Raw genomic sequence first — 56,291 nt, 5'->3', positions numbered from 1 at the left:
CCAACACGCGCGCGCTCAACGCAATGCAACTGGGCGAGCTGGAGGCGCATTATCTGGGCGTGCCGGTTCGACGTGTGAAGCACTCCATATTATTGGCAGTGGCGCTCGCGGTGGGCGCACTCGTGTCGAGCACGGGGCAGATCGGCTTTATCGGGCTGGTGGCGCCGCACTGCATCCGGCTCGCGTGCGGGCCCGATCAACGCGTGGTGCTGCCGGGCTCGATGCTGCTGGGAGCATTGCTCACCGTGGCCGCCGATCTTGCGGCGCGTACGCTCGTCGCGCCCGCTGAAATACCGCTTGGCGTGCTTACCGCGCTATTGGGCGCGCCGTTCTTCATCGTGCTCATTCTGCGCAGCCGGCGGCAATTCGGCGGATAAGCGCATTGGCAAACCGACTGCAAACCGGCGACAAACACTACACAAAAAGAAACCTCATGCTTTCGATTGAGAACTTGCGCATCGGCTACCGGGGAAGAATGCTGTTCGACGATTTTTCGTTGAGCGTCGCGCCTGGTGAATTCGTGGTCGTGCTCGGCCAGAACGGTGTCGGCAAGAGCACGCTGCTCAAGGCGCTGGCGGGCGACTTCACGCTGCACGGCTTTCCCGATCGGGCGGGCAGCGGCAAGCTCACGCTCAATGGCGAAGACGTGCGCCGCATCGCGCCGCCACGTCTTGCGCAATTGCGTGCCGTGCTTGCGCAGAGCGTGCCCAATACGTTCGCGGTGCCCGTAAGCGAAGTCGTGCAACTGGGCCGCTATGCGCATCTGGATGGCGCGGCAATGCCGTTTTCCGTCGATGTGCTGGTGCAGGACATGCTCGCTTTGGCGGGCGTCGCGCCGCTTGCGCATCGCGACGTCACGACGCTGTCAGGCGGCGAATTCGCGCGCGTGCAGTTCGCGCGGGCGCTCGCCCAGTTGTGGACGCTCGACGCTCACCAGATGCCGCCGCGCTATCTGCTGATGGACGAACCTACCGCCGCGCTCGACCTCGTGCAGCAGCACCGGCTCTTTGCCACCGCGCGGCGGCTGACGCGCGCGTGGAATATCGGCGCGCTGGCGATCGCGCATGACTGCAACCTGGCCGCGCGTCACGCGGACCGCCTCGTGCTGCTCGCCGACGGACGCGCCATCGCGGACGGGCCGCCGCACGAGATCATGCGCACCGACCTGCTAGAACGCTGCTATGGCGCGCCGATGCAGATTGCAGGGGAAGACGGACACGCGGTTGCAAGTATTTTTCCGGCCTGATTTTCCGGTGGAAACGTTTGCGCGCCCGGGGAACGAGCGCGCTCCATACGATCTCCACAGTTCCTCGATAGTTGCTGCATGACGGTTGCCCAGAATACGCTTGGGCCGACCGCATGTCGCGCGTCGGGACGAGATTTGCAGGAACGGTTTTGTCGTCGCTATAACAATGAAAACCATGCTTGCCATGCAGCGTCTGCTGCGCGAATCCATTCCGGGTTCGACCTTGAAGGCGCGCTTTAGCCGCGCGCGCGTCTGGCTCTATGCGAGCCTCAATCCGGGCGCGGGACGCACCTGGATACGCGCACTCACCGCTGTTCCCTTGCTTGCGGCGGCCGCGCGCCGCGACCGGCGTTTCGCCGAAAAGCCGTTTCACGGCTTTGGCCGCGCGTGTCTATGCGCGCAGGCGCGTGCAACGCTGATCGCGGGACACTATGCGACGATGTCGCGCCTGCTTGACGACGCCTGGCTGGAGCGGCTCTATGTGCGAGGCGAGTCGGTCGTGCTGGCCTCCTGTGAGCAGTTCTCGATTGTCGCCCGGGAAGTCACGCGATGCAAACGCGAAGGATTACTGAGTATTGCATTGTGTGATGCTCAAAGCGGCGCCGATCTTGCGTGGGCGACGCTGATCATCGAGGCAGACGAGCAGCGCCGCATCGGCATGTTTATCGGCGGGTTGCAGGGGCCCGCGGGGGAACATCGCGAGCGTGTGCGGGGCGTGACGCGAGCCTGCGACGGCTTGCGCCCGAAGGCTGCGGTGATCGAGGCGCTCTGTGCAATGGGCCGCGAGCTGGGCATGGCGCGCATCGTCGCCGTGGCGCGCGCCTCGCATATCTCCAGCGCGAACGACACGCAGTTTCGCTCGGACTACGACGCGTTCTGGCTCGAACTCGGCGGTGTGCCCATCGACGATGGCTACGCTTTGCCGCTGAGCTTGCCGCATCGCGCAATCGAGGATGTGCCGTCGAACAAGCGCTCGGCGTTCAGGCGCCGTCAGGCGCTGATTGCGGACATGAGCGCGCAGATTCAAAGCCATATCGAAGCGGCGAAGCGCGAAGTCGCGCTGCCTGAAATGAACGTGCCTGCGCGCGCCCGAAGACCCTTCGGTCTCGCATGGGCCGGTGCTCAACTGGGCTTGAACACCATCAGGAAGTAGACCAGCAGCATCGCCAGGAACGCGGGATAGCCGAGCCATTCCCACCGCCGTGCGTAGTACCAGTAGCGTGCGGGCAGCGCGTTTGAGTGCGATTCGTGTGCGGCCTGTGCCAGGCTGGCGAGTTGCAGTTGCAGCCACACCACCGGCAGCCAGCAGGCGCCGGCCAGCGCGTAAAGCGCCAGCGCCGCGACGATCCACGGACTGCGCCACGGCCAGCCCGCCGCATGTGCGAGCCAGAGGCCGCTGGCGGGCTGGAACAGCACGGCGGGCGTGGTGAACCACCAGTCGGCGCGCACGACCAGTCGCGCCACGGCGGCGATCACCGGCACCGAGCGCGTGCGGTTGGCGAAGTAGAGATAGAACGCGGTGCCGAACCCCGTCCCGACGAGCAGCACGGACGAAAGGATGTGCAGGGTCTTGATGACCAGGTAGGTGTTCATGATCGGGTCTCTTCGCTTAGGAGTACGAGTAGCAGGGCGAGAATCGGCAGGTTCTTGAGAATCGAGCCGAACGGGTCGGTGAGCAGTTCGGGCAGTGCGATTGCAATGACGGCGGTATAGAACACGATCAGTACAATCTGCGCGCACCACAGGCGGCGTCCTGGCCGGAAGATCGTCGCCAGCCCGAACAGGAAATCGAGCGCGGACGCTGCATAAAGCGCAGTCAGCGCAATGGTTCCGTGCAGGCCGACACGCGCCAGCAGTGCCAGGCTTTGCGCCTGCGGGTGCAGCCACGCGCTGGCGAGCGCGCTCCAGATCCACGTGACGGCCAGCGCGAAACGCAACGCATACGCGCGCCATGTTTCCAGCGCTTCGCGTCGCAACGTTGCGGCGTCATTCACGATGAAACTGCGGATGCCGAGCGGCGCGCGCCCGAGTATCTTTGTCGTCGCGGCCGCATCGGCGGTGCTGCCGGATTGCAGCATGCGCCACGTATCGCGCGTGAGCATCGAGCCTGGCACACGCTCGAACAGTGCAGCAGACGCCGCAATCATGACGCCGGGCACGCTGACAGTCGCAGCAGGCGCGAACCCCAGCGCACGGCGAAAAATGGCCAGCATCTCGCGATATTCCACTTCGTCGCCGCCGACGATATCGAGCGTCTGCCGCGCGGGCGCGTCTGCTTCCAGCAAGCGGCCAACCACTTCGGCCAGGTCGTCGGCGTGGACGTGGCGCAGCAACTGGTGGCCACCTGCGGGCAGCACATGTAGCGGCAAGCTCGCGAGTGCGCGAAAGAACCGCGCCGACGTGCCGTTCGTGCCATAGACCAGCGCGGGCCGCACTACCTGCCATTCGATCGGCAGGCTTTGCAGATGACGGTCTGCCGCGAGCTTGCTCGTGAAGTACGGGGCGTCGCCTGTCTCCACGCCCAGCGCCGAAATCTGCACGACGCGTTTCACGCCCGCTTGACGGCACGCATCGAAAAGCGCAATCGGGCTGCGCGTATGCACGGCATCGAAGCGTTGGTCGCCGCGCTCCAGCAGGATGCCCACCGCGTTGATCACTGCATCGATGCCATGAAGTTGCGCTAGCAACGTTGTTGCATCGGGCGCCGCGGAAAAATCGAGCTCGATTTCATCGGCCCGCGTGGCATGGCGCACGCCTTTGGTTACGCGATGACCATGGCGTTCGAGCCACCCGCACAGGGCGCTGCCGATGAAGCCGCGTGCGCCACAAACGAGGATGTTCATACGTGCGCCTCCCTTCTGATTGATGTTGCTAACATTACTGTTATTTCTGTACAAACAGAAATAACAGGTCAAAAAAACGCAGGCCCGCGAGCCTGCGTTTGCCGCTTCAAGTCTTGCGCCTGACCACCTTGCTGATCTTCGCGCCAATGCCCAGCGTCTTCATGAGCGTGTCCGGTTTCATGCGCAGCATTTCGTCGGACCAGGTCGTCATGGTTTCGAGAAACTGCAGCGTGTCGCGAATCCGCTGTTCCGTTTCGCGGCTTTCGTTGGCGATCTCGGGGCCGTCGAGCGTGTCGCGCAACATCGCGAGCGTCGGGTCGATCTCGCGCTGGCGGCGGCCTTCGACGATCAACTTGAACAGTTCCCAGATATCCGTGGAGGTCTCGAAGTGATCGCGCCGGTCGCCCATCACGTGCACGACTTTCGCAAGCCGCCACGATTGCAGTTCCTTCAGGCTGTTGCTGACGTTCGAGCGCGCGACGCCTAGCGCCTCGGCGATTTCGTCGGCGGCGACGGGACGGCCCAGCAGATAGAGCAAGGCGTGTATCTGCGCCACGGTGCGGTTGACGCCCCAGCGCGAGCCCATTTCGCCCCAATGGAGGATGAATTTTTCGGCGGTCGGTGTGAGTTCCATGGGCTCGACTTTAGGAAATTCAGTTATTTCTGTCAAGACAGAAATAACTGAATTGAGCGAGCCTGGGCAGTCAGACCGTTTCGTCGATGCCTAGCGAATGGGTATCCGTCGGGGGAAAGAAGTGCGGGATCGCGGCGCTATCCACGCCGAAAATATTCATTTGCAGCACGCCATACGAGGTATGTCCCGACGACGACGTGAAGGTGGCCGTGCCGTCCTTCGCGGCCTGGACGCTTTTCATGAAGCTCAGGAAGCCCGTTGCATTGCCCGGATCCTGGCCGAGGTTCAGCGTGCTGCTGCTGGTATTGGTGCCGTTGACGCCGATGTGATAGGTGCCGTCTTTCATCAGCGACGACTGCGCTTCGGAGCCCAGCTTCGCGAACAGGGACATGAAGCTGGTGAGCTTGTCGGCCTGTTTGCTGGCGACGGCGGTGTCGGTTTCGGAGAGCGGATTGCCGTCGGCATCGGCCCAAGTCGCATAACCCGCCACGGCGTCGTCATGGAACGATTTCACGGCCTGCACGAGCGATGCGCTGCCATTGAGCTTGCCCTGAAGCCAGCTTTGATCGGCGGCACTCATCGACTTCGACGTCACCGCGATGCTGCCGTCATTCGATGAAAAATCGAAGTCGGCGTTGGCAAGATCCGGGCGCTCCTTGATGAGCGACTGCATGACGGGAACCAGCGCATTGGCGATATTTTCTGCATCGGCGCCCATTTTCAGCGGCGCGCCCAGTGCGCTCAGGTATTTGTCGATGCGGCTATGGTCGGCCGGATTGACCGCGCTGACTGCGATGGCCGTGGAGGAATCCGGCGAAGCGGTCGAGCTTGCAGTCTGCGACGCGAGCATGGCCGAAGAAAGACTGGCGCCCGAGCCGAGATCCGCGCCAAGCATGCTGATGGTGTTCGCAGTGTTGATCGTGAGATTCATCTGCTACTCCCTTCTGGTTTTCAACCAGTTTACGACATGAGGCGCGGTTTTTTTAGTCGATCCTGAAAAGTAATGCGTTTTAGATCGCGGCTTGTGCCGTCCAGTCGATCGCCGCGTCGAACAGCTTGAGCCCCGCTGCCGAGAGATTCGGGAACGAGTCGTTGTCCATGTAGAACATGGTGCGGCGCGCGGGCGCGAGCGCTTCGTAGTCCATCGTCGCGCCTTTTTCGTAGGTGAAGATCGCGGCTTTTTCGGGCTGCCCGTAAATCGTCGCGATGATCGACGCGCCCAGTCCCGGCTTGCCCCAGCTCATCGGCGCCTGCTTGCGAAAGACGTTCGCGACGCCCGCGGGCAACCCGCCCGACACCGGATGCGGCGCATTGACGAGCCACAGATAACGCTCCTTCTCCACCTCGCCGAAATCGACATCGTGGCGCTTGCCGGTCATGGCCAGATCGTCGAGCAGGTCGTTTTCCCACGTGAGCAGCGGCACGCTCGCGTCGCGCCAGCCGGGCGGCACGTCCTTGGCCGACACGGTCGAAGAGATCACGACGAGCCGCGCGCCCAGCGCGCCGCGTGGATCGAAGTCCTGGTTCACGAGCGATACCGTGTAGCCACGGCTTTGCAGATGAGCGGCGACCTGCCGGTCGACGGCGATGTTGGGGCCGTCGAGTTGCACGACCATCAGAACGGTGCCTTCGGCGCGCGGCTTGGGCTGTGCATGGCTGGCTGTGGGCGCGGCCGTCGCGGCCGTCGCAGCCGTCGTAGCTGCAAGCGCGGCGAGGGAAAACAGCGCGTGACGTCGCGCAGGACGAAGCGGGAAGCGGGACATGGCGATCAGAATTCGAAAGTGGAAAGCAGCGAGACCTGGCGTGCATCGCCCACGGCGACGAAATAGCGGTTCGCGCTCGACGGGTAATAGGTCTTGTTGAAGAGGTTCTTCACGTTGAGCTGGAACGACACGCGATGGCCGCCCCATTTCGTGTCGTAAGTGGCGAAGGCATCGGCCACGGTATAAGAGGGCAGCGTGAAGCTGTTGGCCGAATCGCCGGGCCGCGCGCCGACGTAATGTGCGCCCGCGCCCACGCGCAACTGGTCGCCGCCGAACACCGTGCCGAAGTCGTACACCGCTGCCAGCGACGCCGTATTCTGCGCGACGTTCCAGAGACGGTTGCCGGCGTACACCGGGTCTTCGATCGTTTTTGCGTCGATATACGCGTAGCTCGCGATCACGCTCCAGTGCTGCCCGATCTGGCCGGACACGTCCAGTTCCACGCCGCGCGAACGCGCCTTGCCCGAGGTGCGCCAGTCGGTCTGCTTGGTGGTGTCGTTGTACTGCGAAACCAGCACATTCGATTTGTCGATATTGAAGAGCGCGAGCGTGCCCGTGAGCCCCGCAGGCATGGCGACTTTCGCGCCCAGTTCCCACGAGGTCGCTTCTTCGGGCTTGACCGCGGAATCGATCACCACGCCCGTGCTGAGCGGCGCAATCGTCGACGTGGGCTTGAGCGACTGCGTATAGCTGCCGTAGAAAGAGACCGTGTCCGTCCACTTGTAGACGACGCCCGCGCGCGGCAGAAACTTATTGCCGCTCAAATCGGTATTGGCCTTAAAAGGACGGCCTTTACCCGCGATCTGGTTGTACGTCATGAAGCGCGCGCCGCCCACCAGGATCCACTTGTCGCTCAGGTGCAGGCTGTCCTGGAAGTAGACGGACGCATCGTGCAGCGTGTCGGTCTGGTCGCTGTCGCTCGCCGATACGGTGCTCGACGGGCTTTCGAGGCCATAAACCGGGTGCAGATAATTGAACGTGTATTGCGTGGCCTGGCGCAGCAGGTCGGCGCGATAGATGCGGCGGTATTCGTCGTCCACGCCCACTTGCAGGTCGTTGCGCAAGCCGGCCAGCGTGAAGTGGCCGTCGACATAAGCGGTCGCGTAACTGTCCGTGCTCACCGCGCCATGGGTGGCGTCGTTGCTGCGCGAGAGCGCGCCCGTCGTGCTGTTGACGCCTTGCACGCGCAACTGGTTGGCGTCGTAAGTCTCGCGGTTATAGCTATAACCGAAATGCGCCTTCCAGTCCGCGTTGATCTGGTGATCGACGAGCAGTTGCGCGAGATGCGACTCGCCGGTCATGTTGTTGAACGGCTCGTCCAGGCGCTCGCGTGCGGGAATCGCCAGCGGCTGGTTGGTCTTGGGATCGAGCGCCGTGCCGCGATCGAAGGGATAAAGAAACTTGCGGTACTGATACGACAGCACCACCTGGGTGTCGGTGCCGTAGTAGGCAAGCGAGGGCGCGACCAGCGTTTCGCGATGCTCGCCGAAGTTGCGCCAGTATTGTTCGTTGACCTGATCGAGCACGAGCCGGTAGGCCAGCCCCGTATCGCCGATCGGGCCGGTAGTGTCGAGCGTCGCGCCGCCGCCGTTGCGCCCGTGCCCATAGGTCGAGCCGAGCACGGAAATCGCGTGATACGGCGTGAGCGAGGGCTGCTTGCTCACCACATTGACCACGCCGCCCGGATCCATGATGCCGTAGAGCAGGGACGTCGGGCCTTTGAGCACTTCGACGCTATCGACCGCGTCGTTCAGTGCGCGGCCCTGCACGAGCGGCATGCCGTTTTCCATGATCGAGCCGTCGCGATTGCCGCCGAAGCCGCGCTTGAGCAGCGTGTCCTGGGTGCCAGCGAGCGTATTGCCCTGCACGATCCCGCTGACGTTCGCGAGCGCGTCGTCCAGGTTGCGCGGGCGCTGGTCGTGCAGCACCTGCGCGGGCACGACGTTGACTGCCTGCGCCGTGTCGAGCACGGGCGTGTCCGAGCGCGTGATGTTCGCCTCGCGCGGCGCGCGGTAGCTGCCTGCCTTGATGGCGGCCGCGTCGACTTTGACGGTGGGCAGCGCGGCGTTGTCCTGGAGCGCGGTGTTGCTCGCGTCTTCGGCAAGCGTGTAGCTGCCGTTTTCCTGCGCGCTGGCCGAGAGTCCCGTATTGCGCAAAATGCGCGTGAGGCCTTCGGCGACGCGGTAATCGCCGCGCAGGCCTGCGCTCGTGCGATTCGCGGCGAGCGCGCCGGGATACGCGATCATCACGCCCGCCTGCTGGCCGAACTGGTTGAGCACGTTGGCGAGCGGCCCGGAGGCGATCTCGTAGTGCTGAACGCTCGCGCTTTGTCGGGACGCGACGGTATTCGTCACAGAAGCGGCTGCAAATGCGGGGTGATGGGCGCTGGCGGCAAAGAGCGCAACGACGGCTGCGCCGATCCAGTGATGGCGTCGGCGCATGGCCTGATGAGGTGATGACATGGATTAGAAGGCTGGAAGAAGACCGATGAAAAAGTGCTTTCATCTGGCTTGTCCCGCGAGAATCGAAAACAGCTCAGGTTTTCGAAAATATTTTTTTTGCGCCGATGTTCCGGCGCCCGGTGGATCACCCGCGAGCGGGGCTCACGGTGACCCAGAAGCGCGTCAGATAGTCCACGCGCAATGGCAGCGCGCGAGAAAGCGTGTCGAGCACGCCATCGGTATCCGCGAGCAGATAGGTGCCGGACACGCGCAACGAGGCCGCGCGCGGATCGCAGCGCACGACGCCTTCGCGGTAGCGCGCAAGCTCGCCCAGGAAATCGCCGAGCCGCATGTCGTTGGCGACGAGCATGCCCTGCGTCCAGGCCGATGCGTCATTCGCCACCGATTGAACGTCGCTGACCGCAGTTGCTGTGAAGCGTGCCGATTCGCCCGAATGCAGCGTGCACGCAGCGGCCGGTGCGTCGTCGGGCACGATGCGAACCGCGCCTTCGAATACGGCGAGCCGCGTGTCGTCCTGGCGTTGTTGCACGGAAAAGCGCGTGCCGAGCGGCGTGGCGGTGCCTTGCGCGGTCTGCACGATGAACGGGCGCGCGTGAGTGCCGTCGCGATGGCCGGTGACGACCATGATCTCGCCGCGCCTGAGTACGATGCGCCGCTCGCTGGCCGAGAAACGCAGATCGACGGACGACGCCGTGTTGAGCGTCAACGCCGTGCCGTCGTCTAGCGCAAAGGTGCGGATTTCGCCGGTTGCCGTGTGCATGTCGGCGCTCCAGTCCGGCCAGCCGAGGCGATGGCGCGCGCTCCACGTCGCGCCGCCGACGAAGAAGAGTGCGACGAGCGCCTTGACGCTGGAGCGGCGGCCTCGCGAGACCCCGCGCGTGAGGGCCGTGCGCGCGGCGTGCGCCGACGCGCCCTGACCCAGCGACTGAAAGCGCTGCGAAACGGTCTGGATATGCTGCCAGGCGCGTTCGTGATCGGCGTGTTCCGCGCGCCAGGCGTCGAGCGCTTTGCGCTGCGCCGGCGTGATCGCGCCGCTGCCCAGGTCGAGCCACCATTCGACGGCGCGATGGGCGATGTCGGGGGCGATGTCGGGGACGATCGCGGGCGGGACGGTGTGCATCGGTGTGCGGCTCACAGCGCAAAGAAGCACTGCGCCGCCGCCTTCGCGAGATGGCGCTTCACGGTCGCGAGCGAAATGCCGAGCGTCCCGGCAATCTCCGTATGCGTCGCGCCGTCGAACTGCGCGAGCAGAAACGCACGCTTGACGACGACGGGCAGCCCGTCGAGCAGGCGGTCGATTTCGCAGAGCGTTTCCAGCAGCACGGCCTGGTCTTCCGGCGAAGGGGCAAGTGCCTCCGGCGTGAGCGCGAGCGCTTCGAGATACGCGCGCTCGACCTGCTCGCGCCGCCTGTGGTTGTAGAGCACGCGCTGGGCGACGGTGGTGAGCAGTGCGCGCGGTTCGCGGGCCTCGACGGGTTCCTCGCGCGCGAGCAGGCGCATGAAGGTGTCGTGCGCAAGATCGCTGGCGCGGTGCGCGCAGCCCAGCTTGCGGCGCAGCCACCCATGCAGCCAGCCGTGATGCGCGCGGTAGAGCGCGTCGATCTCGAGTTGGGCGGAGGGCGGAAGGGCGGTCATGCGGCGTGACGCGGTGCGTTGAGCGGGCTGGGCTTAAGGAATCGAAGAAATCGAAGAAATCGGCGAATCGTGCGGCCGTTACGTTTGCTGACATCGTCGGCAGCGTAGCTTACACGTTGATTTCGCATAAGTAAATGAGAATTGTTCTCGTATGAGAATGGTGCTTCACGCGACTTTTTGCACCTTTCTGGTGAATCGACGGCGTCAGGTGACGCGGGGATATCGGCCAGATTACGAATTTGTCATCTACCCGCGGATTCAGAATCCCTTAAGTCTGCGCCGCACACAATGCCCCTGACTTCGCGAATTCATTGAAGTCGCGGCGCGCAAGGCAAGAGTCCATCGGCGCGCACTTCAATCACTTTTATGCCTTATTTAAGGAGCCTTACCATGAAGAACCGTCTGCTCGCTGCACTTATCGTCAGTACTACGATGTTCCCGATGCTGGCTTTTGCGCAGAACGAACACATCTCGCACGAGCAACTTGGCGCGCCGGCAGTGCAGGCCCAACACGACAGCACGTCGAATCCGTCGAACGCAGCGCAGCCCGCTCACGTCGTTGCGACGTCGGCCACGAATAGCGGCTACGGCAACGCGACCACCACCCGTTCGCAGTCGGGCAGCGCCTCGCAAACGGCCAGCACGACCGCGCTTTATCTCCACCATTAACACTCCAGATGTCGAAAATGTAATCCGCCGGTAACGCCTGGGTTATCCGGCGGCCCCTTGCTGGACGCGGCTTTGGGTAAAATCGTCCCACCATGAAGGCGGGAGAATGCGTATGCGAGTCCTCGTAATCGAAGACGAGCCGAAGGCGGGGGCCTACGTCAAGAAAGGGCTTGAGGAATCGGGCTGCAGCGTCGATCTCGCGACCGACGGCGCGCAAGGGCTGCTGCTCGCGCAGGAAGAGGAGTACGACGTCATCGTGCTCGACGTGATGCTGCCGGTGCTCGACGGCTGGTCGGTGCTCAAGCGCCTGCGCGTCACGCGGGCCACGCCGGTGCTGTTTCTCACCGCGCGCGACGATGTGGCCGACCGTGTGCAGGGGCTCGAACTGGGCGGCGACGACTATCTGGTCAAGCCGTTCGCGTTTGTCGAATTGCTTGCGCGCGTGCGCACGCTGGCACGGCGCGGCCCGCCGCGCGAAGCGGAAACCATGCGCATCGCCGATCTGGAAATCGACGTGATCCGCCGCCGCGTCAAGCGCGGCGCGAACCGCATCGATCTCACGCCGCGTGAATTCTCGCTGCTGCAACTGCTCGCGCGCCGCCAGGGCGAAGTCCTGAGCCGCACGCAGATCGCCTCCTTTGTCTGGGACATGAATTTCGATAGCGACACCAACGTGGTCGAAGTCGCGATCCGCCGACTGCGCGCGAAGATCGACGACGGCTACGAGAGCAAGCTGATCCACACGGTGCGCGGCGTGGGCTACGTGATGGAAGAAAAGGACGCTTCCTGATGGTCTCCCCGGCCTCGAAGGCCCCGAGCGCGCCACTGACGCGCCGCTCGCTCGCGCTCACGCTGGCGCTCGTTTTCAGCGCGACGACGCTCGCAGTGTTTGCGTGCGTCGGCTGGTATCTCTACGTCGCGCTCGCGCATCAGGTGCGCAAGCAGGACGACCAGGACATCGTGCTCGCGGCGCGCCACGTGCGCCGCCTCGCCACTGAACTGGGTTCCACGCAGGACGCGCGCGATCACGCCTTGCGCCTGTCGAGCGCCGTGCTGGGCAACCAGGCGCTCGCCATGCGTATCGTCGATGCGCAGGGCCAGCCCGTCGCGGCCCACGACGAAGGCGATACCTTCGACGAACCGCCCAGGCCTCCCACCCATGCCGTCACCGCCAGCGATATCGATCTGTCCGCCGCGCGCGCGGGCGCGCTCGTGCTCGCGCCCGATGCGCGCATCGGCGATACGGCAATCCGCGAATGGCGCAGCGCGCAGGGCGTGCCGGTGCGCAGCATCGCGTTTGACGTCGCGTTGCGCAACGGCGAGACGCTGCGCGTGGGCATCGCGCGCGACCTGCGCGGCCCGCTGAGCCTGCTCGACTCGTATCGCGACACGCTGGGGCTGGCGGGCAGCATCGGCACGCTGGTGGTGCTGCTGGGCAGCTATGCGCTGGTGCGGCTGGCGTTGCGGCCGCTGCGGCAGATCGCCGACCAGGCGCGCGAAGTGACGGCGTACCGGCTCGACCGGCCGATCAGCGTCAAGCATGTTCCCAGCGAACTCGCGACGCTGGTGGCGTCGCTGAACGCGATGCTCGAACGGCTGCACGTGGGCTTCCAGCGCCTGAGCCAGTTCACCACCGATCTCGCGCACGACATGCGTACGCCGCTGGGCAACCTGCGCGGCGCAACCGAAATCGCGCTCGCGCGTCCGCGCAGCGACGACGAATACCAGGCCGTGCTGGCCTCCAACCTGGAGGAATGCGAACGATTGTCGCGCATGATCGAGAACGTGATCTTTCTGGCGCGCGCCGAGCATCCCCGCTTCGAAATGCACCGCCGCGCGTTCGACGTGCACGACGAGCTTGAGCGCATCGCCGAATACTTCGAAGGGCTTGCCGACGAAGCCGGCCTGTCGATCAGCGTGCAAGGCAGCGCAATGTTGAGCGCCGACGTCGAACTGTTCCGCCGCGCGCTCAGCAACCTGCTGGCGAACGCGCTGCGTTACACGCCGCCGGGCGGGACGATCATGCTGGCGGCGCATACGCATGGCGACGCGCTCGACATCGTCGTCGAAAACCCCGGCACGCCGATTCCCCCCGAACATCTCGAACGTATCTTCGAGCGCTTTTATCGCGCGGATCCTTCGCGCACGCGCGGGCCCGAACCGGCGGGCGCGGGGGCATCGGCGGGTCTGGGCCTCGCCATCGTGCGTAGCGTGATGGAGCTGCACGGCGGCAAGGTCAGCGCGCAAAGCGATGCGCGCAGCACGCGTTTCATTTTGACGTTCCCGCGCGCGTGATGGGTGTTTAACCCGCGCTGGCGTTCCAGCTGCCGCCCAATGCCTCGATCAACCGCACGCACGCCGTCATCCGGCGTCCCTCGATCACGACTGCATCGCGCTCGTTGGTGAGCGCGATGGTCTGCGAGGTCACCACGTCGAGATAGCTGACCGCGCCCGCATTGAAACGATTCGTGGTGAGCTGCAGTGCCTGTTGCGCGGCCTGCGCCGCGCGCTGCTGCGTCGTGGACTCATCGGCGAGCGCCTGTAGTGCGGACAGATTGTTCTCCACCTGCTCGAACGCCGTGAGCACGGTCTGCCGGTAATCGGCAACGGTGCCGTCGTAATGCGCGTTCGCCGCGTGCAGCGTCGCAGTGCGCTTGCCGCCGTCGAAGATCGTGCCGACCAGTTGCGGCCCGAGTGACCAGAACAGGCTGGGCGCGCTCAGCCAAGGTGCGAACATCGAGCTTTCCAGGCCCGCCGTCGCGCTCAGCACGAGGTTGGGGAAGAACGCGGCGTGCGCCGCGCCGATCTGCGCGTTGGCGGCCGCCACGCGGCGTTCGGCGGCGGCAATATCGGGGCGGCGCTCGATCAGCTGCGAGGGCAGGCCCGGCGGAATCGTCGGCAGATGCAAGCTGGCTTGCGTGTCCTGCACGGGCGGCAGCGTAAAAATCGAAGCGGGCTCGCCAATCAGCGTGGCAATCGCGTGCTGCATTTGCGCGCGGCTCACGTCGATATCGCGGGCCTGCGTGCGCGTGCTGTCGAGCTGCGTTTGCGCCTGCGCGACCGCGGATGCGTCAATCGCCCCATTGCGCAACTGATCCTGCACGATGGCGAGCGCGCGGCTGTACGCGCGCACGCTGTCGTCGAGCAACTGCTTCTGCGCGTCCAGCGAGCGCAAGTTGAAGTAATCGACCGCAAGCTGCGCCGACATCGACAGACGCACCGCTTCCAGGTCGGCGGCACTGGCCTGGGCCGTGGCGTTGGCGCTCGTGACTTCGTCGCGAATGCGGCCGAACACATCGGGCTCCCACGTCGCCGTGACGCCCATGCTGTAGTCGGGAATCGTCTTGCCCGCAAGCGACGATCCCTGCTTGTTCGCCGAGGTGCGGTAGCGATCCTGGGCAACGCCTGCGGTGATGGTCGGCAGAAAGCCCGCGCGCTGATAGTCGGTGGTCGCGCGCGCTTCGGCGAGGTTGGCGAGCGCCTTGCGCACGCTCTGGTTCGACACGTCGATGCGCGCTTCCAGCGTGTTCAGTTCTGCATCGTCGAACACCGTCCACCACGCGCCGCGCGGTGCGGCGTCGGCGGGCGAGGCGACTTGCCATGCAGTGTTCGATCCATTGGACGACGCATCGCCCGCGTAATGCGCAGGGATCTCGACCTTGGGCGCCTGGTATGGCGCGGTCGTCGAACAGGCCGCCAGCGCCGCAGCAAGCGCAATAGCCCCTAAACGAAGGGGTAAACGGCGCGCGCTCATGACTGTGCCGCCTTTGCTGTCTGCGCGATGCTCACGGCTTCGCCGTTGCTGATGCTGTCGCCGGGATTGTCTATCACGCGATCGTTCGCGGCGATGCCCGACGTCACTTCCACATGCGTGCCGAAGTCGCGGCCCAGATGCACCGGCTTGAGCAGCACCTTGCCGGTCGCATCCACCGTCGCCACGGAGACGCCGTCGGGCCGGAACAGCAGCGCCGTCACCGGCACGTCGAGCGCGGGCGTCGTGGTCTTGAGCGCAAGATGCGCCTGCACATAGCCGCCCGGCAGCAGTGCGCCGTCCGTATTGTCGACGTCGATTTCCACGCGCAACGTGCGGCTCGCCGGATCGAGCGCGCCCGCGCTGCGCGCCACGCGCGCGTTGAAGCGGCGGCCCGGATATTGTTGCGTCGTCAACCAGGCTTCGGTCGCGGGCGTGATACCCGCGGCGTCGTCCTGGGGCACATCGACGAAGACGCGCAAGGTCTGCGTCTGCGAAAGATGGAACAGTTCGTTGGCGGCGGACGGCGAACCTGGCGTGCCGCCCGCCGTCACCAGCGCGCCCACGTCCACGTCGCGCGCCGTCACCACGCCGTCGAACGGCGCGGTCACCTTCTCATACGAGACCAGTTCCACGAGGCGCGCGACATTGGCCTGCGCCGCCGCCAGCGCGGCCTGTTTCGTCTGCATGTCGCTGACTTTCGCATCGGCGTCCTGCTGCGCGACCGACTGGCTCGCGAGCATCGTTTGCCAGCGCTGCGCCGTGGTTTTCGCGTACGTGTAAGCGGCCTGCGCCGAGGCTTCGTCGGCGCGCGCGGCGCGCAGCTGCGCGTCCAGATCGGGCGCGGCGATGTCCGCGAGCACCTGGCCGGCCTTTACGTGCGTGCCGATATCCGTGTACCAGTGCGCGATATAGCCGCTCGTGCGCGCGAAGATCGCGGCATCGGCGAAGGGCGTGGCCGCGCCTGGCAGCACGAGGTCTTCGCTCGCGGGCGCGGGTTTCGGCTGCACCACCGACACCGTGAGCGTGCTTTGCGACGCGGTTTGCGCCGCGAGCGCGCGGCTGGCGTAGAGGCGCGGCACGATGCCCGCGGTGAGCAGCGCGACAGCGAGCGCGGCAAGCGCGAAAACCGCCTTGCGGCGCGGCGCGGGGTGTTGGTCGAGGTCGGTCATGATCGGTAGAGGAAGTCCGCGAAATCGGAATGCGTTACTGGCCGGCGTCAGCAGGCTCGCTGGCGGGCTCGTTGGCGGGAGCTTGCAGCATGGTGTTTTCCTGGTCGGCCTTGCGCGCTTTGCGGCGCGCGAGCCAGCCATGCACGATGGCGAACACCACGGGCACGAACAGCAGCGTCGAAACCGTCCCGCACGCGAGCCCGCCAATCACCGCGCGCCCGAGCGGCGCGTTCTGCTCGCCGCCGTCGCCGAGACCGAGTGCCATCGGCAACATGCCAATCAACATCGCGAGCGCCGTCATCATGACGGGGCGAAAGCGCGTGAAACCGGCCTGTTCGGCGGCTTCGAAGGGCGTCGCGCCCTGCGCGAGCCGCTCGCGCGCGGCGGTGACGACGAGAATGCTGTTGGCCGTGGCGATGCCGATGCACAGGATCGTCCCGGTGAGCGCAGGCACGCTGAGCGTGGTGTCGGTGGCGAACAGCATCCAGACAATGCCCGCGAGCGAGGCGGGCAGGCCGCTCAGGATCACGAGCGGATCGAGCCACGACTGGAAATTCACGACCATCAGCAGATAGACGAGCGCGATGGCGAACACGAGACCGCTCAGGAGTCCGGAGAACGCTTCGTGCATCGCCTGCACCTGGCCGCGCACGACGATGGACGAACCGGGCGGCAGCTTGGCTTTTTCGCTGTCCACGAGCTTGGCGACATCGTTGGCGACCGCGCCCAGATCGCGCCCCTGCACCGAGCCGAAGATATCGAGCACCGGCTGCACGTTGTAGTGCGATACCACGGCTTGCTGGGTGGCGCGCGTGAAGGTGCCCAGCGAACCAAGCAGGTTCTGCACCGGCGCACCTTTGCCCGCATTGCTTGCAGCAACCGACCCGCTCAAAGGCAGATTCGCCAGCGCCTGCAAGGAGTTTTCGTCGTACTGCGGCACCATCACCAGCAGCGGATAGCTGACGCCGTTCTTCGGATCGAGCCAGAAGTTCGGCGTTGTCTGCGAACTGCCGGAGAGCGCGATCAGCAGGTTCTGCGCGACGTCGCGTTGCAGCAGGCCCGCCTGCATCGCCTTGGTGCGATCGACGTCGATATTGATGGCGGGCGCGTCGCCGGGCTGCTGGATGCGCGCATCGACAAGGCCGCGTACGTGGCGCAGCTTTGCGAGCAGGTCGTCGGCGACGACGCGGTTCGCGGCCAGCTTGTTGCCGACGATCTGAATATCGATCGGCGCAGGCAGGCCGAAGTTGAGGATCTGGCTGACGATGTCCGCAGGCAGGAACGCAAAGCTCACGCCCGGGAACGCCTTGGGCAACTGCTTGCGCAACTCGCTCACGTACTGCGCCGTCGGACGATGGCCGGGCTTCAGCGAGATCATCACGTCGGCGTCGCCCGCGCCTACTGGATCGGACGAATCGTAGGTGAGGTTGATGCCGCTCACCGGCACGCCGATGTTGTCGAGTATCGCGCCTTGCTCGTTCGCCGGAATGATCGTGCGGATCGCCGCCTCCACCTGGTCGGTCAGGCGCGCGGTCTGCTCGATGCGGGTGCCGGTGGGCGCGCGCAGATGCAGGCGGATTTCGCCGGTATCGACGCTCGGGAAAAAGTCGCGGCCCGTGAAGAACAGCAGCGCGAGCGAGGCCACGCAGCAGGCAAGGAACACGGGCACGAAGCGGCGGCGCTGGGCAATCGCGCCGGCAAGCGTCGCGCGATAGCCGTGGCGCAGCGCTTCAAAGCGCGCCTCGAACGCGCCTTGCAGGCGCTGCATGCGCGCCACCAGCGCGTTCGCGGGGCGCGTGGCGGGGGCGCGCGGCTTGAGCAGATAGAGCGCGAGCGTGGGCACCAGCGTGCGCGAGAAGAAGTACGAGGCGCACATCGCGAAGATCACCGCTTCGGCCATCGGCACGAACAGATAGTGCGCGACGCCCGTGAGCAGGAACATCGGTGCGAACACGATGCAGATGGACAGTGTGGACACGAAGGTCGGCACGGCGATCTCGCCCGAGCCGTTGAGGATCGCGTCGAACAGCGGCTCGCCGTTTTCGAGGTGATGCGTGATGTTCTCGATCGCGACCGTTGCGTCGTCAACGAGTATGCCGACGGCCAGCGCGAGTCCGCCCAGCGTCATGATGTTGATGGTCTGGCCGAGCGCGGAGAGCGCGAGGATCGACGTGAGCACGGCCAGCGGAATCGACACGGCGATGATGAGCGTCGCGCGCCAGCTGCCGAGGAACAGCAGGATCATGAGCGCGGTGAGGCAGGCGGCAATGATCGCCTCGCGCACCACGCCGCTGATCGCCGACTTCACGAACACGGACTGGTCGCCCAGCGGCGTGATCGTGAGCGCTTTCGGCAGGCCCGCCGCGATATGCGGCAGCAGCGACTTGACCTGGCTGATGATCGACAGCGTGGAGGTGTTGCCGGTCTTCTCGACGGTGAGCAGCGCCGCGCGCTTGCCGTTGCTGCGCACGATATTGGTTTGCGGCGCGTAGCCGTCGCGCACGTGAGCGACGTCGCGCACATAGACCACGCTGCCGTTCACGGTCTTGACGGGCAGGTTGTTGAGCGCGGCGATGCTGTCCGTGCTGCCGTTCATCTGCACGTTGTATTCACGCGCGCCGATCTTCGCGGTGCCGCCCGGCAGGATGAGGTTCTGCGCGTTGATGGCGTTGACCACGTCGAGCGGCGCGAGCCCCTTCGCCTGCAGCGCGTGCGGGTCGATATCGACGACGATCTGGCGCACCTTGCCGCCGAACGGCAGCGGCACCGACGCGCCCTGCACGGTCGCGAGCTGGGTGCGGATAAAGCTGTTGCCCAGGTCGTAGAGCTGCTGCTCGGCGAGCGTCGCGCTGGACAGGCCCAGTTGCAGGATCGGCACCGTCGAGGCGTTGTACGTGATGATGTTCGGCGGCAGCGTGCCGGGCGGCAGCACGCGCAGGATCGACGCCGAATTGCTGGCGGCCTGCGCGATGGCGCGGTTGATGTCCGCGCCCGGATGGAAGAACACCTTGATGACCGACACGCCGTTGAGCGACTGCGACTCGATGTGCTCGATATCGTCGACGTCCGAGGTCAGCGCGCGCTCGTAGTTCGATGTGATGCGCTGCGCCATGTCCTGCGCCGAAAAGCCGTTGTACGACCAGACGATGCTGACGACCGGAATGTCGATGTTAGGAAAGATGTCGGTCGGCGTGCGCAGGATCGCGAGCGGGCCCGCGATCAGAATGAGAATCGCGAGCACGGCGAAGGTATAGGGACGGCGCAGGGCGAGCCGGACAATCCACATGACGAACCTGTATGAGCGTGAAGTCGCGCGTTTTTCGTGCAACCGAAGCGCGACGGTATGGAGGTTCGCAGTGTGCGGGGCGGGGCTTTGCCGGAGCCTGACCGCTGGATTACGAATTTGAAATGTGGGGTCGCAGCGCCCCGCGCGCGGGCTCGCGGCGGCCATTTTTGTATCGCCGTGTATCTGACGCGTACACAGACACGCTGGCTTGCAGGAAGGGCAGTGAGCGGACACAAGCGGGATACGTCTGGGCGTTCAAATACACCCAAGCCAGTCAGCTGCAGCGCGAAAGCAGGAACGAAAGCGAAAGCGCAAGCAGCCGGCTGGATCGACGAATCCCTACTTAATCCGCTGGAGAAAAGCCATGAAACTCGTTCAAACGCTGCTCGTCGCTGTTGCCGTCGCCGTTCCCGCCGTGTCGTTCGCTCAATCGAACGAGCCGGTCACCCGCGCCCAGGTTCGCGCCGAACTCGTGCAACTGGAAAAGGCGGGCTACAACCCGGCGGCCGATTACACGCAGTACCCGCAGAACCTGCAAGCTGCCCAGGCGCGTGTCGATGCGCAGAACCACGCGGCGAACTCGGCGTATGGCGCAGGTTCGAACGGCAGCTCGGCGACGGGCGTGCGCGCGGTGCGCGGCGCATCCGACAATGCGCAGAACGACGTCGTGGGCCTGGAGCCGATCTACGCGCACTCGTAAGCGAGCGGCCGTTGCGACTCAATCGCCCTGCCAGGCGGCGCTGCCGTCCGGTGGGGCGGCGCCGATTTCTCCGGTCGCCAGCGCCAGCGTCGCGGCGGCGGCCAGCGCGGCGCTGTAGCTGTCCGCATAGGCGTTCTGCGCGGCGAGCAACTGGTTCTGCGCAAGCAGCGCATCGGCAATCGAGCCGACGCCGTGCCGGTACGCCGCGAACGCCGCATCGTAAGTCGTCTGCGTGGCGTCGAGCAGCGCCTTCGCCGCGCCGTTCGCGGCCAGGCTCGTGGCGAGCGTGTTCTGCGCGGAGACGATCTGGCGCACGGCTTCGTCGCGCGTGTGGGTCGATTTCGCGGCGGCGCTGTCCGCGTCGTTGCGCGCCTGCATCAGCACGGCGGAGCGCAGGCCGCCGTCGTAGAGCGGGATCGTCACGCCCAGGAAGATGCTGCCGCTGCGGCGGCTGCCGTTCAGGTTCACCGTGGCCGCCTGGTCGCCGACGGGCGGGATCGCCGTGATTGCGGTCGTACCCGTGCCATAGGCCGCCGATGCGGAGAGAAACACCTTCGGCATGAATGCGGCTTCGGCGGCGCGAATCTTCGCCTGGTTGGCCTGTTCGAGCGCGTAGGCGCTCTGCACGTCGGGGCGGCGCGCGATGGCGTCCGCGACGATCTGCTCGACCGGCTGATGCAGCGCGGGCGAGAGCGTGCGCGGCGGCAACGCGGCGATGGTCGGCTTCGACAACGGCGAAATGCCAAGCGCCGATACCAGGTTCAGGTAACTGTCGCTCGCCATGCCGTCGGCCTGCACTTTGGCGAGGTTGGCCTGGGCGCGGTTCTGCGTGGCCTGGGCGAGTTCGACCACGGTGCCCACGCCTTGCTTGAGGCGCGCGCGTGCGGCGGCGAGAATGCCATCGGCGTTGTCGAGCGCCTGCTGCGTCGTGTGCGCGCGCGCCGCTGCGGCGGCGTAGGTGTAGTACGCGACGCTGACGTCGTGAATCACCTGCTGATGGACGGCGGTGAACGCGATGTTCGCGGCGAGCGATATCTGGTTCGCGGCATCGACGCGTGCGCGCCGCCCGCCGAAATCGAACAGCAGCCATTGCAGCGAGAGCACCGACACCGTGCCGTGAATCTCCGAACTCGTGGACGTGTTGCCAAGCAGGGTCGTGGTCGAGCCGCTGGACGCCTGGTAGCCGCCCATCGCGGTCGCGGTGAGCTGTGGCAGGTACGCGGTTTTTGCTATGCCCGCCGCGAGCGCGGCGTTGCGTGCGTCGTTCCAGGCGACGCGCGTGAGCGGATTGGCGGACTCCGCGATATCGATGAGTTCGGGCAGGGTGTACGCGTGGTTGGCGTCGAGCGCGGCGGCGGGTTCGATATGCGAAAGCGTTGCGCTGCGCGGCAAGGTGTAGCCTGCGCGCTTGGCATCGCCATCGGTATCCGCGATATGAAGCGACGGCCCCGGCACGAGGTTGCCCGCGCTATCGGTTTGAGGCTGCCAGGGACGGTCGGCGGCGGGCGGCGCGAGATCGAGCGAGGACGTGGCGCATCCGGCGAGTCCGCTCACGGCGACGGCAAGGGCCAACACGGCGGCCAATGGGAGCGAATGCGGCGTCGTCGGTTCAGGGGCGCGCATCGGTCGGCGTCTCCTTGGGCGTGGCAGGCTGGGCTGGCGGGTGGATGGCGGGAATGCGCGCGTAGCGTTGCGCGATGAGGTCGAGCAATGCGTTCACGCCGGGATCGGTGGAAGTTGCGTTCGATGGCGTCCCGGTTCGCGCTTGGGCCTCGCTGGCAGGCGCAAGCTGCCGCGCAAGATCGTCGAGGCGCGCTTCGCCTTCCACGCCCGCGCGTCCTGCCGCGAGGAAAAGCGGGGCTTCCAGTGCGCTGAGTTCGGCAAGCGCGCGTCGTCGGCTGGCGATCCATGCGGGCGCGGGGCGCACCCACGAAGGCTCGTAGTGGATCAGGCCCAGGTTCTGACGCAACCCGCCGTACTCCGCCAAAGCTCCGGCGGCAAGCGCGCGGCGCGTGGCGGCGTCGCTGGCGTGGGCGATGCGCGTCCACTGCGCGACCAGCTTCGCGAGCGCCGTATCGATACTGCCCGCGATGCTCACCGGCCACACGCGCGTGAACACCAGATAGACCACCATATTGCCGATCAGGATGCCGATTGCACGGTCGCGCGCGAGCGTCAGGTCGAACGCGGGCGCCGCGCCCTGGATCACGCACAGGAAAAACGCGAAGGCGATCTGCATGCCCGCATAGGCGATGCGCGGCGAACCCATCGCGACCCAACCGGCCAGCCACGCGCCCACGAAAACAAGCGCCATCAGCTGCCCGGCCGACGTCAGCGCCGGCGTTACGAACACGATTGCCGCCGTGCCCAGCAGCGCGCCGATCAGGCAGCCCGCGATGCGCAGCGTGAGTTTTTCGACGGTTTCGGCGGTCGTGCCGAGCGACACCATGTAGCACGTGATGAAGCACGTATGAATGCCCTGCCAGTCGAGCTGCTGATAGAGCAGGTAGCAGAACATCGCCGCCGCCGTGGTCTTGAGCGCGTAGCGGACGTGGTCGGGATTGGTGAAGGCGTCGGCGTCGAAGAAGCCTTTGTGCGGAGCGGGGGTGTCGTTTGCAGGCGGCGGTGTTTCAGGCGCTAGCGCGAAATATTCAAGCGCCGCGCGTAGATCGGCGACGACGACAGCGGCAAGCGGCGCGAGCGTTTGGGCATCGACGGCGGGCGCGGCCACGTCCACGGGATAGCCGCCCGCGTCGAGCATCGCGGCCATCTGCATCAAGGTGTCGGCGAATGGCGCTGCAACGTCGTGCGGCAAACGCGCGCCGGGCTCGTTCGCGGCGAGATCCGTCGCGACGAGGATCGCGGTCGTTGAATTAGCCGCCTGGCGCAACGCCGCGGCATCAACAGGCTTCAACGTGCCTTCGAGCGTCGCCATCTTCAGCCACGTCATGATCTGATGATCGCCTTCGCGCAAAGCGGCTTCGAAGGCAGCGCGTTGAGCTGCGCTTGCAGCGTCCGTCAAACAGACGGCGGCAAGTTTCAAGCGGCCCGCGAGTTTCGCCGAAGCCAGTCGCCGCGGCGACGGCCCGATCAGCAGGTTCACGACGATTGCCAGGCCAATCGGAATCGCCACGAACAGCCACGCATAGAGCAGCCCGCGCGTGGCCGCTTCGCCGACTGGTGCGAGCCCCAGCTCGTCCAGCCCGAACCCGACGATCATCGCCACAATCGCGCCAACTGGCCGCAATTTGCTCGCCGACGTAACGAATAGCAATCCGAACGAAAGCAGCGCCATGCAGCCGACGCGCAGCGCGGGCACGTCGATGGAGAAGATCGCGAACACCATCACAATGCCGATGATCGCCGTGACGAGCAGAAACAGCGCGCTGGACATGACGATGCTGGTGACGCGATCCGGCCGGTTCAGAAAGAACACGATATACGCCGACGTCGCGGCTTCGGGCGTGCCGTAAGCGCTGGCGACGAGTACCGTGAGCGCACAGATCAGCGCGATGCGCGTGACGATCGACGCGCGGCCTGGAAACGGCGCGAGCAGGCGCAGGATTTCGCGCGGCCGCGGCGCGTTGACGTCGCCCGCGACTTCGCTGCGTAGATCGGCACGGATCTCAGCGGCAGGACTGGCCATGGCGAACCTCGACGATCGCGCTCGCGCCGATGCGCACCAGCTTCGCGGGCGGCGTTTCGATCCGCACGCGCACCGGGAAGCGCTGCGAGACCCGCACCCAGTTCACCGACTGCTGCACGTAAGGCAGGCTGTGCGGAATATTGATGCGATCGGTGTCGGCAATGCCCGCGCCGATGCCGATGACCTTGCCGCTCATCGCCTGCTTGCGGTCGATCATCGAATACACGGTCGCGCAGTCGCCTATGTCGATTGCGCCCAGCGCTGTCTCGCGAAAGTTCGCCACGGCGAACCATTCGCCCGCGTGGATCAGCGTGAAAATCGATTGGTTCGGTGCGACGGTTTCGCCCGCGAGAATCGACAGGCCCGTCACGTAGCCGTCGAACGGCGCACGCACGACCGTATCGTCGAGCGCATGCTGGGCGCGCGCCAGCGCTGCTTCGCGCGCATGCAGGGACGCGATGGCGTCGGCGTCGTCGCCGATGGTCTGCGCCGAGGACTTCTGCTGCACCCTGGCCTGTTCCAGCGACACGCTCGCGTCGCGCTGCGCAACGACCGCCTGGTCGAACTGCTGCGCCGATACATAACCCTGGGCTGCAAGCGGGCGCAGGCGCTCGACGCTGCGCGCCGCGAGATCGTAATTGTGGGTCGCGCGGCGCGTCTGGTCGGCGGCGAGCGTGGCGTTCGAGGTCTCGCCGATCACTGACCTCCTGCGCGTGGCCAGCGCCGCGCGCGCCACTTCGACTTCGGCTTGCGCCTGCTGGACGGCCAGCCGGTACGGCACGGGATCGATCTCGAACAGCACGTCGCCCTTCGCGACGTGCGCGTTCTCTTCGACCGGCACGCGCACGATGCGCCCGCCCACCGGCGAGGCGACGTGCACGACATCGGCGTCGATGCTCGCATCGTCGGTCGAGGGATAACGCGTCGAGCGGTCGTACGCATACCAGAGCGCCGCCGCGCCCAGCACGACGATCACGGCCGCAATCGCGCGGCCTTTCCAGGCGGGTGAGGAGGGCGCGCCAGCCATTTTCATCTCAGAGCGCTCCCGTTCCCAGCAGCCAGACGGTCACGCCGACGATCACGCCCAGCGCCGTGCACACGGACAACTGGTAAGGCACTTCGCGGGCCCAGCCGGTCTTGACGAAGACGCGATGGGCGATGAGCGCGCCCACGACGCCCGCGATCGCGCTGGTCAGCCAGAAGGGGAAGTACGCGCCGAATAGCGCAAAGGACGGCGCGCCGTGCGCGGCGCAACCTGCAAGCGGCGCGGTTGCCAGGAGTGAACAGGCGGTAGCGGATCTGGGCCATGTACGTTGTTTCATCGCTTTCGTGACTGGAACAAGAACTGGATTCCCACTCGTCTGCCTTTCCCTGCAATTGGCTGACACGCGGCGGCTTGCAGGTCGCTTCGACATATTGTTCTGAGCGGCGAGGCTCACCATCATAGCGCGGAACGCCGCAGCGCCTTTCGGCGGTGCAGCGTATTGGTTGAATCCCGGCGGTGGCTTAATAACGAAGGTTTGCCGGTTACCGCATCGGCCCGATTGCCGCGCGGGCCTGCGCGATCTTTTCGCGAGGCGGCGTACGGAACAACGCGCCCTGCGACTTGACGAGCGACGTCACCTTCGCGACTTCGATCATCGCTTCCAGGTACTTCAGGGCGACCGTGGTCGAATCGACCACCGGGATGCCCGTGCCTGAAACATGCGCATAGCCCGCGCGCCGCAGCAACGGGCCGTACCAGGCGCAACCGACCAGGATGACGTCGGCGCCGTCCGCGATGCAGGTGCGCGCCGCCGCCTCGAAACGCGGAATGAACGCTTCCCATGGATCGCGCACCGCGCCCAGCAGCAAGGAAGCATCCGACTCCGGCGAGATCGCGCGGGCGGGCCGCACGATGGCGCGCTCGCGCAGGCCATAGAGCGCAATGTCCCGCTCGATGGCCGCCGCGGTTTTCTCCGCCACGGTGACCACGGCGAAACGCTGCCCCATCGCGAGTGCGGCCAGCATCGCCTGCTCGCCGACCGACGCAACGGGAATGTCGAGCACCTCGCGCGTTTCCCAAAGCGGATCGTTTCAGCAGCCGAAATACACGCCGTCGTAGCCGTCGCGCGCCGCGCCGATGGCCTCGTCCATCATGGCGACCGAGTTCAGATGTTCGGCATAGGACGAGCGCGTGAAATTCGTGCTCTGCCGCGTATAGCGGAACTCGACCACATTGCCGGGGGCGAGCAGCGGCGGCATTTCCGCTTCCAGCGTGGCCCAGACCGGCGCGAGATCGGCAAGTTTCGTGGTGGGCTGGATCCAGCAGATTCTCATGATTAGTGATCCTCTTGAATATTCAATGGGCTTGAACGTGGATCGACTTTCACATGGGAAGCGGCTTGCCCGTCATGTCCTTCACGAAGCGCAGCGCAACAAGCCCCAGCAACGCGCCGCCAATCAGGTACCAGGCGGGAATCACGGGATTGCCGGTGCGATGGATCAGCCATGTATTGATGAGCGGCGCAGTGCCGCCGAGCAGCGACACGGACACGTTGTAGCTGATCGCCAGGCCGCTATAGCGAACCGGCGCGCGAAACAGCGAGACAAGCGTAGCGGGCATCGAACCTTCGAACAGCACCTGGGCGAACACCAGCAGCATCAGCGCCGCAAAGACCACGGCCACGCTCTGGCTGCGCAACAGGCTGAACGCCGGCACCGCGCCGACGATGATGACCAGGCAGCCGAGCATGATCATCTTCGTGCCGCCGATGCGATCCGCGAGGCGCCCCGACAGCGGAATCAGCGCGAGCATCACGAGCGTGGCGATCATGGCCAGCAGATTGCCGAACTCCACCGGATGACCTGCCACATCGGCCAGATAGCCGGGCACGTAACCGAGCGCCACGTAATAGGTGATATTGAACACGGCGGTCAAGCCCGCGCATTTGAGCAGTTGCGGCCATTCCGCAAGCAGCAGGTCGACGAAACGCTGCGTGTGGGCCAGATGCTTCTGTTGCGCCTCGTTCTGCTGCATCTGCTTGAAGACCGGCGATTCGTCCACGTTCAGGCGCAGGTACAGTGCGACCAGTCCGGTCAAACCTGCGATCACGAACGGAATGCGCCAGCCCCACGCGGCCATGGTCGTTTCGCCGAGCGAGAACATCAGCGCATTCACCACCGCGCCGCCCAGCAGGAAGCCGGAGATATTGCCGAATTCGAGCCAGCTGGTGAGAAACGAGCGCTTGCGGTCGGGCGCGTGTTCGGCGATGAAGGTGCAGGAGCCGCCGTATTCGCCGCCGGTCGACAGGCCTTGCAGCAGGCGGATGACGAGCAGCAGGACGGGCGCGGCCGCGCCGATCGAATCGTAGCCGGGCAGCACGGCGATGCAAAAGGTGGCGATCGACATCAGCGCGATGCTGAGCGTGAGCGCGGTGCGCCGCCCGTAGCGGTCGCCGATCGGGCCGAACACGAAGCTGCCGATGGGGCGGATCAGAAACCCCGCGGCAAAGGTCGCGTAGATCGAGAGCAATTGGGTCGCGTGGCTCTGGTTCTTGAAGAACACATTGCCGATGATCGTTGCCAGCGACGAGTACAGCGCGAAATCGAACCATTCGATCATGTTGCCGCACGTCACGCCGACGACGGCGCGCCGCAGCGCGGACACGTCGGCGTGGCGTGCTTCGGCAGGCTGCATATACGCAGATAATTCGTTAGACGAAAGGTTTTTCGCACCCATTTAAGCTCTCCTCACATCATCATGATTCATTCGAGGCGATGGCGCGAGCGCGTCAAAAATGCCCGCGCCCGCGCCCGTGCACGGCGGCGTGCTATCGCATGAAGACGCCGCCCGCGATGCACAGCGTTTCGCCAGTGATATAGGACGGTTCGTGCGCCAGGTTCCACACCCACGTGGCGATTTCATCGACCGATGCCGCGCGGTGCAGCGGAATGCCGGGGATCGCGGCTTCGATGCGGCCGCCGCGGCGCGTGCCTTCGGTGTCCACCCAGCCCGGCGCGATGGCGTTGACGGTGATGTGCTGCTCGGCGAGTTCGATGGCGAGCGAGCGCGTGATCGACACCACGGCTGCTTTCGAAGCGCTGTACAGCAACTGGTTGCGCGAGACCGCGAACGCGTCGACCGAGGCGAAGAACAGCATCGCGCCGCCGTGGTCGCCTATGTGTTTGGCGCCCACGCGCGCGACGTTCAGCGTGCCGAGCACGTTGACGTCGAAGATGCGCCGATAAAGCGCGGTGTCGAAACTTTCCAGCGAGGAAGTCGGGAAAATACCGGCCGCGTTCACCACGGCGGCAAGGCGCGGCTTGCCTTCTAGCGCGTGGGCGACGGCCTGGGCGAGCGCCGCTTCGTCGCCAATATCGGCGGTGGCGGGCGTGATGTTCGGCTCGACGCCATGCGCCGATGCGCTCACGTCGAGCGCGACGACGTGCCAGCCCTCGGCCGCGAAGCGCAGCGCCGTCGCGCGCCCCATGCCCGAGTTCGCGCCGGTGACGAGAACGCTTTTCTGTGCTGCCGGTTCCAGTTTCTGCGTGTTCATGCGAGTGTCCGAATGTGCGGTTGAACTGCGGTTTGAGGTTAGAGCGCGAATTGCGCTTCGGCTTGCGCCGGCGAGGTGAGGCTGCCGTGCTGCTGGGCGAGCGCGTCGAGCGAGCGGCGCGTGTCGTCGAGGTTCTGCTGCCACACGCGACGGATGATGTCGATGCGCGAATCGGGGCTTTGCTCGGTGCTAAACCGCTGGGCGAGATCCGTCACGCCTTGCTCGCGCAGCGCGATGAAGCGCGCGATCAACTGGCTTTGCGCGCAGTACACGGGCCATTGCGCACCGCGCGGCGCAGCGAGGCCGACGAAGTAAAGCGATTCAAGGCCGGTCGGCAGCGTCATCGCGGCGGTGCGCAGCGGCACGCCGTCGCGCCATTCGAGCAGCGACGCATCGAGGAACGGCAGCGTGGTCTTGAAGCCGGTGGCCCAGAGAATCGTGTCGTATTCGCTTTCGGTGCCGTCCGTGAAGGTCACGCGCTTGCCTTCGATTGCGCGCAGGCCCGGCGCGACCTTGATGCGGCCATGCTGGATCCAGTAAAGCAGCAGCGAATTGACGACGGGCGGCTGCTTTTCGAGGTCGTAGGTTTCCGGCGCGGGCATGCCGGGATAGTTCTCGTAAGTGCCGAGCACTGTGTGGATCAGCATGGACGCCGCCATGTTCTGCATTTCCGGCGGCAGCGCATTGAGGAACGGCACTTCGGCGCGCGGCAGGCCGTAGAACGTCTTGGGCTGGAACACCTGGCCGCAGCGCATGGCGATGGTGACGTCGAGGCGGCTTTGCGCAGCGTCCACGGCGAGGTCGCAACCGGAATTGCCGAAGCCGACCACCAGCACACGGCCTTCGATGTCGCCGGTATTACGGTAGGAGCCCGAATGAATCGAGCGGCCCGTGTAGCTCTCTCCGACAGCGGGGATGCTCGGGTTCCAGAGGTGGCCATTCGCCACCAGCACGCCTGCGTAGTCGCGCACCGCGCCGTCGCCAAGCGTGACGCGCCAGCCGTTGGTGGCGCGCTCGCCCAGCGGCTCGATGCGCTCGACTGCCGTGTTGAAGCGGATCATCGGCATCAGGCCGAAGTGATCGGCGTAGCTGACCATATAGGCGGCTACCTGGTCGCGGCTGGGGTACATCGGATACGACTCGGGCATCGGAAAGCCGTCGAAGAACGAGCTGCTCTTTGGCGTGATCAGGTGCAGGGCGTCGTAGTCATGGTGCCAGTGCCCGCCGACCCGGTCGCTCTTCTCGTAGCAGTCGACCGCGATACCCGCGTCGCTCAGGGTCTTGAGGGCGGCAAGGCCGGCAGCGCCGGCACCGATCACGCAATAGCGTGCTTGTTTCGTCATGGTTCACCTCCTTGTGTGCTGGCTCCGGGGCCGCTGCCCCGAGGACGAATCGCATCTGGTGAAGCCAGTATCGGAAAGCAAAAAACTCGCGTGAAGAATGCCAGCGCTGGTGCGTGGCATAGCCATGTCCTATGGCAGAGGGCGTGCGCCGTTGGCGCTGGCAGCAGGCGCACGATGCGGTGCCGGGGACACACGCGGTCAGGATTTACCCTGACCTGACGCGCGGGACAAAACGCAAACGGCCTCGCAAGCGAGGCCGTTCGGCAAGGGCTAAAGGATTAAAGGAACCTGAATCAGCTTCCGTAGCGGCGCAGCAAGCGTGTCTCCACGATGCCGACCAGGCGCGTGAGCGGGAACGCCACCAGGAAATAGATGACCCCGACCGTCGTGAGGAACTCCACCGGCCGCGCCGTATTGGTGGAGATATTCTGGCCGACGAGCATCAGATCGGCGATGCCGACCGACGATATCAGCGCGCTCTCCTTGAACAGGCTGACGACGTTCGAGAGCAGCGGTGGTAGCGCGCGCAACAATGCCTGCGGAAAGATCACGTGGAGGATCTTCGCGGCGGGCGTGAGGCCGAGCGCGATGCAGGCGTCGTGCTGCTCGCTGGCAATCGACTTGAGTGCGCCGCGAAACGTCTCGCTGGTGACAGCGATCATGTAGAGCGTGAGGGACACCAGCACCGACACCGCAGGCGCAATCGCCAGTCCGAGCACCACGGGCAGGCAGAAGAAAATCCAGAACAACTGGATCAGCAACGGCGTGCCACGAAAGAGCTCGACGTATAGCGAGGCCGCGCCGTTGACCCAGCGATTGGGCGAGAGCCGCAGCAGGCTCAGCACGAAGCCGCCGAGGCTGCCCGCGAGCGCGCAGCCCAGCGTGAACATAACGGTTGTCGCGAGACCTTGAAGCAGGACGTGCCAGTACGGCAGCACGATGGCGAAATGAACGGGCATGGCGGCTCCTTCAGCGCTGCATCGCGAGGTCCTGGCGACGCTCGACGAGACGGATGAGCGCCGCCGCTGGCACGGACAGCGCGAAATAGACGCCGGCGATCAGCGTATAGGTTTCCAGCGGCCGGAACGTATCCGTGGCGATCTGGTTGCCGACATACATGAGGTCGCCCACCGCGACGACCGCCACCAGCGCGCTCTGCTGCAACGCGCCGATGCCATTGGTCATGAGGATCGGCGTCGCGCTGCGCAGCGCCTGGGGCAGCACGACATAGAGCGTGCGCTGCCACGGCTTCAGGCCGAGCGCGACGCAGGCGTCCAGATGTTCGCGCGGCACCGCCTGCACGCCTGCTCGATACGCCTCCGCATTGAACGCCGTGAGGTTGAGGCCCAGCGCGAGAATGCCGAGCGCAACCGGCCCGATGAAAACGTCGAACATCATCGGCACGCAGTAGAAGAACCAGGCGATCTGCAAGAGCGCGGGCGTGCAGCGAAAGAACTCGATATAGGCGCGCGCGGGCAGGCGCAGCACCGCATGGCGGCTCATCGAGAGCAGGCACAGCGCGAAGCCCAGCGTCACGCCGATCAGGTTCGCGATCAGCGTCAGTTCGAGCGTGATGCCAAGACCGCCGAGCAGCGCACCAAAGTGGCCGGAGAGAAAGGAAAAGTCGAATTGATAGTGCATGCGTTTGACCTCAGCCGGGATGCAGCACTTTGTCGAGAAACTCGCGCGTGCGGGCCTCGCGCGGGTGGCGGAACAACTGCGCAGGCGGCCCTTGCTCGACGATCGAACCGTTGGCACAGAAGATCGCGCGCGTAGCGATGTCGCGCGCGAAATGCATGTCGTGCGTGACGACGATCATTGCCATTTTTTGATCGGCGAGTTGCAGCATGACGTTCTGGACTTCGACCACCATCTCGGGATCGAGCGCCGAGGTCACTTCGTCGAACAGCATCAGGCGCGGTTCGAGCATGAGCGCACGCGCGATGGCGACACGCTGCTTCTGCCCGCCCGACAACTGGCTCGGGTACGCGTGCAGCTTGCTTTCCAGGCCCAGCCGCGCGAGATAGGCGCGCGCGCGTTCGGTGGCGTCGCGGCGCGACATGCCGCCGCTTTTCATCGGCGCGAGCACGAGATTGCCGAGCACCGAAAGGTGCGGAAACAGCGTGTAGTGCTGGAACACCATGCCGACCTGGCGTTGCAGCGCGCGGTCTAGCGCTGGTTGCGCGGGGCTTTTCGAGGCGCGCATATAGGGGCGGCCCTGGAAGCGGATTTCGCCGCCCTGGATGCCTTCGAGTCCCATCATGCAGCGCAGCAGCGAACTCTTGCCGCTGCCGCTCGGGCCGATGATGACGAGCCGCTCGTCGGCCTGCATGTCGAGCGACAGACCGTTCATCACGACGAGATGCTCGCCATAGGACTTGTAGACGTCGCGCAGCTCGACGAAAGGGGCGGGCGCGAGCGGCGGCGCGTCGAGGTCGGGCGGCCGCGTGGCGATGGACGTGTGGGCATTCATGAGTGAGTCTCCAGCGGGCAGCATAGGGTGCAACTTGGGGCAAGCGAGGGGCGCATGACCGCCGCTGCGCCGCGACGTTCAGCATTCAGCATTTATCGGCGGCGCAGGCGGGCTTCACTTCGCGGCTTGCAGCGTCTTCTTGACGGCCTGCGCCATCATGCGGTCGATTGCGCCGGCCTTTTTCTGCTCGTCGATATAGCTGTTCAGATAGGCGAGATCGGCTGCGGGCAGCGCCTTGCTCACGCCGAAATTCGCGGGCAGCGGCGCGAGCGCGGGTTCGGGCTTGAAGGCGACGAGCGATTCGGGATGCGCCGCCGTCACGAGCATATTGGTGGCGATATCGTCGGCCAGGACGTCGGCGCGTTTCGAGAGCAGCGCGAGACGCGCGGCGTCGGCGTCCGGCAGGCGCATGATGTGCGGCTTGGTCAGCACGTCGCTGATGGCCTTGTCGGCGACGGAACCGGCCATCACGGACAGCGTGAGATCGGCGCGGTTGAGGTCGGCCATCGAATGCGGCGCGCTGGCAAGCTTCGGATTGCGCTTGTCATAGGCGAAGGTCACGCTCGAATCGAACACGGGCGCGGAGAAACTCACGGCCTTTTCGCGCTCGGGCGTGTCGCTCAGCGAGAGCGCCATGTCCCATTTGTCCGATTGCAGACCGGCGATGAGGTTGGGCCAGGTCGCATCGACGAACACGGCCTTCACTTTCAGGCGTTCGGCGAAGCCGCGGCACAGATCGGCGAACGCGCCCTCGTAGCTTTGCGTCTGCGGGTCGCGGATCACATAGGGCGGCGAGGCCGCCGCGCCGCAGCGCAGGACGCCGTCGGCGCGCACTTTTTGCCAGGGCGCGTCGCCCGCCGCGTGGGCGGCCGGGCCGATGAACAGCGCGCCGATACCGGCGCTGGCTGCGAGAACGAGTACGCAACGGCGAATGCTGAAGGAAAGGCTCATGACGACTCCCGAAGAGAGTGGGGCGCGGTGCGGCCGCGCCATCGAAAGCAGGTGGATGGAATCAGAACTTGTGCGCGATGCCGACGCGCAGGCCGAGCTGGTGCTGCGATGACGACGCATTGCCGACCACGCCGTCGAAAATCGCGGCCGGTTGCGAGGCGCCCGCCGCGATCTGGTATGCGGCGGACAGATAGACTTCGGTGCGCTTGCTGAGCTTGTAGTCGGCGGCGAGATTGATCTGATGGTATTTCGGCCGCGCCGACGAATAGCCGATGTCGCCATCGGTGAACGAATAACCGGCGGCGACGGTTGCCGCCTGCGTGATGGCATACGAGCCCCATGCCTCGTAATCGTCGAAGCGCACTTGCGCGGTCGTGCCGTTCGCATCGTCGAAGCGCGTGTTGGTGTAGTTGAAACCCAGCGTGGCCGCGCCGATCAACCAGGTTGCGCCCGCGCCGATGATCTGCTCGTTCGACGGATTGCCCACGTAGCTGAACGCGCCGCTCGCGCCCACGGCTGCGCCCGTGGTGTTGCCGGTGAAGTCGCCGTCGGTGAAGAGCGTCGCCGGTTGCTTCGCATAGAAATACGCCGCGCCGAGATTGAAATTGCCGATCGAATAGGCCGCGCCCGCGCTCCACATGCCGATCTTGCTGGTGCCGTCCGCGCTGGAATTGCTCAGCGCAACCATGCCGCCGAAGGTCACGCCCGCGATCTTCGGGCTCGCATACTTGATCGCGTTGTTGACGCGAAACGAATTGGCCGTGTTGTCGATATCGCCCGCGTGAAACGCCAGGCCGCCCCAGTTGCCCGTCAGCGTCAAGGGCTGCACGTAATCGACGATCGAATCGTATTGACGGCCCAGCGTGAGCGTGCCGAAACGTTCGTCCTCAAGGCCCACCCATGCCTGGCGGCCAAACATCCGGCTGCCTTGCGCAAGCGTGCCGTTCACCACGTTGAAGCCGTTTTCGAGCTTGAAAATCGCCTTCAGTCCGCCGCCCAGATTTTCTTCGCCTTTCAGGCCCCAGCGGCTGCCGTACAGGCCGTCATAGGTACCGTCCTGCATGTGCCAGAGCTGCTTGCCGCCGCTGTTGTTGGTGAAGTCGATCCCGGTATCGATCACCCCGTATAGGGAAACCGACGAGGCCTGCGCGTGGACTGTCCCCGAGAGCGCGGCCGCCATGGCGGCGAAAATGAGTTTTTTGTGGCTGTTCACCCTGTTCTCCAAACAAAGAAAGCATGCGAATGCGTGGGAAGCGTCGATGTCCGCTTGTTATCGTTCGGTATGCGAATTATTGTGATGATTGAAGCGCCCGTGGATCCTGCTGCGGGCCTCCTTGTGCGCAGCGCGCCGGAGGCCATGTCTAATGCGCGTTAATCGGCGATTGCGTAGGTTTCGATTTCGACTTTCTGCCACGGGCGCAGCATCGAATCCACCTGCACCAGCGTGCTGGCCGGGCGGATCTCGCCGAAGGTTTCGAGGTGCGCGCGGGCAACGCCGTCGGCATCGTGGATATCGCGCACGAACACGACGGTGCGCACGACATCGTGCAGGTTCATGCCCGCTTCGCCGAGCACCTTTTCGATGACTTCGAGAATCGCGCGCGTTTGCGTATAGGCGTCGCTGCGTTCGTGCGCGGCCGGGGCGCAGGTGCCGGAAATATGCAGATGCGCGCCGACGCGAACGGCGCGCGAATAGCCGAAGACGTTTTCATAGGCGCCGCCCGAGGAAATTTTCTGGCGGTTGGCGGTGACAGTGCTCATGCGGATACTCCGTGGTGGACAAGAAACGTGGATCGAGTGGAGTGGAGTATCCGGAGGCCAAAAACGCGCGTGAAGAATCCCTTTGCCAATGCTTCCCATAGGACATGGCTATGCGACACGGATGGAGGCAGCGGGCGTCTGCGCGTGCGAGGCGACGCGCAGGCCGACGGGGCGCGGCTGACGCGCCATCGGCAGCGAAGGAAAGCGAAGGAAAACGCAGAAGAGCCGCGCCGGGAGGCGGCGCGAAAACGCCTTAGTGGTTTCCCCGGTTGCGGCGCGCGGGTGTCTCGCGTGCGGCGGGGGCATGCTCGGACGGCAGGTCTAGATGGGCATAAAGACCCTGCACGCGGGCAAGGTGCTCGCGCATCATCTGGATCAGTACGCGGGTGCCGGCGGACAGCGGCGTGTCGTAGCGGTGAATGAAGGCGAACACTTCGAACAGCGGCGGGTCAATGGGCGTCCAGCCCAGCCGATCCTGGTAGCCGAGTTGATGCAGGATGGGCTGCGTGGCGATCAGGTCGCCGAGACCGCGCGCGGCGAGTTCAAACCCGGTCGACTGGTGATCGACCTCGATGACGGGGTTGAGGATCACGCCGGCTTTCTGGGCGCGGGCGCGCAGGTTCAGGCGGATCGGGTCGGAGGTATTCCAGCGTGCCTCGGTGAGGATCAGCGGCGCGCGGGCGAGATCCTCGATGGTCTTGGGGCCTTTCAGGCGCGCTGGATCGGCGCTGATATAGCCGACCCGCGCCGACCACACCGGCTCGCTATAGGTGAGGTTGCGCTCGTTGAGCGGAATCATGACGAGGCCCGCTTCCAGTTCGCCCTGGCTCACCGCATCGGCGATCTCCGACGAATTGTTGCCGACGATCTTGAGCTTAACGTCCGGATAACGGGTGCGGAATTCTTCGATCAGGTCGGCCAGGAAATAGTGATGCGCGGCGCCGAAGGTGCCGAAGCTCGCCACGCCGCCCTTCAGTTCGCGCACGGACTTCACGGCCTCGTAGCCCTGGCGCGAGGCGGTCGTGGCCGCCAGCGCGAACGGGTGCAGGCGGCGGCCCGCCTCGGTCAGCATCAGCTTGCGGTTGGTGCGGATGAAGAGTGCGGTGCCGACCGACTCTTCAAGACGGATGATCTGGTCGGACAGGCTGGGCTGGGCGACTTTCAACTGCTCGGCGGCTTTGGACAGAGTGCCGTGTTCGATGGCGGCGAGAAAGTAATGGAGCTGCTGAAGGGTCATGAGCGTCGCATCGCATCGAGGATGCTGGAATCTGCGCCCGAAAACCCGTTGCTGTCAACCCTGCTCAAAAACGCGCTGTCTGTCCTGCGGCGGCTAGCGCGCCGACATCGTCTGTTGCGCCATCCAGCGCCGGTATTCGCGCGTGCGCGCTACCTCGCCCAACTGCTGCAGGATCAGCGCACGCAACGGCGACACCCGTGGATCAGGCCGCTTTCCAAGGCTCAACCTGCGAAACTGGAATTTCACGGCGGCCATGTTGGCGAGCGACGCCAGCGGCTTGTTCTTCCAGGTGATGGGCGACAGCGCCGGGGCGTTGTCCTTGCCTGCGCGCCAGTCGCGCGGCAGGTTCGGGTCGATCGCGAGCGCCGTGCCGATCCCCACCATGTCCACGCCGCTCGCGATGACCTGATCGGCGATGGCCTGGCGGCGAATGCCGCCGGTGACCATCACGGGCATCGCGGCAATCGTGCGGATATCGCGGGCGAATTCGGCAAAGTACGCTTCGCGCGCGAGCGTGCGGCCGTCGCGCGCCTCGCCTTGCATCGCCGGCGCTTCATAGCTGCCGCCCGACAACTCGACCAGGTCGACGGGCAGGTCGTTGAGCAGCGTCACGACTTGCCGGGCGTCGTCCGCGCTGAAACCGCCGCGCTGGAAATCGGCGGAATTCAGCTTCACGGCAACCGCAAACCTGGGAGACACCACGGCGCGCACCGCTTTCACGATCTCCAGCAGCAGACGCGCGCGGTTCTCCAGCGAGCCGCCCCATTGATCCGTGCGCTGGTTGGTGAGCGGCGAAAGAAACTGGCTGAGCAGATAGCCGTGCGCCGCGTGAATCTCGACGCCGGTGAAGCCCGCTTTTTCGCCCAGGCGCGCCGTGCGGGCAAAGCGCTGGATCACGTCTTCGATGACCTCGGTTGTCATCGCCTGGGGCGTGTTGAAGTGCTTCGACATCTTGCCGAGCGACAGCGCAATCGCCGAAGGCGCCCACGTCGGCTGGCCCAGGTTGGCGCGCATCTGGCGGCCCGGATGATTGATTTGCAGCCAGAACTGCGCGCCTTTCGCGCGGCCAGTCCGCGCCCACTTCCTGAATGCATCCAGGTGCCGGTCGTTTTCCAGCACCACGCCGCCCGGGCCCGTCATGGCGCGGCTGTCGACCATCACGTTGCCGGTGATGAGCAGGCCGGCGCCGCCTTCCGCCCACGATTGATAGAGACGCATCAATTGCGCGGAGGGCGCGTGATGGGCGTCGGCCATGTTCTCTTCCATGGCGGCTTTGGCAATGCGGTTCGGGATGGTCGAACCGTTGGGTAACGCTAACTTGTCGAACACGTTCATGAGTTCACCTCGTTTCATCGTGTTCCGACTTTAAGGTTAAAGGTAACTTGAATGTCAACCGCTTTTTTGCGGCATTCGACGCTTGACCTTCAAGTTGACTTCAACCTTAAAGTGAGCGCCGGAACTGTATGCCGGCACGGCTTGCCGGTTCACCTATCGATAGAGGTCGGCGAGTATGGACAGGCTGTTTACGCAGGTCGAATTTGGGCCGCACAAGGTTGAAGTTCCCGCAGGCGGTTATTACGACCGATTCCGGATGAATCCGGATCTGGACGAAGTGGCGCGCGACCCGGCGGCAGGCAATATCGACTTTTTCCGCAGGATTCCGAAGCAGATGGTGGCGTCGCGAATCGGCCCGACCTGGGCGCCGAATTTTTACTATCGAACCAGCCAGGTTCAGTTGCTGTTTCTCGCGCCCTTGTCGCGACTGCGTGCGATGTTGCCAATACCGCTCGAACCGCTGCGTGCGTTTCCAGGCTATGGGCTGGTGGCGCTGACTTTCTTTTCGTATGCGGTCTGCGACAACGATCCCTATGACGAAGTCTCGGTCGCCGTGGTGATCCGTCGACCCGGCGCGCGGGGTTCGCATGCGCTGGAACTGCGCAATGCGATGCGGCGGCGGCATTTCTTCGCCCATGTGCTGGCGCTGCCCGTCAGCACGGAAATCGCGCGTGTGCGTGGCGTGTACGGCTATCAGTTGCCCAAGTGGCGCGCGGCCATCGACGTGAACATCGGCCCCGATGTCCGCGCCCAGATCGCACGACCCGACGGCGCGCTTGACCTGGCCTTGAGCGCGCCGCTGCCGCGCTTGCGCGAAGTCGCGCCGCAATCGCATATGGGCACGAACACGATGATCAATATGGTCGATGGTAAATGGCACCAGGCGACGGTGCAGACCAATACGCTTTCGTTCGCACAGCGTCTGTTCCCGCGCGACGTCAAGCTGCAGCGCCATGGCGGCGCGCTCACCCAGTTGCTCGACGGGCTGGGGGTGAAGACGATCGTGCGTCTGGATGTGGTGAAAGATGCGCAAGTGGTGCTGAATCTGCCCACTCCGCTTTGACGCGTCAATGTGCCATCATCGTGTCTGGCGCGATTGGGGCCGAGCCTGGGAGTAACGGGAACATGAAAATTGGGGAACTGGCGTTGCGCACGGGACTGGCCGCTTCGCGCATTCGCTTCTACGAAGACATTGGCTTGCTGAAAGCCAGTCGCGAGCCAAACGGTTACCGCAGCTATTCGGCGGAAGCCGTGCTCGTGCTCGAACTGATTACGGCGGCGCAGCAGGCCGGCTTCAGTCTCGACGAAATCCGCATGCTGCTGCCGCTCGATATGGAGAAGTGGCAGCACGGCACCTTGATCGAAACGCTGCGGGCGAAGGTGCAGGACATCGAGGCGATGGAGATGCGGCTCGCGCAAAGCAAGGCGCATCTCGTCGCGCTGCTGGCGGAAATCGACGCAAAGCCCGACGACATGGATTGCAACGACAATGCGAAGCGCGTGCTGTCGCGCATCCGGGCCGGGCAGGTCAAAGCGCCGACGCTTGTGGCCGCCGACGTCACGACGCTGCGCAAGGCGAAGCGTCGTACGCTCAAGCGCGGCTAGGGCTAGCGGCGGCGTTGCTGGGAAACCAGCGCGGCGACCTGCGTGGCCGTCGCCTTTGCCGACTGCGGGTTTTGCCCGGTCACCAGGCGGCCGTCGGTGACGACGTTCGAGACAAACGGCAGCAGGGCTTTTTCGTAGCGCGCGCCGCGCTGCTTCATCTCTTCTTCGGCGTTGTACGGGACTTTTTTCGCGACGCCTGCCAGCACTTCTTCCGTCCACGAGTAACCCGTTACGCGGCGCTGCGCGACCAGCAGCGAGCCGTCCGAAAGCCTCGTATTGAGCAGCCCGCAATAACCGTGGCAAACGGACGATACGATCCCGCCGCTCTCGTAGATATCGCGCGTGATGCGCTGCAGGGCGGTGTTGTCCGGGAAGTCCCACATGACCGCGTGGCCGCCCGTGAAATAGATCGCGTCGAAATCGGCGGGAACGATCTGGTCGGGGCGCGCAGTCGTTGCCAGAAGTGCCTGGCTATCCTTATCGTTCAGCCATGCCTTGACCGATGCGTCGGCGAGCGGCCACTTCAGCGAGCGCGGCTCCAGCGGAGAAACGCCGCCTTGCGGGCTGACGATGCGCTGCTCGAATCCGGCCTGCCCGAAGACGTGCCACGCGTGCGTGAGCTCGGAGAGCCACAGGCCGGTGGGTTCGTTCGGGTCGTCGTAGTGGGCGACGTTGGTGACGACATGCAGTACGCGGTGGGTCATGGTGGATCGCTTCCCTTGATGTGCTGCCGGCATGGCTTGTCAACAGGATGCCGGCAGTCGTAACCATAACGTTCAAGTGAAGCTGAAGGTCAAGCACTTTTCCGCTCAGTTCCTCTCTGTTCCTTCAGGCGCTGGCGTTGCCGGGCAGCAGGCCGTCGAGCAGCGTGGCGAGCGCATCTTCGATGGCGTGATCGCCGACTTTCTCCGGCACCAGCCGCCCATCGATCGCGAGCATCGTCAGGCCATGCAGATGCGCCCAGCACGCCGTCGCCTGGCCCAGCGCCGAGCGCTCGCGTATCGTGCCTTCGCGCTGACCGTGTTCCAGCACGTCGATCACCAGCAGGAAGGGCGCCTGCGTGCGCGGATCGAGGTGGATATCGGAAGGCTCGCCCGCGTCGGTGTTGAACATCAGCCGATAAAGCTCCGGATTCTGCGTGCCGAAGCGCAGATGCGCGTACGCCAGCGCAAGCAGAAGCGCGGGGGCATCCGTCGCCGCATCGAGCGCCGCAACCAGTTCGTCGCGCAGACGATCGAAGCCGATCAGCGCGAGTTCGTGAAGCAGCGCGGTCTTGTCCGCGAAGTGCCGGTAGGGCGCGGAATGACTGACCTCTGCGCGCCGCGCGATCTCCCGCAACGTGAACTGCCAGCCTTTTTGCTCATGCAGCATTTCCAGGGCGGTTTCGACGATCGTGCGCCGCAAATCTCCGTGGTGATAGGGCTTGAGATCGGCCGATTCGTCTGATGGCACACGATTCATGCGGGTTTCATGCAAATGTTGACAGGAGACACATTCTACTCCTACTATCCGGATCGTTAAGTTGACGGTGTCTACATTCCGCCATTTCCGTCTCTCGTGAGGTGCACGATGAACATTTCTGCCGAACCCATTCATGGCCTCGATGCAGCCGATCTGCTGGGGCGCCAGCGCAACGCGTATCTCAGGAACGGCGCGCCGGATCTTGCGCAACGCAAGGCAAGCCTCGCCCGCCTGCGCGCGGCCGTGCTCGCGTATCGCAGCGAGGTGAAAGAGGCGATCAGCGCCGATTTCGGCCATCGTTCGCACCACGAAACAGACATCATGGAATTCGTGGGGGTGATCCAGTCGATCGACTATCTGTCCCGCAATTTGCGGCGCTTCATGAAGCGCGAGCGGCGGCACGTGGGCGCGTTCTATCGCGCCGGGCGCGCCTGGGTCGAGTATCAGCCGAAGGGCGTGATTGGCGTGATGGCGCCCTGGAATTACCCGTTTTCGCTGCTGATCATTCCGCTGGCCACTGCGCTTGCCGCGGGCAACCGGGCGATGCTCAAGCCTTCCGAATTGACGCCGCGTACGAGCGAGGTGATCCGGCGCATGCTCGCGGACACGTTTCCCGCCGACGAAGTCGCCGTCGTATGTGGCGGCCCGGAAGTCGGCGCTGCGTTTAGCGGGCTGCCGTTCGACCATTTGCTGTTCACGGGCAGCACGCAGGTGGGCCGCAAGGTCATGAAAGCGGCGAGCGAGAACCTGGTGCCGGTGACGCTCGAACTGGGCGGCAAGAGCCCGGTTGTCGTTGCGCGCGGACACGTCAACGAGCGGAGCCTGGGCAGCATTGTCTTCGGCAAGCTGGCGAACGGCGGGCAGACCTGCGTCGCGCCGGATTATGCGTTCGTCCACGAAGACGACGTCGAGCTATTTATTAAGCAGTTCGATACGATGGTGGCGCGTACCTATCCGCACGGGCCAACAGGGCGCGATTACACCTCGATCGTAAGCGAGCGTCATTATCAGCGCCTGGTCGGACTGGTCGACGACGCGCGCAGCCGTGGCGCTCGCGTGGTGGAGGTCGGCGTGAAGCCGGAATCCGCGCGCGTGCGCCCGCATACGCTTGCACCGACGCTCGTGGTGGGAGCGGGCGACGACAGCGCGATCATGCAGGAAGAGATATTCGGCCCTGTTTTGCCGGTGCGCACATATCGAACCCTCGACGAGGTGGTCGACTATGTGAACGCGCGCCCGCGCCCGCTCGCGCTTTATTACTTCGGCAACGAGGACAACGAATGCGCGACGCTGCTCGCGCGCACGACCTCGGGCAACACGGGCATCAACAATACGCTGCTGCACGTGGCGCAGGACGACCTGCCTTTCGGCGGCGTCGGTTCAAGCGGCATGGGCGCCTATCACGGCATTGAAGGCTTTCGCGCGATGAGCCACGCAAAAGGCGTCTTCGTCCAGGGCCGCTGGAACCTGCCCAGCCTGCTGCGAGCGCCGTTTGGCAAGTTCGCTGACTTCGCGCTGGGATTCACGCTAGGAGCGAGCCGCAAAACAGAGCGGATCCGGCCGGGCATGGCCGAGTGACAACGCACTGAGAACGCATGGGTCGAGGTCGTCCGCAAGAACCAGGCCAAACCTCATGGCCTGGTTAGCGAACATCGGCTCCTTCGACCCGCTGCAGCGAGCGGCCCGGCTGGACAGCGCAGGGCTTAGTGCCCGTGCGCTTCGCGCAGTCCGGCGTCGTGCTCGGGGCGTTGATCGCGCGTGCGGACGTGGAACGCCGCCGATACGATGTACAGGATGCCGGCGAATGGCCAGGAGTAGGTCGCGAGCACGAAGCTCAGGAGGAATGCGTTCTGGGGAGAGTACGCATTGAGTGCCCAACAGAGGCACGCAACCGGTAACAGCAGCAAACACAACGCCGACCGATTCAGGAAAACGGCGACCTTTGCATTCTTGAGCTTTTCTGATTGCATGCCTGTCTCCATAGGGAATGGCACTGAGACATAGAGTCGCACACCCGCTATGGCGCGAATACTCAGTGAATTCCCTGACGGATCACTAACTAAATCTGCGGCGATGCAGCAAGTTATGGCCTGTTTTTGGGCTATTTAGTGAATTTTCGCGATTTGATGGTGCGTTGCAAAATCGGCATTTTCGCGTCCGGTAACCCGGTCAATAAAATCAGGGATGCCAGGTAAATGCTGTCCGGAGAAATCGCCTTTGCCGATTGTCCACAGGGTAGGGCGGATTCTCTCAGCGAAGCGGCTATCGTTCGATCGTGCATCGGGTCTGGCCATGATTGACGGGCTTCGATAAATCGACCTTGCATGAGTTGAATAAAAACGACTGTTATTCAACAAGAAAAATCGAAATAAAACCGTTGTGGCTCATGGAAATCCCGCATATTTCCCGCCTGTTTGCGAAAGCATTGAGAAGGGTTCGCGTCGATAGAATGCGCTCATTAATCAATGGCCAGCAGCATCGTGCTGCTGGCTGACAATAATGGAGACAGTCGATGCAACTCACTTCTTGCGCGCCGCGCCGCGGCATGCCGGCTCTTGCGCTCGCTGCCAGCCTGTTGTTTGCCCTCAGCGCCACGCCTGCCCAGGCCGCCGACGAAGCGGCCAACAAGATCACCATCATGGTCGGCGGGATTACCAAGCTCATTTATCTGCCTGCACGCCTCACCGAGCAGCTTGGTTATTTCAAGGACGAGGGACTGGATGTTGAGTTGCTCTCGCAACCGGCGGGCGTCGATGCGGAGAACGAGTTGCTGGCGGGCGCCGTGCAGGGCGTCGTGGGGTTCTACGATCACACCATCGACCTCCAGACAAAAGGTAAGGATGTCAAATCAATTGTCGTGTTCGGCCAGGTGCCGGGCGAAGTGGAGATGGTGTCCTCCAAAGCGGCCGACACGCTCAAGTCGATGGCCGACGTCAAGGGCAAGACGCTGGGCGTGACCGGGCTTGGGTCGTCGACCAGCTTTCTCACGCAATACCTTGCGGGACAGCACGGCATTGCATCGACCGATTACACCATGCTGCCGGTGGGCGCGGACGCGAGCTTCATTGCCGCCGTCAAGCAAGGTCGCATCGACGCTGGCATGACCACCGAGCCGACCGTCTCCGCGTTGCAGAAGTCGGGCGACGCCAGGGTGCTCGTCGACATGCGCACGGTCGAAGGCACGCGGGCGGCGCTGGGCGGCACGTACCCGGCCGCGAGCCTGTATGTGCAGGACGCCTGGGCGGCCCAGCACAAGGCGCAGGCCGCGCGACTCGCGCATGCGTTCGCGCGCACGATGCAGTTCATCCACACGCACAGCGCGGACGAGATCGCCGCGAAGATGCCCGACGACTACCAGAAGGACAAGGCGCTCTATGTGAGCGCGCTCAAGGCCTCCCTGCCGATGTATACCGCCGACGGCAAGATGCCCGCCGACGGGCCCGCGACGGTGCTCAAGGTGCTGTCGAGCTTCAACCCTTCGGTCAAGGGCAAGCACGTCGATCTGTCCAGGACCTGGACGAACGAATTCGTCAGCGCGAAGTGACGTCGCGGTGAACGCGACTGCGTTGCCCCCTTCGGCGCCCGTTGCGGCGCCTGATCTACCGTGAGATGCCTTTGATGAAGCAAGCTCCAACCCCCAGCACCGCGCCAGCCATCGAATTCCGTTCGGTGTCTTGCCGGTTCATCGCGCCCGACGGCAAGGCCACCGTCGCGCTGCGCGACTTCAGCATGGCCGTCGCGCAAGGCGAATTCGTTGCCATCGTCGGGCCGACCGGCTGCGGGAAATCGACCACCCTAAGCATGATTACCGGCTTGCTCAAGCCCACGGCGGGCGAAGTGCGCGTGATGGGCGCGCCGGTGAACGGCATTGACCCGCGCATCGGCTTCGTGTTCCAGGCCGACGCCGTGTTTCCGTGGCGCTCCGTGCTCGACAACGTCGCGGCAGGGCCGCTGTTCCGTGGCCGCTCGAAAAGTTCGGCCTATGACGAGGCCAATGAGTGGCTGCGCCGCGTCGGCCTCGACAAGTTCGGCAAGCATTATCCGCATCAGCTTTCGGGTGGGATGCGCAAACGCGTCGCGCTCGCGCAGACCTTCATCAATCGCCCCGAGATCCTGCTGATGGACGAACCGTTCTCGGCGCTCGACATGCAGACGCGCACGCTGATGCAGGACGAACTGCTGCAATTGTGGGGCGGCACGGGATCGGTCGTGTTCGTCACGCACGACCTGGAGGAAGCGATCGCGCTCGCGGATCGCGTGTTCGTGCTGACCGCACGGCCCGCGACGCTCAAGAAGGTCTATGAAATCGACCTGCCGCGTCCGCGCATCACCTCGGAGATCCGCTACGAGCCGCGCTTTATCGAAATCTCGCGTGACATCTGGCACGACCTGCGCGAGGAGGTGCAAATTGCCTGACACGCTTGAACTCCGGAAATCGCCTATGACTTCGCCCGCACGCTCCACCGCCCCGGCCGCTTCGCCGAACGCGGCCATCGACCTCAACGCGCTGGCGCAGATCGAACGCGTCGCGCAACGGCGCATCCGTCAGCGTCATGCGCTGGTGATCGGCCTGCGCGTGCTAGTGCTGATTCTCGTGCTGGGTGGATGGGAGCTGGCCGGGCGCAATAAATGGATCGATCCGTTCTTTTTCTCGATGCCGTCGCTGATCTTTTTGCAGATCGTTGACTGGTTCCAGAACGGCACCTCGCAGGGGCCCCTGCTGTTGCAGGTGTGGGTCACGCTGGAAGAAACCGTGCTGGGCTTCCTGATTGGCGCGGCGGGCGGCGTGGTGTGCGGCGTGCTGCTGGGCCGCAACAAGTTGCTCTCGGACGTATTCAGCATCTACATCAAGGTCGCCAATTCGATTCCGCGCGTCGTGCTGGGTTCGGTGTTCGTGATCGCGCTCGGGCTGGGCATGGCGTCGAAGGTCGCGCTGGCGGTCGTCATGGTGTTCTTCGTGGTGTTCGGCAATGCCTTCCAGGGCGTGCGCGAAGCAGACCGCTACATGATCGCCAACGCGCAGATCCTGGGCGCGTCGCGACGCCAGGTGACGACCTCGGTGGTGATTCCGTCCGCGCTTTCGTGGATTCTCGCGAGCCTGCATGTGAGCTTCGGTTTTGCTCTCGTGGGCGCAGTGGTCGGCGAGTTCCTCGGCTCGAAGCAGGGCATTGGCCTGCTGATCTCGACGGCGCAAGGCGCGTTCAATGCAAGCGGCGTGTTCGCGGCGATGATCGTGCTCGCGGTGGTTGCGCTCTCAACGGATTATCTGTTGAGCGCGGTCGAAAAGCGTCTGCTGAAATGGCGGCCCGCTGCGTTCTGAACGTCGCCTGATGTCGCTGCAAGCGACCGCAATACAACGATTGCCGTCCCGCGCCTGGCGCGGGACGGTTTTGTACTGGAGAGCGTGAATGGTGCATAGCCTGCGTGCCCGTTTGCTGTTGTGGCTGTTGTTGCCGCTTGCGGCATTCGTGCTGGTGGCGGGCGGCGTGTCCTACGATGCCGCCCGCCGGACTGCCGATCTGTTGCAGGACAGCGCGTTGCTGGCTTCGGCGCGCACGATCATCGAGGACGTCGACTGGGACAACGGTGCGCTCATCGCGACGATTCCCCCGGCTGCGCTGGAGCTGTTCGAGTCGCCCTATCAGGATCAGGTGTTTTACAAGGTGCTGTCCGGCGAGGGCCGGCTATTGGGCGGCGCGCCGGATCTCGCAGTGCCGTCCGCGGGTCATGCGCTGCCCGCGTTCTACGACAGCACCTATGCGGGCATGCCGATCCGCGCGGTGGCCTACGAACGCCTGCTCTACGATTCAGGCCGCGCCGAACGCGTGACCGTGATCGTCGGCAAGACCGTCGCTTCGCGCGAGGCGATGATCGACGGGCTTTGGCGGCCCCAACTGCTGCGCCAGGGCTTGATGCTCGCGCTGGTGCTGCTGCTCGTGCCGCTTGGCCTCACGCTCGAATTGCGTCCGCTCATGAAACTCAAGGACGAGGTGGCCGACCGCGAGCCGTCGCAACTCGAACCGATTCGCCCCGATCATCTGCCTTCGGAACTCAGGCCGATCGTCGATGCGATCAATCAGTGCATTGCGCGTCTCAAGGTGCATGCGTTGACGCAGCGCCAGTTCATCGCCGACGCCGCGCATCAACTGCGCACGCCGCTCACGCTGCTCGCGACGCAGACGCAGTTCGCGAGCCAGTGCGACGCGCGTGACCCCGCGTTGCCGGCGGCGCTCAGCGGCGTGCGACGCACCAGCCAGAAAATGGCCGAATTGACGAGTCAATTGCTGTTGCTGGCGCAGGCCGAGTCGATGACGCCGCAGCGTGTTCAAACGCGTGTCCAGCTTGCGGGTGTGCTGTCTTCCGTGCTCGAAGAATTGATCCAGGCCGCGCAGCATCGCGACATCGACCTGGGGGCGGAGCTGGACGAGCGCGTGTGCATCGCGGGCAATGCAGGATTGATGGCTTCGCTCGCGTTCAACCTGGTCGACAACGCGATCCGCTACACACAGCGCGGCGGCAGCGTGACGGCGTTGTGCCGCCGCGAGAACGACGAGGCCGTGCTGGAGGTGATCGACAATGGCCCGGGCATTCCCGCCGAAGCGCGCGCGCATGTCTTCGAGCGCTTTTATCGCGTGGCGCAGGATACGGAAGGCACCGGGCTGGGGCTTGCCATCGTGCACCAGGTCGCACGCGCGCATGGCGGCACCGTGGCGATCGCACCAGGCGCGCAGCGCGTTGGACTCGTCGCCACGGTGCGCTTACCCATCTGGCCAGAATGAGGAGACGGCATGAAATTGCTGCTGGTGGAAGATAACGCGGAACTGTCGCACTGGATCGTCAACCTGCTGCGCGCGGAGCAGTTCACCGTGGACGCCGTGATCGACGGCGAAGCGGCGGATTCGGTGCTGGTCACGCAGCGCTACGACGTGGTGCTGCTCGACATGCGTCTGCCGCGCATGAGCGGCAAGGACGTGCTTAACCGCTTGCGGCGGCGGCGCGACAACGTGCCGGTGCTGATGCTGACCGCGCATGGCTCCATCGACGACAAGGTGGCGTGTTTCAGCGCGGGCGCCGACGATTACGTCGTGAAGCCCTTCGACAGCCGCGAGCTGGTCGCGCGCATCAAGGCGCTGATACGGCGGCAATCGGGCGAGAAGTCCGGTTGCCTGACCTGCGGCGACCTGCACTATGTATCGGACACGCGCGAATTCCGTCACAACGACGCGACCTTGAGCTTGCGACGCCGCGAGCATTCGATACTTGAGGCGCTCATCTTGCAACAGGGCAAGACGGTCTCGAAGCACGCGCTCATGGAGCGCATATTCAGCCTGAGCGACGAGCCGAGCGCGGACGCCATCGACATCTATATCCATCGCTTGCGCAAGCACCTCGCCCAGTCGAGCGCGCAGATCATGACGCTGCGTGGGCTGGGCTATATCCTGCGCGCGAAGGTCGAGGTCGCGCACGACGAACTTGAGCAAGCCGCCAGTTAAACATTGGTGAATTCACTTAGCGATGCCAATGATTCGCGAAAGGAGCACGAAGGATTCACCCCTCTAGGATTTGTCTCATCCGCTGAACGCGAACCAGGCCGGAAAAAAGTGGAAACAACCCGGCAAGGAATCGGCAGCGGAACGATCAGAAATTGAACGCAATACTCTGAGGAGACAACCTTGAAGAAACAGCATCTCGCATTCACCATGGTGGCCGGCGCATTGGCGGCAAGCGGCGCGCACGCGCAGTCGAGCGTCCAGCTTTATGGCCTGCTCGACTTGAGCGTGCCCACGTATCAGTCGCACGCGGACGCCAAAGGCGACCACGTGATCGGGATGGGGATTGGCGGCGAGCCGTGGTTCAGCGGCAGCCGCTGGGGCCTGAAAGGCGCGGAGGACATTGGCGGCGGCACCAGAGTGATCTTCCGGCTCGAAAGCGAATATCGCGTGAGCGACGGTCAGATGGAAGACCCGGGCCAGATCTTCGACCGCGACGCGTGGGTGGGCCTGGAAGACGAGCGCTTCGGCAAGTTCACGGCGGGTTTCCAGAACACCATCGCGCGCGATGCGTCGGCGATTTACGGCGACCCCTACGGCAACGCGAAACTGACGACGGAAGAGGGCGGCTGGACGAATGCGAATAACTTCAAGCAGATGATCTTTTACGCCGGCAGCGCCACCGGCACCCGCTATAACAACGGCGTGGCGTGGAAGAAGGTGTTCGACAACGGCATTTTTGCGAGCGCGGGTTATGCGTTCGGCAATTCAACGAGTTTCGGCAGCAATTCGACTTATCAGTTTGCGCTGGGCTATAACGGCCCGACTTATACGGCGTCGTCGTTCTATAGCCACGTGAATCGCGACGGCTTCACGAACCAGGCGTTCTCGGTGGGCGGCAACTATTCCCTGGGCATCGTGCGCGCCAATGTGGGTTATTTCCGCTACTGGGGCAACCAAGGCGCGCTGGGGCAGCGTCAGGACAATGCGTGGACGGTGTCGCTCAAGGTCGTGCCGAAGGGCGCATTCGATTACGAACTGGGCTACCAGCAGATGCGCACGCATAACGCCGCCTATAACGCGGACGGCGACATCCCGAACGCCAATATCGGCGCGTTCGATCCGACCAGCGGCCTGCATAACGGCTTCAAGGAAACGCTTTATGGGTCGGTGTTCTATCACCTCTCCAAGCGCACCGAGGTCTATCTGGCAGGCGACTTCATGAAGCTGCACGGCGGCTACACGGTCGGCTCGACTTATGGCGCGACCAATCAGGTCGAAGTGACGACGGGCGTGCGCACGCGCTTCTGAACCGGGCGCACGCCTTTCGTTGCATCAAAGGCGTGCGTGCGTGTGCGGCTGCGTTGCGCTGCGATGCTTCAACCCGCGCTGGCGCAGGCGACGCTCGGCGCAGTGTAGGCCGATGGATAGGGCGACGACGGCCCGCTTAGCAGACGCAGACGCTGCGTCGCCAGCACATCGGCTTGCGCCTGTTCGCCCGGCGTGAGCGTCACCGCGCCGCCCGACGGCGCGGCCTGGTTGACGCCGCAAATCAGGTCTTTGCCGCTCGACAGATGGACGGGCGTTTCATAGGACGATTGCGGCGGCGCTGCAAAACTGTTGGTACTCCAGAGCACTGCCGCGCAGGCAAATACGGGAATCAGCGGATGGATCTTCATGGCACGCTCCTGAATGAGGTGTCTTATGTTCGATCAGGGCGCGCCGCTGCGCTAGCGAGAATCTGGAAAATCACTCTTGCTGCGAATACGTGGAGTGCGTGGAGTGCGTGAAGTGACGCGCTACCGGCAGGCGCGGCGACTCGCGACATGACGACGATCCAGCGATCCAGCGATCCGACGATCCGGCGATCCGGCGATCCAGCGATCCAGCGACTCGATGCTCCCCCGCCGCTACACCCAGCAGTTTACTTTTTTTCAGGATAAACTACACTGCACAGTCTACTTTTCATTGGAAAGCGCTCATGGCATCGATCCCTGATTTCCTCGGCCGCACGCTTGGGTTTGCCGCCGCACGGCGCTCGCGGGCCTTGTCGGGCGGCTCGCCGCAGCACGATGGCGAGCGCTTTCGCAACGTTCAGCCGCGTCCGCAGGAAGGCCTCGTCAAGAGCCTTGGCATCATCTGGAACGTGCTGTTCCGCAAGCCGCGCGGCACGGTGCCCACGTCCGCGCTGCCCATCGCGCCGCTGAGCCGCGCGGATCTTGACGCCGCGCCGGATCGCAGCCTCTACCGTCTTGGCCATTCCACGCTGCTGCTCAAGCTGCGCGGCGAATTCTGGATCACCGATCCGGTGTTCGGCGAACGCGCCTCACCGTTCAAGCGGCTCGGCCCGAAGCGTTTTCATGCGCCGCCGATTGCTCTCGAAGACCTGCCGCCGCTGCGTGGCGTGATCCTCTCGCACGATCACTACGATCATCTGGATCGCGAGACCGTGCTCGCGCTCGCGGCGACGACGGGCGTGTTTCTCACGCCGCTCGGCGTGGGCGACCGGTTGATCGAATGGGGCATCGACGCAAAGAAAGTGCGCCAGCTCGACTGGTGGCAGAGCGCGCAGATCGATGGCATGACGTTCACGGCGGCGCCCGCGCAGCACTTTTCGGGGCGCAGCCTGTTCGACGGCAACCGCACGCTCTGGGCGTCGTGGGCCATCGCCGACGACGATTTGCGCGTGTTCTTCAGCGGCGATACGGGCTACTCGGAGCACTTCCGCATGATCGGCGAGCGTCTGGGGCCCTTCGACGTGACGCTCATGGAGACGGGCGCCTATGACCCGCAATGGCCGTACGTGCACATGCAGCCCGAGGAGACCGTGCAGGCGCATCTCGACGTGCGTGGCCGCTGGATGGTGCCGATCCATAACGGCACCTTCGATCTGGCGTTGCATCGCTGGCAGGAGCCGTTCGAGCGCGTGATGGGGCTGGCGGCGGCGCGTGGTGTGGCGCTGGCGACGCCGCGCATGGGCGAGCGGCTCGATCTGGCCGAACCGCAGCGCGGCGAGCGCTGGTGGCGCGAGGCGGAAGAAGGGCAGGTGGAAAGCGGTGGCCGCCGGCGGGCAGGCTGGTGCCGGGAAGCCGGCAGCGCGCGATCCTGATTGACGCTGCGGGCACACGCGCATCGTTGTCTGCCCAGGTGCGCTTTTGCAGCGCTTAAAAAGCGAAGGGACACTCCCGCGCGCACGCTCATTCCACGCATAGCTACGCAGTCAGCGCTGACGTAGTGCAACGGGACCGCATGCGCCGGTCGGTGTGACTCGTCGAAAAGCGCGCATGGCGCGGGATCGTGAGCAGGCCGCCGGCTATGGCCCTCGGTGGATTGTCGTGATGCGTTCGCGTTGCACCGGCGCAGGTCTGCGCGGCAGCCCGCCGATGCATACTGCGCGGCTCCCCTGTGGGCCTGCGCGGCATATCGCACCTGGCGGGCCGCTGGCGCGTGGCTGACCGCGCGCGCCGGAGCGTCCCCCGTCTTTCCGCCCAGCGTCTCTCAAACGCTGGGCGTAGCCAAGTTAGCAGTTTTTTCCGCTGACGATTGACCGTGCGTCTCAAAATTCGCCGGATCAGTCAAAAATTCCGCTTCCTCCCCCTCCCGAGTTCCCGAACCGCTCGTCATTGAGCATCTTGCTGCCCGGACGTCGCATCCATGCAACATCCTGACGGCGGGCGACGTAAACCTTTCAAAAGGCAATCGCCTTTGCTACCATGCGCGGCCTATGTAATGAGAATACTTCTCATTGTCATTCTGGAGCGGGAGACGCTCCGATCTCTGGCTGACATGAATCCATCACAACTCGCACGCCGCACGGAGCGCTCGCTCCACCGCCCTTTGCAGATTGCCGCCTGGCTCGCCTTTGCGGCCGCCGCGCAAACCGCCTTCGCCCAGACCGCCACGACAGGATCGGCCAGCACGAGCAGCACGGAGCAGTCGCTGCCCGCCGTCAAAGTCAGCGCTAGCTCCGCCGACGATACGCCGCTGCACCTGACCACGCCGGTTTCGAATGGCGCGCTGGGTACGCGCTCGCAGCTCGATACGCCGTTCTCGACGACCGTGGTGACGGGCGAGGATCTGGCGAACCGCCAGGCCAACAAGCTCGGCGATGTGTTCGCGGGCGACGCGTCGGTGACGGACAACAGCAATGCGTACAGCGCGTGGGCGACCTACATCACGATTCGCGGCCTGCCGATCGACTGGCAGAACGGCTTCAAGATCGACGGCAATCCGTTCATTTCGTACGGCATCACCATGCCCTATGAAAACCTTGAGCGCGTGGAGCTGCTCAAGGGCGCGGGCGGCTTCATGTACGGGTTCGCGCAGCCGGGCGGCGTGGTGAATTACGTGACGAAGAAGCCGGGCAAGGATCCCGTCACGAGCTTCGACATCGGCTATCGCATGGACGGCGTGATCAGCGAACACGCCGACCTGAGCCGCCGCTTCGGCCCGGACGGCATGTTCGGCGCACGCATCAACTACTCGCACGAACAGGGCAAGACCTATAACGCGGGCGATATCAACCGCAATTCGGTGGCGCTCGCGCTCGACGGCCAGCTCACGCGCGATCTCGACGTCTATTTCAACGCGATCTACCAGACCAGCCGTTCGAGCGGCCAGACGCCCGCGATCTATGTTTCGCCGAGCTATGCGGGCACGAGCCTGCCCGCGACGATCAGCGGCGGCACCAACCTGCTGAACAGCGCCGGTCAGCACCTGAATACCAGCCTGCAGCTCTACACCGCGGGCGTGAAATACCAGATCGCGCCGGACTGGAGCTTCAATACGTCGGCGAGCTATAGCAAGTCGGCGCGCGACCGCAACGAGAGCACGCTCACGCTGGCCAACCAGGCGGGCGACTATTCCGATTACCGCTGGAACGGCGACGAAGGCCATCAGGATATCTACTGGCAGGGCACCTTCGAAGGCAAGGTCAAGACCGGGCCGTTCACGCATCAACTCGTGTTCGGCGCGTCGATCCAGCACCAGACCAACGACTACAACAACGCAGAGACCACGGCGGGCGGCACGCTCGGCGCGGGCAATCTCTATGTGCAGAACCCGTACTTCTTCTATTCGGGTAGCGGCCTGGAGAAGTACCGCGCCAGCGAGATCAACCAGAAGGCGCTGTTCCTGAGCGACACCGTGCAGATCACAAGCCGCTGGTCGCTGCTCGCGGGGCTGCGCTACACGAACTACGACCAGGAGACCTTCGCGGAGTCGGGCGCGACCACGGCTTCGTACGGCAAGAACGGCGTCGTCACGCCGACCTTCGCGCTGATGTACAAGCTCGATCCGCTCACCACGATCTACGCAAGCTACCTGGAATCGCTGGAGGCAGGCCAGATCGTCGCCGATACCTATGCGAACGGCGGGTCGGTGCTGAATCCGCTGCGCTCGCGCCAGTATGAAGTGGGCATCAAGACCGAACACGAGCGCTGGAGCGTGAATGCGGCGCTGTTCCGCATCGAGCGCGGCGCGAGCTATGCGAACAGCCAGAACGTGCTGATGCAGGACGGCGACTCGATCTACGAAGGCGTCGAAGCAGGCGGCAGCGTGCGCCTGGGCCGCAACTGGCAGGTGGGCGGCGACATCATGCTGCTCGACACGTGGTACGCGAAAGGGCAGACGTACAACGGCAAGCGCGTGGCCGGTGCGCCCCAGTTCACGGCCGCCGCGCGCGTGAGCTACGACGTGCCGTTCGTGCCGGGCCTGCAAGTGGGCGCGGACGCGAAGTACACGGGCAATACCAGCGTGCGTCCGGCTGGCGACCTGGAGACCGGCGGCTACATGCTCGTGAACCTTGGCGCGAACTATATGACGCGCATTGGCGGCCACGATGTCACGCTGCGCGCGGCCATCGACAACCTCACGAACCGTCGCTACTGGATGTTCCAGTACGACAGCTATATCGCGCCGGGCGACCCGCGCACGGTCAGCCTGAACGCGAAGATCGATTTTTGATCGGGATGCAAGGCTGGCAGTCCGTCGCTATGGGTTGTCAGTTTTGCGCTATATGACTGGAACCCGCCGAACCCATACTACCGCGATCAGAAAATACTGTCGGCGAGACGGCGATGAGAAAGCATGTAGACGGCGCGGCTGTCGCCATCATGGTGACGCTGTGTTTGATGTGGGCGACGCAGCAAGTGGCGATCAAGGCCGTGGCGGGCGATGTCGCGCCCATGCTGCAGGTCGGGTTGCGCTCGGGCGGCGCGGCGGCGCTGGTCTGGCTCGTCAACCGCTTCGTGCTGCGCGAGCGCTGGCTGCCCGGCATTGCGCTGCGTTCCGGGTTGGTGGTGGGGGCGTTGTTCGCGCTGGAGTTCCTGTTCGTCGCCGAGGGACTGCGCTGGACGAGTGCATCGCACATTGCCGTGCTGCTTTATACGGCGCCGATGTTTGCCGCTATCGGGCTGCACTTGAAGTTGCCCGATGAGCGGCTGGGCGGTTTGCAGTGGGGTGGGATTGCACTGGCGTTCGTGGGGATCGCGATTGCGTTTCTTGGCCCGGCAATCCTGGGCGGCGGGCCAACGCCTGGGCCGGACTGGATGCTCGGCGATTTCATGGGGCTTTGCGGCGGCGCAGCGTGGGGCATGACGACGGTGGCCGTGCGCACGACGCGACTGAGCGATGCGCCGGCTACGCAGACGCTGTTTTGTCAGCTTGCGTGCGCTTTCCTGTTGCTGCTGCCGTTGGCTTTTATCACCGGGCAGGTCGAGTTTCATTTGACGCCGTTTGCGATCGCCAGTCTGGGTTTCCAGACGGTCGTGGTGACGTTCGCGAGCTATCTGGTCTGGTTCTGGATGCTGCGGCGCTACTACGCGGCGCGCCTGGGCGTGCTGTCTTTCATGACGCCGCTTTTTGGCGTAGCGCTGGGTGTGGTGCTGCTGCACGAGCATGTCGATGCGGCGTTTCTTTGCGGGGCGGCGCTGGTGCTCGTGGGCTTGTTGATTGTCAACGGGCAGAGTGTGGTGCGGCAGATTTTTCTGCGCGAGGGACGGGTGAGGACTGGGGCCGGGGTTTAAGTCGTTTTCGTCTGAATAATGTTCGGATGCCGAAGGATAAGAAACGTGATGGCGAGGTTACGTTCGATCGCATACAAAAACGTAACGGCTGTTGCGTAACGCTTTCTTGTGGGCCAGCGTCGCGTTCGTCGATGCCCTGATTGAGTCGCCCGCGCCAGCAAGGCTCGCCGAGCTTTCTTTCACATCTTTCTAGTGCCGTTAAAAGCGCAAATCGACATTCGATTTGCGCTTTTTTTATTGGCGCGGAAGTTGCAAATCTCGACCGACCGATCCAGCCATATACGGGCGCGACGCTATCACGTCCCGCCCGGCAAACAGACCAAGGCGACGCGCGACCACGCGGTATCGGACATCCAGCAACCGTATAGAGCAAGACCAATCAGCGGTTCACCGGGGGCACTGATTACACCTTTGACCAATCAGGTCGCGATTTTTTCGCGAAAGGACTAATCATGGCTCCCTTCAAACACACTCTTGTTGCATCGGCGAGCGCTCTGCTGTGGTGGTCGCTTGCGGCTTCGGCGCAAGCGGGCGACGCGCCGTCGACATCGGCGACGAGCTCCTCGATTCAAAACACAGGCTGGCCGGTCGCGGGCGGATCCGGGCCGGGCTATGCATGGGCGCAAGGCTCGCTTCCGGGTAGTTCGAGCGGTTGGGGTTTTGCGGGTGGATCGGGTTCGAGTTCGGGGTCGCCGGGGTCGTCCGGGTCGTCGGGCTCGGGCTCGGGTGGTTCTGGGGATGGCGGTTACGGCGGAGGCAGTGACGGCGGCTCCGGCGACAGTGGACACGGCGGTTGGGGGAATGGCGCAGGCGGTAGTGGATCGGGTGGCAGTGGTGGTTCAGGTGATGGTGGCAATGGCGGGAGCGGCGGCTCTGGCGGTAGCGGTGGTTCAGGCGGGAGCGGTGGTTCGGGCGGCAGCGGTGGTTCGGGCGGCAGCGGTGGTTCGGGCGACGGCGGCCACGGCGGCTGGGGCGGTGGTGGCTCGGGCGACGGTGGCCATGGAGGCAGCGGCGGATCAGGTGGTTCGGGCGGTTCGGGCGGTTCAGGCGCTTCAGGCGGTTCGGGCGGCTCGGGTGGTTCGGGTGGTTCGGGTGGCTCGGGTGGCTCAGGCGGCACGGGTGACGGCGGTCACGGCGGCTGGGGCGGTGGTGGCTCAGGCGACGGCGGCCACGGCGGCTCGGGAGGTGGCGGCTCGGGCGATGGCGGCTCAGGTGGCAGTGGCGGCTCAGGCGGCAGCGGCGGCTCGGGTGGTAACGGTGGCTCA

At 64.6% G+C, this 56,291-nt stretch carries 52 protein-coding genes and 1 pseudogene (1 of these 53 running past the window's edge); 20 read left to right on the top strand and 33 right to left on the bottom strand.

Translation table 11 applies throughout. The annotated features are described in order from the left end of the window. The 3 genes from BBA01S_RS32080 to BBA01S_RS45350 form a co-directional block, all read left to right on the top strand. A protein-coding gene (locus BBA01S_RS32080) for a FecCD family ABC transporter permease (protein ID WP_042298263.1) crosses the window boundary here: on the top strand, nt 1–377 show its end. It extends 760 nt beyond the left edge of the window; the window shows 377 of its 1,137 coding nt (coding positions 761–1,137); its start codon lies beyond the left edge, outside the window; it ends in the stop codon at nt 375–377. A 56-nt stretch (nt 378–433) separates the two neighbouring features. Next, nucleotides 434–1,246 (top strand): ATP-binding cassette domain-containing protein, encoded by an 813-nt coding sequence (locus BBA01S_RS32075; RefSeq protein ID WP_027820007.1) that lies wholly within the window; start codon nt 434–436, stop codon nt 1,244–1,246. Between the two features lie 166 nt (nt 1,247–1,412). Beyond that, nucleotides 1,413–2,399 (top strand): VirK/YbjX family protein, encoded by a 987-nt coding sequence (locus BBA01S_RS45350; protein ID WP_052391995.1) that lies wholly within the window; start codon nt 1,413–1,415, stop codon nt 2,397–2,399. Here the strand turns inward: BBA01S_RS45350 and BBA01S_RS32065 are convergent. The 8 genes from BBA01S_RS32065 to BBA01S_RS32030 form a co-directional block, all read right to left on the bottom strand. Further along, on the bottom strand, nt 2,369–2,839 hold the full coding sequence (locus BBA01S_RS32065) for a DUF2269 family protein (RefSeq protein ID WP_027820006.1): 471 nt from the start codon (nt 2,837–2,839) through the stop codon (nt 2,369–2,371). The two genes, BBA01S_RS45350 and BBA01S_RS32065, sit on opposite strands and share 31 nt — an antisense overlap. Next, entirely contained in the window at nt 2,836–4,089 is a 1,254-nt protein-coding gene (locus BBA01S_RS32060; RefSeq protein ID WP_042298262.1) for an SDR family oxidoreductase, read from the bottom strand. The genes BBA01S_RS32065 and BBA01S_RS32060 overlap by 4 nt, the downstream gene beginning before the upstream one ends. A 106-nt stretch (nt 4,090–4,195) precedes the next feature. Next, nucleotides 4,196–4,723, bottom strand: a complete 528-nt coding sequence (locus BBA01S_RS32055; protein WP_027820004.1) for a GbsR/MarR family transcriptional regulator — start codon at nt 4,721–4,723, stop codon at nt 4,196–4,198. 70 nt (nt 4,724–4,793) lie between these two features. After that, nucleotides 4,794–5,654: a hypothetical protein gene (locus BBA01S_RS32050; protein WP_027820003.1), complete on the bottom strand. Its 861-nt coding sequence runs from the start codon at nt 5,652–5,654 to the stop codon at nt 4,794–4,796. Between the two features lie 79 nt (nt 5,655–5,733). Next, on the bottom strand, nt 5,734–6,486 hold the full coding sequence (locus BBA01S_RS32045; protein ID WP_042298261.1) for a hypothetical protein: 753 nt from the start codon (nt 6,484–6,486) through the stop codon (nt 5,734–5,736). Between the two features lie 5 nt (nt 6,487–6,491). Beyond that, a complete protein-coding gene (locus tag BBA01S_RS32040) occupies nt 6,492–8,948 on the bottom strand; it encodes a TonB-dependent siderophore receptor (protein ID WP_027820001.1) in 2,457 nt (818 codons plus the stop codon). A 124-nt stretch (nt 8,949–9,072) separates the two neighbouring features. Further along, nucleotides 9,073–10,068 carry a FecR domain-containing protein gene (locus tag BBA01S_RS32035; protein ID WP_027820000.1) on the bottom strand — a complete coding sequence of 332 codons (996 nt, stop codon included), beginning with the start codon at nt 10,066–10,068 and terminating at the stop codon, nt 9,073–9,075. An 11-nt stretch (nt 10,069–10,079) separates the two neighbouring features. Continuing rightward, a complete protein-coding gene (locus BBA01S_RS32030) occupies nt 10,080–10,583 on the bottom strand; it encodes a sigma-70 family RNA polymerase sigma factor (RefSeq protein ID WP_027819999.1) in 504 nt (167 codons plus the stop codon). A 390-nt stretch (nt 10,584–10,973) separates the two neighbouring features. Here BBA01S_RS32030 and BBA01S_RS32025 point away from each other — a divergent pair, with 390 nt between their 5' ends. The 3 genes from BBA01S_RS32025 (at nt 10,974) to BBA01S_RS32015 (ending at nt 13,547) form a co-directional block, all read left to right on the top strand. Beyond that, a complete protein-coding gene (locus BBA01S_RS32025) occupies nt 10,974–11,252 on the top strand; it encodes a hypothetical protein (protein WP_027819998.1) in 279 nt (92 codons plus the stop codon). Between the two features lie 112 nt (nt 11,253–11,364). Beyond that, a complete protein-coding gene (locus BBA01S_RS32020) occupies nt 11,365–12,042 on the top strand; it encodes a heavy metal response regulator transcription factor (protein ID WP_027819997.1) in 678 nt (225 codons plus the stop codon). After that, nucleotides 12,042–13,547 (top strand): heavy metal sensor histidine kinase, encoded by a 1,506-nt coding sequence (locus BBA01S_RS32015; protein ID WP_042298260.1) that lies wholly within the window; start codon nt 12,042–12,044, stop codon nt 13,545–13,547. The genes BBA01S_RS32020 and BBA01S_RS32015 overlap by 1 nt, the downstream gene beginning before the upstream one ends. Nucleotides 13,548–13,554: 7 nt before the next feature. On the opposite strand, the gene BBA01S_RS32010 is transcribed toward BBA01S_RS32015, so the two are convergent. From BBA01S_RS32010 to BBA01S_RS32000, 3 genes are read right to left on the bottom strand one after another with little or no spacing between them, the layout of a single operon-like run. Further along, a complete protein-coding gene (locus BBA01S_RS32010; RefSeq protein WP_027819995.1) occupies nt 13,555–15,006 on the bottom strand; it encodes an efflux transporter outer membrane subunit in 1,452 nt (483 codons plus the stop codon). Beyond that, entirely contained in the window at nt 15,003–16,175 is a 1,173-nt protein-coding gene (locus tag BBA01S_RS43740; protein ID WP_052391994.1) for an efflux RND transporter periplasmic adaptor subunit, read from the bottom strand. The genes BBA01S_RS32010 and BBA01S_RS43740 overlap by 4 nt, the downstream gene beginning before the upstream one ends. Before the next feature lie 34 nt (nt 16,176–16,209). Continuing rightward, nucleotides 16,210–19,461, bottom strand: a complete 3,252-nt coding sequence (locus BBA01S_RS32000) for an efflux RND transporter permease subunit (protein WP_027819994.1) — start codon at nt 19,459–19,461, stop codon at nt 16,210–16,212. 364 nt (nt 19,462–19,825) lie between these two features. On the opposite strand from BBA01S_RS32000, the gene BBA01S_RS31995 reads away from it, so the two are divergent. Continuing rightward, entirely contained in the window at nt 19,826–20,161 is a 336-nt protein-coding gene (locus BBA01S_RS31995; protein WP_027819993.1) for a DUF4148 domain-containing protein, read from the top strand. An 18-nt stretch (nt 20,162–20,179) separates the two neighbouring features. Here BBA01S_RS31995 and BBA01S_RS31990 read toward each other — a convergent pair whose 3' ends face one another. The 17 genes from BBA01S_RS31990 to BBA01S_RS31910 all read right to left on the bottom strand — a co-directional run bounded on the left by BBA01S_RS31990 (nt 20,180) and on the right by BBA01S_RS31910 (nt 37,445). Continuing rightward, nucleotides 20,180–21,784, bottom strand: a complete 1,605-nt coding sequence (locus BBA01S_RS31990) for a TolC family protein (RefSeq protein WP_027819992.1) — start codon at nt 21,782–21,784, stop codon at nt 20,180–20,182. After that, nucleotides 21,771–23,807, bottom strand: coding sequence for an FUSC family protein (locus tag BBA01S_RS31985; RefSeq protein WP_027819991.1), 2,037 nt, complete (start codon nt 23,805–23,807; stop codon nt 21,771–21,773). Before BBA01S_RS31985 ends, BBA01S_RS31990 begins: the two co-directional genes overlap by 14 nt. Then, nucleotides 23,788–24,840: a multidrug transporter subunit MdtN gene (mdtN, locus tag BBA01S_RS31980; protein WP_027819990.1), complete on the bottom strand. Its 1,053-nt coding sequence runs from the start codon at nt 24,838–24,840 to the stop codon at nt 23,788–23,790. Before mdtN ends, BBA01S_RS31985 begins: the two co-directional genes overlap by 20 nt. Before the next feature lies 1 nt (nt 24,841). Then, a complete protein-coding gene (locus tag BBA01S_RS31975) occupies nt 24,842–25,129 on the bottom strand; it encodes a YtcA family lipoprotein (protein WP_027819989.1) in 288 nt (95 codons plus the stop codon). Between the two features lie 205 nt (nt 25,130–25,334). Beyond that, nucleotides 25,335–25,856: an aspartate/glutamate racemase family protein gene (locus BBA01S_RS43735; RefSeq protein ID WP_052391993.1), complete on the bottom strand. Its 522-nt coding sequence runs from the start codon at nt 25,854–25,856 to the stop codon at nt 25,335–25,337. 27 nt (nt 25,857–25,883) lie between these two features. Beyond that, nucleotides 25,884–26,126, bottom strand: coding sequence for a hypothetical protein (locus tag BBA01S_RS47160; protein ID WP_052391992.1), 243 nt, complete (start codon nt 26,124–26,126; stop codon nt 25,884–25,886). A 49-nt stretch (nt 26,127–26,175) separates the two neighbouring features. Then, nucleotides 26,176–27,528 (bottom strand): MFS transporter, encoded by a 1,353-nt coding sequence (locus tag BBA01S_RS31965; protein WP_027819988.1) that lies wholly within the window; start codon nt 27,526–27,528, stop codon nt 26,176–26,178. A 91-nt stretch (nt 27,529–27,619) separates the two neighbouring features. Beyond that, complete coding sequence (locus tag BBA01S_RS31960) at nt 27,620–28,345, bottom strand: SDR family NAD(P)-dependent oxidoreductase (RefSeq protein WP_042298258.1); 726 nt, start codon at nt 28,343–28,345, stop codon at nt 27,620–27,622. A gap of 38 nt (nt 28,346–28,383) precedes the next feature. After that, nucleotides 28,384–29,688, bottom strand: coding sequence for a flavin-containing monooxygenase (locus tag BBA01S_RS43730; RefSeq protein WP_042298257.1), 1,305 nt, complete (start codon nt 29,686–29,688; stop codon nt 28,384–28,386). A 293-nt stretch (nt 29,689–29,981) separates the two neighbouring features. Beyond that, the gene (locus BBA01S_RS31950) at nt 29,982–30,647 is read right to left on the bottom strand and encodes an amino acid ABC transporter permease (RefSeq protein ID WP_027819986.1); all 666 of its coding nucleotides are present in this window, start codon (nt 30,645–30,647) and stop codon (nt 29,982–29,984) included. 10 nt (nt 30,648–30,657) lie between these two features. Beyond that, entirely contained in the window at nt 30,658–31,329 is a 672-nt protein-coding gene (locus tag BBA01S_RS31945) for an amino acid ABC transporter permease (protein ID WP_027819985.1), read from the bottom strand. Between the two features lie 10 nt (nt 31,330–31,339). Next, nucleotides 31,340–32,161: an amino acid ABC transporter ATP-binding protein gene (locus BBA01S_RS31940; RefSeq protein ID WP_027819984.1), complete on the bottom strand. Its 822-nt coding sequence runs from the start codon at nt 32,159–32,161 to the stop codon at nt 31,340–31,342. 114 nt (nt 32,162–32,275) lie between these two features. Then, the gene (locus tag BBA01S_RS31935) at nt 32,276–33,112 is read right to left on the bottom strand and encodes a substrate-binding periplasmic protein (protein ID WP_042298256.1); all 837 of its coding nucleotides are present in this window, start codon (nt 33,110–33,112) and stop codon (nt 32,276–32,278) included. Between the two features lie 61 nt (nt 33,113–33,173). Continuing rightward, nucleotides 33,174–34,292, bottom strand: a complete 1,119-nt coding sequence (locus BBA01S_RS31930; RefSeq protein WP_042298271.1) for a porin — start codon at nt 34,290–34,292, stop codon at nt 33,174–33,176. A 191-nt stretch (nt 34,293–34,483) separates the two neighbouring features. Further along, complete coding sequence (locus BBA01S_RS31925) at nt 34,484–34,873, bottom strand: Rid family hydrolase (RefSeq protein WP_027819981.1); 390 nt, start codon at nt 34,871–34,873, stop codon at nt 34,484–34,486. A 253-nt stretch (nt 34,874–35,126) separates the two neighbouring features. After that, nucleotides 35,127–36,110 carry a LysR family transcriptional regulator gene (locus BBA01S_RS43725; RefSeq protein WP_084162679.1) on the bottom strand — a complete coding sequence of 328 codons (984 nt, stop codon included), beginning with the start codon at nt 36,108–36,110 and terminating at the stop codon, nt 35,127–35,129. Between the two features lie 93 nt (nt 36,111–36,203). Then, complete coding sequence (locus tag BBA01S_RS31910; RefSeq protein ID WP_027819980.1) at nt 36,204–37,445, bottom strand: NADH:flavin oxidoreductase/NADH oxidase family protein; 1,242 nt, start codon at nt 37,443–37,445, stop codon at nt 36,204–36,206. Between the two features lie 175 nt (nt 37,446–37,620). On the opposite strand from BBA01S_RS31910, the gene BBA01S_RS31905 reads away from it, so the two are divergent. Both BBA01S_RS31905 and BBA01S_RS31900 read left to right on the top strand, forming a co-directional pair. Continuing rightward, nucleotides 37,621–38,508 (top strand): hypothetical protein, encoded by an 888-nt coding sequence (locus BBA01S_RS31905; RefSeq protein WP_027819979.1) that lies wholly within the window; start codon nt 37,621–37,623, stop codon nt 38,506–38,508. A gap of 62 nt (nt 38,509–38,570) precedes the next feature. Continuing rightward, nucleotides 38,571–39,050 (top strand): MerR family transcriptional regulator, encoded by a 480-nt coding sequence (locus BBA01S_RS31900; protein ID WP_027819978.1) that lies wholly within the window; start codon nt 38,571–38,573, stop codon nt 39,048–39,050. A gap of 2 nt (nt 39,051–39,052) precedes the next feature. On the opposite strand, the gene BBA01S_RS31895 is transcribed toward BBA01S_RS31900, so the two are convergent. Together BBA01S_RS31895 and BBA01S_RS31890 are read right to left on the bottom strand one after the other, a co-directional pair. Continuing rightward, nucleotides 39,053–39,754, bottom strand: a complete 702-nt coding sequence (locus BBA01S_RS31895) for a type 1 glutamine amidotransferase domain-containing protein (RefSeq protein WP_027819977.1) — start codon at nt 39,752–39,754, stop codon at nt 39,053–39,055. Nucleotides 39,755–39,878: 124 nt separating this feature from the next. Next, nucleotides 39,879–40,511 carry a TetR/AcrR family transcriptional regulator gene (locus BBA01S_RS31890; protein ID WP_042298255.1) on the bottom strand — a complete coding sequence of 211 codons (633 nt, stop codon included), beginning with the start codon at nt 40,509–40,511 and terminating at the stop codon, nt 39,879–39,881. Between the two features lie 108 nt (nt 40,512–40,619). Here BBA01S_RS31890 and BBA01S_RS31885 point away from each other — a divergent pair, with 108 nt between their 5' ends. Continuing rightward, the gene (locus BBA01S_RS31885; protein ID WP_027819975.1) at nt 40,620–42,089 is read left to right on the top strand and encodes a coniferyl aldehyde dehydrogenase; all 1,470 of its coding nucleotides are present in this window, start codon (nt 40,620–40,622) and stop codon (nt 42,087–42,089) included. 125 nt (nt 42,090–42,214) lie between these two features. Here BBA01S_RS31885 and BBA01S_RS31880 read toward each other — a convergent pair whose 3' ends face one another. Together BBA01S_RS31880 and BBA01S_RS47155 are read right to left on the bottom strand one after the other, a co-directional pair. Then, a complete protein-coding gene (locus BBA01S_RS31880; RefSeq protein WP_027819974.1) occupies nt 42,215–42,481 on the bottom strand; it encodes a hypothetical protein in 267 nt (88 codons plus the stop codon). Nucleotides 42,482–42,616: 135 nt separating this feature from the next. Next, nucleotides 42,617–42,805, bottom strand: coding sequence for a hypothetical protein (locus BBA01S_RS47155; protein ID WP_156966150.1), 189 nt, complete (start codon nt 42,803–42,805; stop codon nt 42,617–42,619). Between the two features lie 251 nt (nt 42,806–43,056). Between BBA01S_RS47155 and BBA01S_RS31875 the strand changes: the two genes are divergently transcribed. From BBA01S_RS31875 to BBA01S_RS31850, 6 genes are all read left to right on the top strand, one after another. After that, entirely contained in the window at nt 43,057–44,055 is a 999-nt protein-coding gene (locus BBA01S_RS31875; protein WP_156966153.1) for an ABC transporter substrate-binding protein, read from the top strand. Nucleotides 44,056–44,129: 74 nt separating this feature from the next. After that, nucleotides 44,130–44,927 carry an ABC transporter ATP-binding protein gene (locus BBA01S_RS31870; protein WP_027819972.1) on the top strand — a complete coding sequence of 266 codons (798 nt, stop codon included), beginning with the start codon at nt 44,130–44,132 and terminating at the stop codon, nt 44,925–44,927. 25 nt (nt 44,928–44,952) lie between these two features. Then, nucleotides 44,953–45,831 (top strand): ABC transporter permease, encoded by an 879-nt coding sequence (locus BBA01S_RS31865; RefSeq protein WP_027819971.1) that lies wholly within the window; start codon nt 44,953–44,955, stop codon nt 45,829–45,831. A gap of 88 nt (nt 45,832–45,919) precedes the next feature. After that, complete coding sequence (locus BBA01S_RS31860; RefSeq protein ID WP_027819970.1) at nt 45,920–47,290, top strand: sensor histidine kinase; 1,371 nt, start codon at nt 45,920–45,922, stop codon at nt 47,288–47,290. A 9-nt stretch (nt 47,291–47,299) separates the two neighbouring features. Beyond that, a complete protein-coding gene (locus tag BBA01S_RS31855) occupies nt 47,300–48,004 on the top strand; it encodes a response regulator (protein WP_027819969.1) in 705 nt (234 codons plus the stop codon). Between the two features lie 207 nt (nt 48,005–48,211). After that, nucleotides 48,212–49,312, top strand: a complete 1,101-nt coding sequence (locus BBA01S_RS31850) for a porin (protein ID WP_167336066.1) — start codon at nt 48,212–48,214, stop codon at nt 49,310–49,312. Nucleotides 49,313–49,380: 68 nt separating this feature from the next. Here the strand turns inward: BBA01S_RS31850 and BBA01S_RS43720 are convergent, their stop codons facing one another. After that, nucleotides 49,381–49,680 (bottom strand): hypothetical protein, encoded by a 300-nt coding sequence (locus tag BBA01S_RS43720; RefSeq protein WP_052391991.1) that lies wholly within the window; start codon nt 49,678–49,680, stop codon nt 49,381–49,383. Nucleotides 49,681–49,982: 302 nt separating this feature from the next. Here BBA01S_RS43720 and BBA01S_RS43715 point away from each other — a divergent pair, with 302 nt between their 5' ends. The 4 genes and pseudogenes from BBA01S_RS43715 to BBA01S_RS47150 all read left to right on the top strand — a co-directional run. Beyond that, the gene (locus tag BBA01S_RS43715) at nt 49,983–51,110 is read left to right on the top strand and encodes an MBL fold metallo-hydrolase (RefSeq protein WP_042298254.1); all 1,128 of its coding nucleotides are present in this window, start codon (nt 49,983–49,985) and stop codon (nt 51,108–51,110) included. A 677-nt stretch (nt 51,111–51,787) separates the two neighbouring features. Next, on the top strand, nt 51,788–53,965 hold the full coding sequence (locus BBA01S_RS31835) for a TonB-dependent siderophore receptor (RefSeq protein WP_245641644.1): 2,178 nt from the start codon (nt 51,788–51,790) through the stop codon (nt 53,963–53,965). Nucleotides 53,966–54,078: 113 nt separating this feature from the next. Further along, on the top strand, nt 54,079–55,026 hold the full coding sequence (locus BBA01S_RS31830; RefSeq protein ID WP_027819965.1) for a DMT family transporter: 948 nt from the start codon (nt 54,079–54,081) through the stop codon (nt 55,024–55,026). Between the two features lie 452 nt (nt 55,027–55,478). Then, nucleotides 55,479–56,291 (top strand): annotated as a pseudogene (locus BBA01S_RS47150) (hypothetical protein); the annotation flags it as partial.

This window comes from Paraburkholderia bannensis NBRC 103871 (genome assembly GCF_000685015.1).
Taxonomy (GTDB): Bacteria; Pseudomonadota; Gammaproteobacteria; order Burkholderiales; family Burkholderiaceae; genus Paraburkholderia; species Paraburkholderia bannensis.
The sequence above is the reverse complement of the archived record's forward strand: the minus strand, read 5'-3'. Positions and strand labels throughout refer to the sequence as shown.

Bases quoted from the DNA above. Each gene is read 5' to 3' on its own strand.
- BBA01S_RS31960 (WP_042298258.1), bottom strand. From the start codon at position 28,345: ATGAACACGCAGAAACTGGAACCGGCAGCACAGAAAAGCGTTCTCGTC.
- BBA01S_RS47155 (WP_156966150.1), bottom strand. From the start codon at position 42,805: ATGGCCAGACCCGATGCACGATCGAACGATAGCCGCTTCGCTGAGAGA.
- BBA01S_RS32035 (WP_027820000.1), bottom strand. From the start codon at position 10,068: ATGCACACCGTCCCGCCCGCGATCGTCCCCGACATCGCCCCCGACATC.
- BBA01S_RS31850 (WP_167336066.1), top strand. From the start codon at position 48,212: ATGGTGGCCGGCGCATTGGCGGCAAGCGGCGCGCACGCGCAGTCGAGC.
- BBA01S_RS31930 (WP_042298271.1), bottom strand. From the start codon at position 34,292: ATGGCGGCCGCGCTCTCGGGGACAGTCCACGCGCAGGCCTCGTCGGTT.
- BBA01S_RS43730 (WP_042298257.1), bottom strand. From the start codon at position 29,688: ATGACGAAACAAGCACGCTATTGCGTGATCGGTGCCGGCGCTGCCGGC.
- BBA01S_RS45350 (WP_052391995.1), top strand. From the start codon at position 1,413: ATGAAAACCATGCTTGCCATGCAGCGTCTGCTGCGCGAATCCATTCCG.
- BBA01S_RS31990 (WP_027819992.1), bottom strand. From the start codon at position 21,784: ATGCGCGCCCCTGAACCGACGACGCCGCATTCGCTCCCATTGGCCGCC.
- BBA01S_RS32065 (WP_027820006.1), bottom strand. From the start codon at position 2,839: ATGAACACCTACCTGGTCATCAAGACCCTGCACATCCTTTCGTCCGTG.
- BBA01S_RS31830 (WP_027819965.1), top strand. From the start codon at position 54,079: ATGAGAAAGCATGTAGACGGCGCGGCTGTCGCCATCATGGTGACGCTG.
- BBA01S_RS32025 (WP_027819998.1), top strand. From the start codon at position 10,974: ATGAAGAACCGTCTGCTCGCTGCACTTATCGTCAGTACTACGATGTTC.
- BBA01S_RS31965 (WP_027819988.1), bottom strand. From the start codon at position 27,528: ATGGGTGCGAAAAACCTTTCGTCTAACGAATTATCTGCGTATATGCAG.
- BBA01S_RS31995 (WP_027819993.1), top strand. From the start codon at position 19,826: ATGAAACTCGTTCAAACGCTGCTCGTCGCTGTTGCCGTCGCCGTTCCC.
- BBA01S_RS31885 (WP_027819975.1), top strand. From the start codon at position 40,620: ATGAACATTTCTGCCGAACCCATTCATGGCCTCGATGCAGCCGATCTG.
- BBA01S_RS31985 (WP_027819991.1), bottom strand. From the start codon at position 23,807: ATGGCCAGTCCTGCCGCTGAGATCCGTGCCGATCTACGCAGCGAAGTC.
- BBA01S_RS31950 (WP_027819986.1), bottom strand. From the start codon at position 30,647: ATGCCCGTTCATTTCGCCATCGTGCTGCCGTACTGGCACGTCCTGCTT.
- BBA01S_RS31935 (WP_042298256.1), bottom strand. From the start codon at position 33,112: ATGAGCCTTTCCTTCAGCATTCGCCGTTGCGTACTCGTTCTCGCAGCC.
- BBA01S_RS32000 (WP_027819994.1), bottom strand. From the start codon at position 19,461: ATGTGGATTGTCCGGCTCGCCCTGCGCCGTCCCTATACCTTCGCCGTG.
- BBA01S_RS43715 (WP_042298254.1), top strand. From the start codon at position 49,983: ATGGCATCGATCCCTGATTTCCTCGGCCGCACGCTTGGGTTTGCCGCC.
- BBA01S_RS32030 (WP_027819999.1), bottom strand. From the start codon at position 10,583: ATGACCGCCCTTCCGCCCTCCGCCCAACTCGAGATCGACGCGCTCTAC.
- BBA01S_RS31905 (WP_027819979.1), top strand. From the start codon at position 37,621: ATGGACAGGCTGTTTACGCAGGTCGAATTTGGGCCGCACAAGGTTGAA.
- BBA01S_RS31940 (WP_027819984.1), bottom strand. From the start codon at position 32,161: ATGAATGCCCACACGTCCATCGCCACGCGGCCGCCCGACCTCGACGCG.
- BBA01S_RS31855 (WP_027819969.1), top strand. From the start codon at position 47,300: ATGAAATTGCTGCTGGTGGAAGATAACGCGGAACTGTCGCACTGGATC.
- BBA01S_RS31860 (WP_027819970.1), top strand. From the start codon at position 45,920: ATGGTGCATAGCCTGCGTGCCCGTTTGCTGTTGTGGCTGTTGTTGCCG.
- BBA01S_RS31835 (WP_245641644.1), top strand. From the start codon at position 51,788: ATGAATCCATCACAACTCGCACGCCGCACGGAGCGCTCGCTCCACCGC.
- BBA01S_RS32050 (WP_027820003.1), bottom strand. From the start codon at position 5,654: ATGAATCTCACGATCAACACTGCGAACACCATCAGCATGCTTGGCGCG.
- BBA01S_RS31975 (WP_027819989.1), bottom strand. From the start codon at position 25,129: ATGAAACAACGTACATGGCCCAGATCCGCTACCGCCTGTTCACTCCTG.
- BBA01S_RS47160 (WP_052391992.1), bottom strand. From the start codon at position 26,126: ATGAGAATCTGCTGGATCCAGCCCACCACGAAACTTGCCGATCTCGCG.
- BBA01S_RS31865 (WP_027819971.1), top strand. From the start codon at position 44,953: ATGACTTCGCCCGCACGCTCCACCGCCCCGGCCGCTTCGCCGAACGCG.
- BBA01S_RS31875 (WP_156966153.1), top strand. From the start codon at position 43,057: ATGCCGGCTCTTGCGCTCGCTGCCAGCCTGTTGTTTGCCCTCAGCGCC.
- mdtN (WP_027819990.1), bottom strand. From the start codon at position 24,840: ATGAAAATGGCTGGCGCGCCCTCCTCACCCGCCTGGAAAGGCCGCGCG.
- BBA01S_RS32060 (WP_042298262.1), bottom strand. From the start codon at position 4,089: ATGAACATCCTCGTTTGTGGCGCACGCGGCTTCATCGGCAGCGCCCTG.
- BBA01S_RS31880 (WP_027819974.1), bottom strand. From the start codon at position 42,481: ATGCAATCAGAAAAGCTCAAGAATGCAAAGGTCGCCGTTTTCCTGAAT.
- BBA01S_RS31890 (WP_042298255.1), bottom strand. From the start codon at position 40,511: ATGAATCGTGTGCCATCAGACGAATCGGCCGATCTCAAGCCCTATCAC.
- BBA01S_RS32075 (WP_027820007.1), top strand. From the start codon at position 434: ATGCTTTCGATTGAGAACTTGCGCATCGGCTACCGGGGAAGAATGCTG.
- BBA01S_RS31945 (WP_027819985.1), bottom strand. From the start codon at position 31,329: ATGCACTATCAATTCGACTTTTCCTTTCTCTCCGGCCACTTTGGTGCG.
- BBA01S_RS31925 (WP_027819981.1), bottom strand. From the start codon at position 34,873: ATGAGCACTGTCACCGCCAACCGCCAGAAAATTTCCTCGGGCGGCGCC.
- BBA01S_RS31900 (WP_027819978.1), top strand. From the start codon at position 38,571: ATGAAAATTGGGGAACTGGCGTTGCGCACGGGACTGGCCGCTTCGCGC.
- BBA01S_RS32010 (WP_027819995.1), bottom strand. From the start codon at position 15,006: ATGAGCGCGCGCCGTTTACCCCTTCGTTTAGGGGCTATTGCGCTTGCT.
- BBA01S_RS43720 (WP_052391991.1), bottom strand. From the start codon at position 49,680: ATGAAGATCCATCCGCTGATTCCCGTATTTGCCTGCGCGGCAGTGCTC.
- BBA01S_RS43740 (WP_052391994.1), bottom strand. From the start codon at position 16,175: ATGACCGACCTCGACCAACACCCCGCGCCGCGCCGCAAGGCGGTTTTC.
- BBA01S_RS32020 (WP_027819997.1), top strand. From the start codon at position 11,365: ATGCGAGTCCTCGTAATCGAAGACGAGCCGAAGGCGGGGGCCTACGTC.
- BBA01S_RS32040 (WP_027820001.1), bottom strand. From the start codon at position 8,948: ATGTCATCACCTCATCAGGCCATGCGCCGACGCCATCACTGGATCGGC.
- BBA01S_RS31895 (WP_027819977.1), bottom strand. From the start codon at position 39,754: ATGACCCACCGCGTACTGCATGTCGTCACCAACGTCGCCCACTACGAC.
- BBA01S_RS32055 (WP_027820004.1), bottom strand. From the start codon at position 4,723: ATGGAACTCACACCGACCGCCGAAAAATTCATCCTCCATTGGGGCGAA.
- BBA01S_RS31870 (WP_027819972.1), top strand. From the start codon at position 44,130: ATGAAGCAAGCTCCAACCCCCAGCACCGCGCCAGCCATCGAATTCCGT.
- BBA01S_RS32015 (WP_042298260.1), top strand. From the start codon at position 12,042: ATGGTCTCCCCGGCCTCGAAGGCCCCGAGCGCGCCACTGACGCGCCGC.
- BBA01S_RS31910 (WP_027819980.1), bottom strand. From the start codon at position 37,445: ATGAACGTGTTCGACAAGTTAGCGTTACCCAACGGTTCGACCATCCCG.
- BBA01S_RS32045 (WP_042298261.1), bottom strand. From the start codon at position 6,486: ATGTCCCGCTTCCCGCTTCGTCCTGCGCGACGTCACGCGCTGTTTTCC.
- BBA01S_RS43725 (WP_084162679.1), bottom strand. From the start codon at position 36,110: ATGACCCTTCAGCAGCTCCATTACTTTCTCGCCGCCATCGAACACGGC.